50 protein-coding genes and 1 pseudogene are annotated in these 54,971 nt (G+C 72.7%); 14 read left to right on the forward strand and 37 right to left on the reverse strand.

Annotated elements, in window-relative coordinates:
- Positions 1–33: 33 nt before the first annotated feature.
- Together meaB and FXF52_RS24915 are read right to left on the reverse strand one after the other, a co-directional pair.
- On the reverse strand, positions 34–1,038 hold the full coding sequence (meaB, locus tag FXF52_RS24910) for a methylmalonyl Co-A mutase-associated GTPase MeaB (protein ID WP_148800672.1): 1,005 nt from the start codon (positions 1,036–1,038) through the stop codon (positions 34–36).
- Positions 1,039–1,093: 55 nt separating this feature from the next.
- On the reverse strand, positions 1,094–2,293 hold the full coding sequence (locus FXF52_RS24915) for an acetyl-CoA C-acetyltransferase (protein ID WP_148800674.1): 1,200 nt from the start codon (positions 2,291–2,293) through the stop codon (positions 1,094–1,096).
- A gap of 62 nt (positions 2,294–2,355) precedes the next feature.
- Between FXF52_RS24915 and mce the strand changes: the two genes are divergently transcribed.
- The 5 genes from mce (at position 2,356) to FXF52_RS24940 (ending at position 10,332) form a co-directional block, all read left to right on the forward strand.
- The gene (gene mce / locus FXF52_RS24920) at positions 2,356–2,826 is read left to right on the forward strand and encodes a methylmalonyl-CoA epimerase (RefSeq protein WP_148800676.1); all 471 of its coding nucleotides are present in this window, start codon (positions 2,356–2,358) and stop codon (positions 2,824–2,826) included.
- Between the two features lie 282 nt (positions 2,827–3,108).
- Entirely contained in the window at positions 3,109–4,464 is a 1,356-nt protein-coding gene (ccrA, locus tag FXF52_RS24925) for a crotonyl-CoA carboxylase/reductase (RefSeq protein WP_148800678.1), read from the forward strand.
- Between the two features lie 274 nt (positions 4,465–4,738).
- Positions 4,739–5,992 (forward strand): DivIVA domain-containing protein, encoded by a 1,254-nt coding sequence (locus FXF52_RS24930; RefSeq protein ID WP_148800680.1) that lies wholly within the window; start codon positions 4,739–4,741, stop codon positions 5,990–5,992.
- A 168-nt stretch (positions 5,993–6,160) separates the two neighbouring features.
- A complete protein-coding gene (locus tag FXF52_RS24935) occupies positions 6,161–8,440 on the forward strand; it encodes a hypothetical protein (RefSeq protein ID WP_148800682.1) in 2,280 nt (759 codons plus the stop codon).
- 683 nt (positions 8,441–9,123) lie between these two features.
- Entirely contained in the window at positions 9,124–10,332 is a 1,209-nt protein-coding gene (locus tag FXF52_RS24940; protein ID WP_255472316.1) for an AI-2E family transporter, read from the forward strand.
- A gap of 9 nt (positions 10,333–10,341) precedes the next feature.
- On the opposite strand, the gene FXF52_RS24945 is transcribed toward FXF52_RS24940, so the two are convergent.
- The 7 genes from FXF52_RS24945 to FXF52_RS24975 form a co-directional block, all read right to left on the reverse strand.
- Positions 10,342–11,151, reverse strand: coding sequence for an alpha/beta hydrolase (locus FXF52_RS24945; protein WP_148800684.1), 810 nt, complete (start codon positions 11,149–11,151; stop codon positions 10,342–10,344).
- A gap of 66 nt (positions 11,152–11,217) precedes the next feature.
- Positions 11,218–11,550 carry a hypothetical protein gene (locus FXF52_RS24950; protein WP_148800685.1) on the reverse strand — a complete coding sequence of 111 codons (333 nt, stop codon included), beginning with the start codon at positions 11,548–11,550 and terminating at the stop codon, positions 11,218–11,220.
- A gap of 60 nt (positions 11,551–11,610) precedes the next feature.
- Positions 11,611–12,693 carry a hypothetical protein gene (locus FXF52_RS24955; RefSeq protein ID WP_148800687.1) on the reverse strand — a complete coding sequence of 361 codons (1,083 nt, stop codon included), beginning with the start codon at positions 12,691–12,693 and terminating at the stop codon, positions 11,611–11,613.
- Positions 12,690–13,184 carry a SigE family RNA polymerase sigma factor gene (locus FXF52_RS24960; RefSeq protein WP_148800689.1) on the reverse strand — a complete coding sequence of 165 codons (495 nt, stop codon included), beginning with the start codon at positions 13,182–13,184 and terminating at the stop codon, positions 12,690–12,692. Before FXF52_RS24960 ends, FXF52_RS24955 begins: the two co-directional genes overlap by 4 nt.
- Before the next feature lie 41 nt (positions 13,185–13,225).
- Positions 13,226–15,016 (reverse strand): 3-hydroxyacyl-CoA dehydrogenase family protein, encoded by a 1,791-nt coding sequence (locus tag FXF52_RS24965; RefSeq protein ID WP_148800692.1) that lies wholly within the window; start codon positions 15,014–15,016, stop codon positions 13,226–13,228.
- A gap of 225 nt (positions 15,017–15,241) precedes the next feature.
- On the reverse strand, positions 15,242–16,306 hold the full coding sequence (locus FXF52_RS24970; RefSeq protein WP_148800694.1) for an alpha/beta fold hydrolase: 1,065 nt from the start codon (positions 16,304–16,306) through the stop codon (positions 15,242–15,244).
- Positions 16,307–16,394: 88 nt separating this feature from the next.
- Positions 16,395–16,922, reverse strand: a complete 528-nt coding sequence (locus tag FXF52_RS24975; RefSeq protein ID WP_255472317.1) for an FHA domain-containing protein — start codon at positions 16,920–16,922, stop codon at positions 16,395–16,397.
- Positions 16,923–17,089: 167 nt separating this feature from the next.
- On the opposite strand from FXF52_RS24975, the gene FXF52_RS24980 reads away from it, so the two are divergent.
- Positions 17,090–18,592, forward strand: a complete 1,503-nt coding sequence (locus FXF52_RS24980) for an aldehyde dehydrogenase family protein (protein WP_148800696.1) — start codon at positions 17,090–17,092, stop codon at positions 18,590–18,592.
- A 31-nt stretch (positions 18,593–18,623) separates the two neighbouring features.
- Here FXF52_RS24980 and nucS read toward each other — a convergent pair whose 3' ends face one another.
- The gene (gene nucS / locus FXF52_RS24985) at positions 18,624–19,283 is read right to left on the reverse strand and encodes an endonuclease NucS (RefSeq protein ID WP_073836014.1); all 660 of its coding nucleotides are present in this window, start codon (positions 19,281–19,283) and stop codon (positions 18,624–18,626) included.
- Between the two features lie 71 nt (positions 19,284–19,354).
- Between nucS and FXF52_RS24990 the strand changes: the two genes are divergently transcribed.
- Positions 19,355–19,972: a DUF4126 domain-containing protein gene (locus tag FXF52_RS24990; protein ID WP_148800698.1), complete on the forward strand. Its 618-nt coding sequence runs from the start codon at positions 19,355–19,357 to the stop codon at positions 19,970–19,972.
- Between the two features lie 69 nt (positions 19,973–20,041).
- On the opposite strand, the gene FXF52_RS24995 is transcribed toward FXF52_RS24990, so the two are convergent.
- A complete protein-coding gene (locus tag FXF52_RS24995) occupies positions 20,042–22,048 on the reverse strand; it encodes a protein meaA (protein ID WP_148800701.1) in 2,007 nt (668 codons plus the stop codon).
- Positions 22,049–22,200: 152 nt separating this feature from the next.
- Here FXF52_RS24995 and FXF52_RS25000 point away from each other — a divergent pair, with 152 nt between their 5' ends.
- Both FXF52_RS25000 and FXF52_RS25005 read left to right on the forward strand, forming a co-directional pair.
- The gene (locus tag FXF52_RS25000) at positions 22,201–23,046 is read left to right on the forward strand and encodes an ABC transporter ATP-binding protein (RefSeq protein ID WP_148800703.1); all 846 of its coding nucleotides are present in this window, start codon (positions 22,201–22,203) and stop codon (positions 23,044–23,046) included.
- Entirely contained in the window at positions 23,046–23,894 is an 849-nt protein-coding gene (locus tag FXF52_RS25005; RefSeq protein WP_148800705.1) for an ABC transporter permease, read from the forward strand. Before FXF52_RS25000 ends, FXF52_RS25005 begins: the two co-directional genes overlap by 1 nt.
- Before the next feature lie 92 nt (positions 23,895–23,986).
- Here the strand turns inward: FXF52_RS25005 and FXF52_RS25010 are convergent, their stop codons facing one another.
- Positions 23,987–24,835: a 3-hydroxyacyl-CoA dehydrogenase family protein gene (locus FXF52_RS25010; protein WP_148800707.1), complete on the reverse strand. Its 849-nt coding sequence runs from the start codon at positions 24,833–24,835 to the stop codon at positions 23,987–23,989.
- Positions 24,836–24,929: 94 nt separating this feature from the next.
- Positions 24,930–26,369, reverse strand: a complete 1,440-nt coding sequence (murA, locus tag FXF52_RS25015; protein ID WP_148800709.1) for a UDP-N-acetylglucosamine 1-carboxyvinyltransferase — start codon at positions 26,367–26,369, stop codon at positions 24,930–24,932.
- On the opposite strand from murA, the gene FXF52_RS25020 reads away from it, so the two are divergent.
- The gene (locus FXF52_RS25020; protein WP_148800711.1) at positions 26,368–26,940 is read left to right on the forward strand and encodes a cob(I)yrinic acid a,c-diamide adenosyltransferase; all 573 of its coding nucleotides are present in this window, start codon (positions 26,368–26,370) and stop codon (positions 26,938–26,940) included. The genes murA and FXF52_RS25020 overlap by 2 nt on opposite strands.
- A complete protein-coding gene (locus tag FXF52_RS25025; protein WP_148800712.1) occupies positions 26,937–27,335 on the forward strand; it encodes a VOC family protein in 399 nt (132 codons plus the stop codon). The genes FXF52_RS25020 and FXF52_RS25025 overlap by 4 nt, the downstream gene beginning before the upstream one ends.
- 22 nt (positions 27,336–27,357) lie before the next feature.
- Here FXF52_RS25025 and FXF52_RS42525 read toward each other — a convergent pair whose 3' ends face one another.
- From FXF52_RS42525 to FXF52_RS25040, 3 genes are all read right to left on the reverse strand, one after another.
- Positions 27,358–28,083, reverse strand: coding sequence for a DedA family protein (locus FXF52_RS42525; protein ID WP_222870654.1), 726 nt, complete (start codon positions 28,081–28,083; stop codon positions 27,358–27,360).
- 81 nt (positions 28,084–28,164) lie between these two features.
- The gene (locus tag FXF52_RS25035) at positions 28,165–28,863 is read right to left on the reverse strand and encodes a response regulator transcription factor (protein WP_148800714.1); all 699 of its coding nucleotides are present in this window, start codon (positions 28,861–28,863) and stop codon (positions 28,165–28,167) included.
- Positions 28,860–30,065: a sensor histidine kinase gene (locus tag FXF52_RS25040; protein WP_148800716.1), complete on the reverse strand. Its 1,206-nt coding sequence runs from the start codon at positions 30,063–30,065 to the stop codon at positions 28,860–28,862. The genes FXF52_RS25035 and FXF52_RS25040 overlap by 4 nt, the downstream gene beginning before the upstream one ends.
- Positions 30,066–30,196: 131 nt before the next feature.
- Between FXF52_RS25040 and FXF52_RS25045 the strand changes: the two genes are divergently transcribed.
- Complete coding sequence (locus FXF52_RS25045) at positions 30,197–30,853, forward strand: class I SAM-dependent methyltransferase (protein ID WP_255472318.1); 657 nt, start codon at positions 30,197–30,199, stop codon at positions 30,851–30,853.
- A gap of 143 nt (positions 30,854–30,996) precedes the next feature.
- Here the strand turns inward: FXF52_RS25045 and FXF52_RS25050 are convergent, their stop codons facing one another.
- The 17 genes from FXF52_RS25050 to prmC all read right to left on the reverse strand — a co-directional run bounded on the left by FXF52_RS25050 (position 30,997) and on the right by prmC (position 46,561).
- Positions 30,997–31,452 (reverse strand): DUF2550 domain-containing protein, encoded by a 456-nt coding sequence (locus FXF52_RS25050; protein ID WP_148800718.1) that lies wholly within the window; start codon positions 31,450–31,452, stop codon positions 30,997–30,999.
- A gap of 12 nt (positions 31,453–31,464) precedes the next feature.
- Positions 31,465–31,743, reverse strand: a complete 279-nt coding sequence (locus FXF52_RS25055; RefSeq protein ID WP_148800720.1) for a F0F1 ATP synthase subunit epsilon — start codon at positions 31,741–31,743, stop codon at positions 31,465–31,467.
- A gap of 136 nt (positions 31,744–31,879) precedes the next feature.
- The gene (locus FXF52_RS25060) at positions 31,880–33,016 is read right to left on the reverse strand and encodes an LCP family protein (protein WP_148800755.1); all 1,137 of its coding nucleotides are present in this window, start codon (positions 33,014–33,016) and stop codon (positions 31,880–31,882) included.
- Between the two features lie 224 nt (positions 33,017–33,240).
- Positions 33,241–34,677, reverse strand: a complete 1,437-nt coding sequence (atpD, locus tag FXF52_RS25065; protein ID WP_148800722.1) for a F0F1 ATP synthase subunit beta — start codon at positions 34,675–34,677, stop codon at positions 33,241–33,243.
- On the reverse strand, positions 34,677–35,606 hold the full coding sequence (locus FXF52_RS25070) for a F0F1 ATP synthase subunit gamma (RefSeq protein WP_148800724.1): 930 nt from the start codon (positions 35,604–35,606) through the stop codon (positions 34,677–34,679). Before FXF52_RS25070 ends, atpD begins: the two co-directional genes overlap by 1 nt.
- Before the next feature lie 2 nt (positions 35,607–35,608).
- A complete protein-coding gene (atpA, locus tag FXF52_RS25075) occupies positions 35,609–37,261 on the reverse strand; it encodes a F0F1 ATP synthase subunit alpha (protein ID WP_148800726.1) in 1,653 nt (550 codons plus the stop codon).
- 86 nt (positions 37,262–37,347) lie between these two features.
- Positions 37,348–38,169: a F0F1 ATP synthase subunit delta gene (locus FXF52_RS25080; protein ID WP_148800728.1), complete on the reverse strand. Its 822-nt coding sequence runs from the start codon at positions 38,167–38,169 to the stop codon at positions 37,348–37,350.
- Positions 38,169–38,699 carry a F0F1 ATP synthase subunit B gene (locus FXF52_RS25085; RefSeq protein WP_148800730.1) on the reverse strand — a complete coding sequence of 177 codons (531 nt, stop codon included), beginning with the start codon at positions 38,697–38,699 and terminating at the stop codon, positions 38,169–38,171. Before FXF52_RS25085 ends, FXF52_RS25080 begins: the two co-directional genes overlap by 1 nt.
- Before the next feature lie 26 nt (positions 38,700–38,725).
- Positions 38,726–38,953 (reverse strand): ATP synthase F0 subunit C, encoded by a 228-nt coding sequence (locus tag FXF52_RS25090; RefSeq protein ID WP_091197508.1) that lies wholly within the window; start codon positions 38,951–38,953, stop codon positions 38,726–38,728.
- Between the two features lie 67 nt (positions 38,954–39,020).
- Positions 39,021–39,818: a F0F1 ATP synthase subunit A gene (atpB, locus tag FXF52_RS25095; protein ID WP_148800732.1), complete on the reverse strand. Its 798-nt coding sequence runs from the start codon at positions 39,816–39,818 to the stop codon at positions 39,021–39,023.
- Between the two features lie 11 nt (positions 39,819–39,829).
- Positions 39,830–40,066, reverse strand: a complete 237-nt coding sequence (locus FXF52_RS25100) for an AtpZ/AtpI family protein (RefSeq protein ID WP_148800734.1) — start codon at positions 40,064–40,066, stop codon at positions 39,830–39,832.
- A 193-nt stretch (positions 40,067–40,259) separates the two neighbouring features.
- Positions 40,260–40,691, reverse strand: a complete 432-nt coding sequence (locus tag FXF52_RS25105) for a hypothetical protein (protein ID WP_148800736.1) — start codon at positions 40,689–40,691, stop codon at positions 40,260–40,262.
- The gene (gene glyA, locus FXF52_RS25110; RefSeq protein ID WP_222870655.1) at positions 40,684–42,015 is read right to left on the reverse strand and encodes a serine hydroxymethyltransferase; all 1,332 of its coding nucleotides are present in this window, start codon (positions 42,013–42,015) and stop codon (positions 40,684–40,686) included. Before glyA ends, FXF52_RS25105 begins: the two co-directional genes overlap by 8 nt.
- Positions 42,016–42,094: 79 nt before the next feature.
- Positions 42,095–44,209: a transglycosylase domain-containing protein gene (locus FXF52_RS25115; protein ID WP_148800738.1), complete on the reverse strand. Its 2,115-nt coding sequence runs from the start codon at positions 44,207–44,209 to the stop codon at positions 42,095–42,097.
- A 148-nt stretch (positions 44,210–44,357) separates the two neighbouring features.
- Positions 44,358–44,969, reverse strand: coding sequence for a phosphotyrosine protein phosphatase (locus FXF52_RS25120; protein ID WP_148800740.1), 612 nt, complete (start codon positions 44,967–44,969; stop codon positions 44,358–44,360).
- Entirely contained in the window at positions 44,970–45,614 is a 645-nt protein-coding gene (locus FXF52_RS25125; RefSeq protein WP_148800759.1) for an L-threonylcarbamoyladenylate synthase, read from the reverse strand.
- Entirely contained in the window at positions 45,614–46,561 is a 948-nt protein-coding gene (gene prmC / locus FXF52_RS25130; protein ID WP_148800742.1) for a peptide chain release factor N(5)-glutamine methyltransferase, read from the reverse strand. The genes FXF52_RS25125 and prmC overlap by 1 nt, the downstream gene beginning before the upstream one ends.
- 73 nt (positions 46,562–46,634) lie before the next feature.
- Between prmC and FXF52_RS25135 the strand changes: the two genes are divergently transcribed.
- Positions 46,635–48,188: a diguanylate cyclase gene (locus FXF52_RS25135; protein ID WP_148800744.1), complete on the forward strand. Its 1,554-nt coding sequence runs from the start codon at positions 46,635–46,637 to the stop codon at positions 48,186–48,188.
- A gap of 21 nt (positions 48,189–48,209) precedes the next feature.
- Here the strand turns inward: FXF52_RS25135 and prfA are convergent, their stop codons facing one another.
- Positions 48,210–49,298, reverse strand: a complete 1,089-nt coding sequence (gene prfA, locus FXF52_RS25140) for a peptide chain release factor 1 (RefSeq protein WP_148800745.1) — start codon at positions 49,296–49,298, stop codon at positions 48,210–48,212.
- A gap of 110 nt (positions 49,299–49,408) precedes the next feature.
- On the reverse strand, positions 49,409–49,633 hold the full coding sequence (gene rpmE / locus FXF52_RS25145) for a 50S ribosomal protein L31 (protein WP_073834647.1): 225 nt from the start codon (positions 49,631–49,633) through the stop codon (positions 49,409–49,411).
- Between the two features lie 251 nt (positions 49,634–49,884).
- Between rpmE and FXF52_RS25150 the strand changes: the two genes are divergently transcribed.
- The gene (locus FXF52_RS25150; RefSeq protein WP_148800747.1) at positions 49,885–50,781 is read left to right on the forward strand and encodes an AAA family ATPase; all 897 of its coding nucleotides are present in this window, start codon (positions 49,885–49,887) and stop codon (positions 50,779–50,781) included.
- A gap of 103 nt (positions 50,782–50,884) precedes the next feature.
- On the opposite strand, the gene FXF52_RS25155 is transcribed toward FXF52_RS25150, so the two are convergent.
- Both FXF52_RS25155 and FXF52_RS25160 read right to left on the reverse strand, forming a co-directional pair.
- Entirely contained in the window at positions 50,885–54,340 is a 3,456-nt protein-coding gene (locus FXF52_RS25155) for a phosphodiester glycosidase family protein (protein ID WP_148800749.1), read from the reverse strand.
- Positions 54,341–54,496: 156 nt separating this feature from the next.
- A pseudogene (locus FXF52_RS25160) lies at positions 54,497–54,971 on the reverse strand (transcription termination factor Rho); the annotation flags it as partial.

Below are 54,971 nucleotides of genomic sequence, written 5' to 3' on the forward strand. Positions count from 1 at the left end.
GTACTAGTTCGGGGCCGGTCCGCAGTGGACCCGTCAGGCCCCGAGTTGGGCCAGCAGTTCGGCGGCGGCCGCGTACGGGTCGATCGCACCCTCGGCCACCTTGGCGGCGAGGGTCGGCAACTGCGTACCGTCGCGCAGCGAGCCGATCCGGTCCCGGAGGGTGCCGAGCGCGATCGCCTCGACCTCGGCGGCGGCCCGCGCCTCCCGGCGGCGGCGCAGCTCGCCGTGCCGCTCCAGCCAGTCGCGGTGCTTGTCGATCGCGGCGGCGATGTCGTCGATGCCCTCGCCCCGCGCGGCGATCGCCCGGACCACCTGCGGCCGCCACTCCCCCGGCCCGCGCTCGCCCAGCGCGATCATGCCCTGGATGTCGCGGACGGTGGCGTCGGCGCCGTCCCGGTCGGCCTTGTTGACCACGAAGACGTCGGCGATCTCCAGGATGCCGGCCTTGACCGCCTGGATGGCGTCGCCCATGCCCGGGGCGAGCAGCACCAGGGTGGTGTCGGCCAGCGAGGCCACCTCGACCTCGGCCTGCCCGACGCCCACCGTCTCCACCAGCACCACGTCGCAGCCGGCGCCCTCCAGCACCCGAACCGCCTGTGGCGTGGCCGCGGAGAGCCCGCCGAGGTGCCCGCGGCTGGACATCGAGCGGATGTAGACGCCGGGGTCGGTGGCGTGGTCCTGCATCCGGACCCGGTCGCCGAGGATCGCCCCGCCGGTGAACGGGCTGGACGGGTCGATGGCCAGCACCCCGACCCGGTGGCCGTGCGCCCGCAGCGCCCGGACCAGTTCGTTGGTGGTGGTCGACTTGCCCACCCCCGGCGACCCGGTCAGCCCGACCACCTGGGCATGCCCGGCGTACGGCGCGAGGGCCGCCGCGACCTGCGGCAGCACCTCGTCGCCGGACTCCACCAGGGTGATCAGCCGGGCCACCGCGCGGGGGTCACCCGCGCGGGCCCGCTCCACCAGCATCGGTACGTCCCGGCTGCGGCGCACCGATCCGGCGGCCGCAACCGGGGCGTTCTCGACGGCGTCGCTCACTGTGCTGCCTCTGTTCGCGACTGCGGGGCTCGCAAGATCAGCTCGCTCCTCGCGCTCACTGCTCGGTCTCGGCGCTGGCCGGCACGTGGATGATCAGCGCGTCGCCCTGGCCGCCACCGCCGCAGAGCGCGGCCGCGCCGGTGCCGCCGCCCCGACGCTTGAGCTCCAGCGCCAGGGTGAGCACCAGCCGGGCGCCGGACATGCCGATCGGGTGGCCGAGCGCGATGGCGCCGCCGTTGACGTTGACCTTCTCCGGGCTGACGCCCAGGTCCCGGGTGGACTGGATGCCGACCGCGGCGAACGCCTCGTTGATCTCGATGAGGTCGAGGTCGGCGACGGTCAGGCCAGCCTTCTTCAGGGCGTGGTTGATGGCGTTGGACGGCTGCGAGTGCAGGGAGTTGTCCGGGCCGGCCACGTTGCCGTGCGCCCCGATCTCGGCCAGCCAGGTCAGCCCCAACTCCTTGGCCTTGGCCTTGCTCATGACCACCACCGCGGCCGCGCCGTCGGAGATCGGCGAGGAACTGCCGGCGGTGATGGTGCCGTCCTTGGTGAACGCCGGGCGCAGCTTGGCCAGCGTCTCGACCGTGGTGTCCGGGCGGATGCCCTCGTCCTCGCTGATCACCAGCGGGTCGCCCTTGCGCTGCGGGATGATCACCGGGGTGATCTCGTCGGCGAGGTGGCCGTTCTTCTGGGCGGCCGCGGCACGCTGGTGGCTGGCCGCCGCGAAGGCGTCCTGCTCCTCGCGGGTGATGCCGTGCTTCACCCCGTGCCGCTCGGTCGACTCACCCATCGCGCAGCAGTCCCACGCGTCGGTGAGCCCGTCGAGGGCCATGTGGTCCTTGATCGTGACGTCGCCGTACTTGTAGCCGCTGCGCTGGCCGAGCAGCAGGTGCGGGGCGTTGGTCATCGACTCCATGCCGCCGGCCACCACGATGTCGAACTCGCCGGCCCGGATGAGCTGGTCGGCCAGGGCGATGGCGTCCAGGCCGGAGAGGCAGACCTTGTTGATGGTCAGCGCCGGGGTGGACATCGGGATGCCGGCCTCGACGGCCGCCTGGCGGGCGGGGATCTGGCCCGCGCCGGCCTGGAGCACCTGGCCCATGATCACGTACTGCACCTGGTCGGGGGTCACGCCGGCGCGCTCCAGGGCCGCCTTGATCGCGATGCCGCCGAGCCGGGTCGCCGGGAGATCCTTGAGGTTGCCCAGCAGGCGCCCCATCGGGGTCCGCGCGCCGCTGACGATCACCGAAGCCATGCCTGCCTCCGAGGGGGGTGCCGACCTGTACGCCTTAACGATTGTTCGGTCAGACTAGCGCCATGGCTGAGAACTCCCCCGTCGAGCCCGCTGCCGACTATGTCACAGACATCGGCCTGCGCCGCATCGACCACGTCGGGATCGCCGTGGCCGACCTCGACGCCGCGATCGACTTCTACCAGCGCACCTTCGGGATGCGCTGCGTGCACACCGAGACCAACGCCGAGCAGGGCGTACGCGAGGCGATGCTGGCCGTCGGGCCGACCACCGAGGGCGGCTGCCTGCAGCTGCTCGCCCCGCTGTCGCCGGAGTCGACGATCGCGAAGTTCCTGGACCGCAACGGGCCCGGCGTGCAGCAGGTCGCTTACACGGTGACGGACATCGACGCGGCCTGCGCGGCGCTGCGCGAGCGGGGCGTACGGCTGCTCTACGAGACCCCGCAGCGGGGCACCGCCGACTCCCGGATCAACTTCGTGCACCCGAAGGACGCCGGCGGCGTGCTGGTCGAGCTGGTCGAGCCGGCCGCCCACTGAGCCGAAAAGGAAGGGGCCCTGGCCAGCAGAGGGCCCTTCCTTTCGCCGGGACCGAGCGCGGCGATGCGCGGTTCAGCGCTCCCGCGGACACCTCCACGCACCGGTGGATGCAGTTTTTCACAGGGGACTTCCGACCCTAGCTACCGTTCAGTAACGTCCGGCCCCACAAGAGTGCGACCGGTGCCGGATGTGTCGATTGCCGACATGGCGGACCCGTCGCACCGGCGCCGACGATGGCAGCACCCCTGCCCCGGTGTGGGTGCGGACGAACGGGAGGTCACCATGCAGGACATCCTCGATGCGATCATGGCGGCGGAGGGCTCCGCGCAGCCGGAGCGGGAACTCGCCGGCCTCGCCGGCCTGCCGGTACCGGAGAGCTACCGGGGCGTGGTCGTCCGCGCCGAGGACACCCGGATGTTCGACGGCATGGCCACCCGGGACAAGGACCCGCGCAAGGCGCTGCACCTGCAGGAGGTGCCCACCCCCGAGCTCGGCCCGGGCGAGGCGCTGGTCGCGGTGATGGCCAGCGCGATCAACTACAACACGGTCTGGACCAGCATCTTCGAGCCGTTGCCCACGTTCAAGTTCCTCCAGCGCTACGGCCGGGTCTCCGACCTGGCCAGCCGGCACGACCTGCCGTACCACGTGGTGGGGTCGGACGCGGCCGGCGTGGTGCTGCGGACCGGGCCCGGGGTGACCCGGTGGAAGGCCGGCGACGAGGTGGTCGCGCACTGCCTCTCGGTGGAGCTGGAGGACGCGGCCGGCCACGACGACACCATGCTCGACCCGCAGCAGCGGATCTGGGGCTTCGAGACCAACTTCGGCGGCCTGGCCGAGCTCGCCGTGGTCAAGGCCAACCAGCTCATGCCGAAGCCGCGCCACCTGAGCTGGGAGGAGGCGGCCAGTCCCGGCCTGGTCAACTCCACCGCGTACCGGCAGCTCGTCTCCCACCACGGCGCGAACATGAAGCAGGGCGACGTGGTGCTGATCTGGGGCGCCTCCGGCGGCCTGGGCAGCTACGCCACCCAGATGGCCCTGGGCGGCGGCGCGATCCCGGTCTGCGTGGTCTCCTCCCCGGAGAAGGCCGAGCTGTGCCGGCGGATGGGCGCCGAACTGGTCATCGACCGGGCCGCCGAGGGTTTCCGGTTCTGGAAGGACGAGGACACCCAGGACCCGGACGAGTGGCGGCGCTTCGGCGAGCGGATCCGCGAGCTGACCGGCGGCGAGGATCCGGACATCGTCTTCGAGCACCCCGGCCGGGAGACCTTCGGCGCCAGCGTCTACGTCGCCAAGCGCGGCGGCACCATCGTCACCTGCGCCTCCACCAGCGGCTACCAGCACCAGTACGACAACCGATACCTCTGGATGCACCTCAAACGGATCGTCGGCAGCCACTTCGCCAACTACCACGAGGCGTGGCAGGCCAACCGCCTCGTGGCCCTCGGGAAGGTCCACCCGACCGTGTCGCGGACCTACCCGCTGGAGCAGACCGGCCAGGCCGCGTACGAGGTGCACCGCAACGCGCACCAGGGCAAGGTGGGGGTGCGCTGCCTCGCCCCGACGGACGGCCTCGGCGTCCGGGACACCGAGCTGCGGGCCCGGCACGAAACCGCGATCAACCGGTTCCGCGGGCACTGACCGGTCCGGGTGGTCGCGGCACCGGCCGGGCAGTGGAGGCATTGCGCTTTCCATTGTGCGGAAGGCGATTCAGGGACCCCTCGACAAAGGGCCGCGGGGCACCGACCGGCGGCCCTTTCGGCGCGCGACTCGCGTCCCGTCGGGCACGCCCGGAGCTGCCAAGATCGCTGTTCGGTCCGGCCCGGCCCGCCCACGAAGTTGACCATGTAAACAGGACACGAAAGCTTCCGACCGCTCTTGCGAAGCACCCTGGGGCGTCTGCCAGTATGTCCCAATGCCCCAGCAGCAGTCCTCCCCTCTTGCGTTCTTCGATAACGCGAACACGCAGCCAGATTTCACCGTTGGCCTGCGCGGATACAACACCAACCAGGTCGACGACTTCATCGGCCGGTTGAGTGCCGCGCTGAGCCAGTCCGAGCAGGCCCGGGCCGAGGCCGAGCAGCGGATGAACGACGCCCAGCGCCGGCTCCGCCAGGCCGAGCAGCGCCAGAGCGCGCTGGAGCAGAAGCTCGCCGACACCAGCAAGCAGCTCGAGGAGAACAGCCGGCCGACCCTCTCCGGCCTGGGCACCCGCGTCGAGCAGATCCTCCGGCTGGCCGAGGAGCAGGCCAACGACCACCGCAACGAGGCCAAGCGCGAGTCGGAGGGCATCCTCTCCGCGGCCCGCCTCGAGGCGCGGGAGATCACCGACAAGGCGCGCGCCGAAGCGGCCGCCATGAAGGCCACCGCCGAGCGCGAGGCCGGTAGCGTCCGCACCGCCGCCGAGCGGGAGGCCGCCGAGGTCCGCGTGCAGGCTCGCCGCGAGGCGGACACTCTGCGCGCCGACGCCGAGCGGGAGACCAAGCAGCTGCGTACGGTCACCGCCCACGAGGTGGCCGAGCTGAAGTCCACCGTCGAGCGTGAGGTCGCCACCCTGCGGGCCACCGCCGAGCGGGAGATCACCCAGCAGCGGGCCAAGGCCGCCCGGGAGGCCGAGGAGAAGCGCGCCGAGGCGACCAAGCTGCTCACCGACGCGCGGGACAAGCGCGACAAGGACCTGCAGGCCCTGGAGCTCCAGCTCGCCGAGCGGCGCGAGAAGGCCGAGCGCGAGGAGTCCGAGCGGCACGCCGCCCAGGTTGCGCAGACCCAGAAGCTGGTCAGCGAGGCCGAGCAGCGGGCCCGGGCCGCCCAGGAGCGGGCCAAGGAGATCGAGCAGCGGGCCGAGGCCCGCCGGGTCGAGTCCGAGCGCACCGCCAACGAGACGGTGGACAAGGCCAAGGCGCTGGCCGACAAGACGCTGAACGAGGCGAAGGCCGAGGCGCAGCGTCTGCTCAGCGAGGCCCGCACCGAGGCGGAGCTGACCACCCAGGCGGCCCGCCGCGAGGTCGAGGACCTCACCCGGCAGAAGGACGCGGTCACCTCGCAGCTCGGGCAGATGCTCTCCGGCCTCGCCGGCATCGTGCCGGGCGTGCCGGGCGGCGGCGCCAAGCCGGAGGCGGCCAAGGCCGGTGGCGCCGAGGACAAGGTGAGCGCCGAGTCGGCCAGCTGAGACACCACCCGCGACGGGGCATGAACCACGGCGCGGGGTGACACCGGGTAACCGGTGCCACCCCGCGCCGTCACGCTTTCCAGCCCGTTTCGACCCGTCAGTGAAGTAGGTCCCAACCGGGGCGTCCGTATCGCCCCAGCAGAACCGGATGCGTGTGAGGATGGGAGCATGTCGCACGGCGAGGAACTGTTTGCTCTCGGCGGGGACGTGGCCACGGAGCCCAGCTTCGAGTCCGCGCTGCGGGGGTACGACAAACGACAGGTCGACCGGTACGTCGCTCGTGCGGAGCACGAGATCGCGGCGCTGACGGCCGAGCGGGAGCAGGCGTACACCCAGATCCACAAGTTGGCCGGCCAGGTCGAGGTGCTGCAACGCGATCTCGCCCAGGTACGCAAGCAGGTGGGCGTGGTGGACCGGGCCTCGTTCCGGCACCTCGGTCCCCGGGTCGAGCAGATCCTCCTGATGGCCGAGGAGCAGGCGGACGAGATCCTCGCCGCCGCCAACGAGGAGATCGAGGCCCGTCGCGCCGCCGCCGAGCACATCATCGAGGAGGCCCGGGAGCAGTCCGCCCAGGCCCTCAAGGACTTCGAGATCGCCCTCGCCGCCCGGCGGGCCGAGGAGGAGCGACTCACCGCCGCCCGCAAGGCCGAGGCGGAGGCCACCCTCAAGGCGGCCAAGGAGGAGTCCACCAAGCTCCGCAAGGACGCCCACGAGGAGACCACCAGGCTCCGCAAGGACGCCCACGAAGAGACCACCAAGCTCCGTAAGGACGCCAACGACGAGGCGACCCGGCTGCGCCGGACGGCCCAGGAGGCGCTGACCAAGGCCCAGCAGGAGGCGACCCAGCTCCGGGACACCGCCAAGGAGATCCACACCCGCGCCCAGCAGGAGGCCGCCCGGCTGCGCGAGGCGGCCAAGGAGGCGCTGGCCAAGGCGCAGCAGGAGGCGACTCAGCTCCGCGAGGCGGCCAAGGAGGTGCACGCCAAGGCGCAGCAGGAGGCCAAGCGCCTCACCGAGTCCGCGGCCGAGGCCGGCCGGGCCACCCACGCCAAGGCGCTCGCCGAGGCCAAGAAGATCGTCGACGACGCGGAGGAGGCGGCGAAGGCCACCCGGAGCCGAGCCCGCACCGAGGCCGACCGGTTCAGCACCGAGGCCGCCGAGGCGGGCAAGCGCAAGCGCGCCGAGATCGAGGCGTACGTCCAGCGGATGCGCACCGAGACCGAGGCGTACGTCCAGGAGGCCCGGGCCCAGACACAGCAGGAGCTGGGCGCCTGGCGGGCCGGGGTGGAGCAGGAGGTCAACGCCCGGCGGGAGGCGGCCGACAAGCAGTTCGCCCAGCGCCGCGCGGCCGCCGAGCAGGAGTACGCCAAGCGCCGCGACGAGCTCGACCGGCAGCACAAGAAGCGGCAGGACGAGTTGGAGAAGGCGTACGCCGCCCGGCGCGAGGAGATCGAGCAGGGCGCCGCCCGGATCCGGAAGGCGGCCGAGCAGGACGCCCTCACCATGCGCCGGCGCGCCGAGGAGGAGGGCGCCGAGCTGCTGCGCCGGGCCGAGGTCGACGCCGCCGACAAGCGCCGCAAGGCCGACGAGCACGTCGCCGCCTCGCGCCGCCAGTTCGAGGAGTACGCGGCCACCACCCAGCAGCACCTCGCCACCACGCAGCAGCACCTCGCCGCCACCCAGCAGGAGGTGGCCGCCGGCCGCCAGCAGCTCGCCCAGGTGATGCTGGAGATCGCCCACGCCCAGCAGGAGCTGGCCGACCTGCGGACGGAGACCTGGAAGTCCCGACAGGAGTCCGACGACCTCCAGCGCAAGCTCGCCGAGGTCCGGCTGTCGGCGACCAGGGCCGGCCTCGCCACCACCCCCGTCGACCCGGACGAGCTGAGCGCGGCCGCCAGCGGCGATTCCTCCGGGCCGGCCGCGACCGGCCCCGCCGCCCCGACGGCCGGCAAGGAGACCGGCCCGGTGACCGCCGGCAAGGCGAGCACGTCGGTGGCCTCCGGGAAGGACAGCGCGCCGGCGGCCGGCAAGGACACGACCCCGGTGACCGCCGGGAAAGACACCGCTCCGGTGACTGCCGGCAAGGAGACCGGCCCGGTGACCGCCGGCAAGGACACCACCCCGGTGACCGCGAAGGGCACCACGACCGTCTCCCCCGAGGGCGGCGAGCCTGCGCCGGCGGCGGCCGGGGAGCCGGCGGCCACCGAGCCGGCGGCGGACGGCAGCGCGGCCCGCCCGGTCGCCGAACCGGTGACCACCGTGGACGGCGGCGCCGCCACCGCCGGCGTGGACGGCGAGCCGACCGTCGCCGCCGTGCCCGGCGAGGGCGGCCGTGGCGCCACTCCCACGAAGATCACCAGCACCGGCGAGAACGGCAAGCGTCCGACCAAGCCCACCACCGACGAGCGGAGCGCCAAGCCGAGCGCGGTCAAGGTCGAGACCGACTGACCCAGGCGAGGAGTCCCGCCCGATATCCGACCTCGGCCGGCATCGCCGCGCCCCGCCGCCGTCCACCGCGCCCCCGCTGCCGTCCGGCGGCCGGGCCGGGTGCCCGCCGGACGCTACGAACCTGATGACGTAAATGACTCAGCCGGGGCGGCCCGCCGGCCTTTGGGGTCCGAGGATCACGGTGATCACGGTGGTCTGGAAGGCGAAGTTCGCGTGGCGCCTTCCCCACCCAGCGGTGAATCGTTTGTGTCATCAACTCTGTAGGCGGAGCGGGGTACCCCTCGGTGACGGCGGCCTGGCCCGCCAGATCAGCGGCCTCGCCGTCGGCGGGAGCCCCTAGCCGACGGCCTGACCGGCCAGATCAATGAGCTCGCCGTCCGCGGAACCCCGGCAGACGCCCTGGCCCGCCAGATCAGCGACCTCGCCGCCGGCGGAAACCATCGGCCCCGCCCTGGCCCGCCAGATCAGCGAGCTCGCCGAAGGCCAGGGGCTCCGGCCGGGCCGGTGAAGCGGGAGGTGGCCGGCACGGGCCGCGGAAGGGCTGGCCGAGGACAGCCAGGCCCGCTAACCTCCCGAGCAGCGGGCTGCCGCGTGGACCCGACGGCCGGCCGGCCGATCCGGGCACCCGGGCCGGTCCGGCGAGCTGGACTCCGGTACGCCGGAGCGGGATCGGGGGAGGTCAGGTGACGCAGGACGGGCGGCCGGGCGACGCCGGACCGGAGGACGACGATCCGCTGGGCGCGCTCCGCCCCGAGGAAGGCGCGGCCGACGAGTCCGGGCGGCCCACCGCCGGCGAGCCGACCGAGCCCGACGAGACGACCGAACCGACCGAGTTCGAGCCGAGCGGCCGGTTCGGCGTGCCGGGCAAGCCGCTGCGCCGCAGCGCCTTCCTGGTCGGCTTCACCGGGGCGCTCGGCGTGCTGCTGGCGTACGCGGTCTTCCTGGGCATCCGCAACGCCGCCGGCATCCTGGTGCTGGTGGTCATCGCGCTCTTCCTCGCCGTGGGTCTGCACCCGGCGGTGGTCCGGTTGCGCCGCTGGGGCCTGCCGCACGGGCTGGCCGTGGCGGTGGTGACGCTCACCGTGCTGCTGCTGATCATCGGTGGGCTGCTGGCGCTGGTGCCGCCGGTGGTGACCCAGTCCGGGCAGTTCATCACGCACCTGCCCGGCTACGTGGAGCAACTGCGCCGCAACCCCACCGTCAACGACCTCATCGAGCAGTACGACGTGATGGAACGGGTCCGCGCGGCGGCGAACGCGGAGACCATCGGCCGGGCGTTGGGCGGCGTGCTGGGCGGCGCTCAGCTGATCTTCGGCACCATCCTCCGGGCGCTGACCGTGCTGGTGCTGACCATCTACTTCCTGGCGTACTTCGACCGGCTGCGTGACCTCGGGTACGCGCTGGTGCCCCGCACCCGGCGGGAACGGGTCCGGCTGATCGGCGACGAGATCCTCACCCGGGTCGGCGCGTACATGGTGGGCGCGCTCGCCATCGCGGTGCTGGCCGGGGCGAGCACCTTCGTCTTCGCGCTGGCGGTCGGGCTGCCGTACCCGTTCGCGCTGGCCGTGGTGGTCGCGGTGACCGACCTGATCCCGCAGATCGGGGCGACCCTGGGCGCGGTGGTGGTGTCCCTGGTGGGGTTCGCCACCGACCTGCCGGTGGGCGTCGCCTGCCTGGTCTTCTTCCTGGTCTACCAGCAGGTGGAGAACTACCTGATCTACCCGAAGATCATGCGCCGGGCGGTCTCGGTCAACGAGGTGGCGGCGCTGCTCGGCGCGTTGCTGGGGGTGTCGCTGCTGGGGGTGGTCGGCGCGCTGATCGCCATCCCGGTGGTGGCCGCCCTCCAGCTCATCCTCCGCGAGGTGGTCCTCCCCCGGCAGGACTCCCGCTGACCGGCGGCGTCAGCCCGCCTGGCGCTGCTGCGGCCCGGGGACCGGGGTGTCGGCGAAGGCGGCCACGGTCCGGTCGGCGTACGCGCTGACGTCACCGGTCTCCATCGGGCCGTCCCAGGTGGTCGGCAGGGGCACCGGCACGGCCGGGTTGACCCGCCGGACGATCTCGTCGAGCACGGTCTCCGCGTCGCCCACCCACAGGTGCTTGGCGCCGGGCACCCCGACCACCTCGGCCTGCGGCACGGCCGCGAATCGCTGCCGCGCCTCGTCCGGGCGCAGGTAGTCGTCGAACTCGGGCACCAGAGCGGTGAGCGGCTTGCCCGCCTCGGCCCAGACGGCGAGGTCCGCCGGCTCGGAGAAACGCAGCGGCGGGGAGAGCAGGATCGCCCCGGCGATCGCCGGGTCGCAGCCGTACTTGAGCGCCAGGTCGGTGCCGAACGACCAGCCGACCAGCCAGATGTTCGGCAGTTCGTGGAACTCGGCGTACTCGATGGCGGCGGCGACGTCGAAGCGCTCGCCGACGGCGGCGTCGAATGATCCCTCGCTGGTGCCCCGGACGCTGCTGGTGCCCCGGGTGTTGAACCGGAGCACGGCCAGGTCGGCCAGCGCGGGCAGCCGCCAGGCCGCCTTGCGGAACACGTGGCTGTCCATCATCCCGCCGTGGGTGGGCAGCGGGTGCAGGCAGACCAGTGTGCCGGCGGGCTCCCGGTCCAGCGGCCGGGCCAGCTCACCGACCAGCGTCAGCCCGTCGGCGGTGTGGAGCTCGATGTCCTCCCGGTGGCCGGGGAGGATCGACGACGCACGGATCGGGGTGCTCACCGTCCCAGTCTCGCGCGCCGTCCGCCCCGTCGCCCGCCGGGGCGGAAACAGGGTGACCCAGATCGCTCAGCCGTACCGGGGGGCGCCGCGACCGCGCTGGAGGTTCGGGCCACGCCGGTCCCGGGCCCGCCAGCAGCCGCTGTGCCAGTGCCGCCGGTCGGTGAGGTCGCCCCGGTCGTCGGCCGGCCAGGCCACCACGTGCGCCACCCCCGGGCGGATCTCCTGGTCACAGCCGGGACAGCGGTACGTCTTGACGGACGCCCCGCCACTGATCCCGCGTACCTGCCAGTCGCCGTCGCGCCACTGCTGGACGGTGGGCACGCCCTGGCGGGCCCGCTCGGAGTCCAGCCGGGTGGTGTCGTCCCGGCGGGGGCGGTTGCGACGGGGGCTCACGGTCACCAAGCGTACGGCTCGCCGGCCGGGCCGCCCCGCGACGGGCGGCCCGGCCGGCGCCGCCGGTCACTTCCAGGTTTCCGGGTCGGTCAGGTCCTTCGCCACCTGCGCCCCGCCCAGCACGCTCTTCGCGTCGGCCTCAGTGAAGTCCAACTGGCTCCTGTGCGTGTGGTCGTCCGGAAACGGCCAGCCGAACTCGGCGCTCAGGTGTGCTCTCGGAATGCCGAGCAGTTCGAGCTTCTTGCCGTCTGGATAGAGGTAGGCGGGACGGCCACCGACAGTGCGATTGCTCTCCGCACGGTCGGTCGCGATCTGCGCCCCGTACTGCAATCGCACCCACATGTTCGCCGACGGCTCTCGGTACAGGACGAGCTCGACGTGGAGACCCCCGGGGAAGGCGGTGGCGTCGACGGAGCAGGTGGCCACCTTCGCACCCTCCGGCAGCACGCTCAGCCGCAGCGGGGCGTCGCACCGGCGTGCCTCACCCCAGCGGAGGGCGTCCACGGCCTTGGCCAGCATGCCCCGATCGGTGCTGCCGAGCATGCTCGCCCGGGCGTACAGCCCGGGGACGGGCTGCCAGGCCTTGACGAGACCGCCGGCACCGTTGCGGAACTGCCGGACGACGCCGTCGAAGGTCACCGGGACCACGCCCTGCTCGACGGGGAGGCCATCGAGCAGAAGCTCGTGGACCACCCGAGCGGAGCGGCTCACCTCAACCAGGACCGGCGGTCCACCCCCGACCCTCAACCGGACCGACTCGACCTGGTTCGAGCCGCTAACGGCCCAGCTCAGGTAGCGGGCCCGGCTGGTGTCCACGCCCAGGTGGAGCACCTGTGTGTCGGTGCCGACCAGGTCGGGGCGCTGGGTGGCCCCGGGCACACCGTCGGCGCGGGGCGGCACCGGCGGGGCGACGGTCGGCGTGGCCGCCGTCCACGGCAGCCGGCCCGAGAGCCCACCGAGGTCCGTGCCGGTCACGCCGACGAAGCCGAGCACGCCGACCAGGGCCAGCGCAGTGCCCGTCACGACCCGGTGGCGCAGCCGCCGGCGGCGTCCCCGGGCCCGGGACCGGCTCAGCAGCCGGCCAGTGTCTATCTCCCCCTCGGCCCGCTCTCGCAGCACCGAGGCGATCCGCTCGTCGAGGTCGGTCACGGCCGGCTCCCGTTCGTCGTCGGGACGCCGCAGCGCTCCCGCAGGTGGGCGAGCGCCCGCATCGCGTGGGTGCGGACGGTGACCGGCGAGCAGTCGAGGATCTGGGCGATCGTCGCGTCGTCCAGATCCTCGTAGTAGCGCAGCACCAGCACGGCACGCTGGCGGTCGGGCAGCGCCCGGATGAGCCGCCACATCTCGTCCCGGTCGGCCGCCTCGCCGCCGAGGTCGCCCCGGTGGGCCTGCTCGGCGAAGCTGTCCACGGCCAGCTCCCGGCTGGACCGCCGGCGCCACCAGGAGGCGTTGGCGTTCACCATCATTCGGCGCACGTACACGTCGGGCCGGTCGGCCCGGGCGATCTTCCGCCAGTGCACGTACGCCCGGGCCAGGACGTCCTGGGTCAGGTCCTCGGCGCGGTGCTCGTCCCCGGTCAGCAGCCGGGCCAGGCGTAACAGGGCCGGGCCGCGGCTGCCGACGTACTCCTCGAAGGTCACACCCTCAAGACGCCGTCACCGGCGCCCGGTGTTGACCCGGATCAGCGGTGGGTGTGGTCGCGGAACCCGCGGCCGCTCTTGCGGCCCAGGTAGCCGGCGGTGACCAGGTGCTCCAGCAGCGGCGCGGGGGCGAAGCCCGGCTCGCGCAGCTCCAGGTAGAGCTCTCGCTGGATGGCCAGCGCGACGTCCAGACCGACCACGTCGAGCAGCTCGAACGGGCCCATCGGGTAGCCGCAGCCGAGCTTCATGGCGTGGTCGATGTCGTCGGCGGTCGAGTAGCTGGCCTCCAGCATCTTCACCGCGTCGTTCAGGTACGGGAAGAGCAGCGCGTTGACGATGAAGCCGGACCGGTCGCCGCAGACCACGCCGGTCTTGCCCAGCGCCGCGCAGACCGCGCGAGCGGTGGCGGTGGTCTCCGCCGAGGTGCGGATGGTCTGCACGATCTCCACCAGCGGCATGATCGGCGCCGGGTTGAAGAAGTGCAGGCCGATCACGTCGGCCGGACGCTGGGTCGCCATCGCCACGTCGATCACCGGCAGCGACGAGGTGGTGGTGGCGAGCACCACGCCCGGCTTGCAGATCTCGTCGAGGCTGGCGAAGAGGGCCTTCTTGACGCTCAGCTCCTCGACCACCGCCTCGACCACCAGGTCGACGTCGGCGAGATGGTCCAGCGTGGCCGACCAGGTGACCCGGCCGAGTGCGGCGTCCCGGTCGGCCTCGCTGAGCTTGCCCCGGACCACGCCCTTGTTGAGCGAGGTCTTGACCGCCTCGCAGACCTTCGCCGACTTCTCCGCGCCCCGGGTAACCGAGATGACCTCGTACCCGGCCTTGGCGAAGACCTCGATGATGCCGGTGGCCATGGTCCCCGAGCCGACCACGCCGACCTTGGCGATCGCCCGCGCGCCGTCGGCCAGCGCCGCCTCCGTCGTCACCGGCGTGTGCTCGTCCGGTACGACCTTCGGCGAGCCCGGCCGCTCGTAGGTGTAGAAGCCGCGACCGGACTTCCGCCCGAGCAGCCCGGCGGTGACCATCTGCTTGATCAGCGGCACCGGCGCGTGCCGGCGGTCCCGGCCACCGCGCCGGTACATGGTGTCCAGGATCTCGTACGCGGTGTCCAGGCCGATCAGGTCCATCAGCGCCAGCGGGCCCATCGGCAGGCCGCAGCCGAGCTTCATCGCGGCGTCGATGTCCTCGCGGCTCGCGTACCGCGCCTCGAACAGGCTCACGGCGTGGTTCAGGTAGCCGAAGAGCAGCGCGTTGGCGATGAAGCCGGCCCGGTCGTTGATGGTCACGTCGACCTTGCCGAGGCGCGTGCAGAGCGCCTCCACGTCGGCCACCACGTCGGCGGAGGTGACCACGGTGCGGACCACCTCGACCAGCTTCATGATCGGCGCCGGGTTGAAGAAGTGGATGCCGATGACCTGGTTGGGCCGGGTGGTGGCGACGGAGATCTCGGTGACGCTCAGCGAGGAGGTGTTGGTGGCCAGGATGGCCTCGGGCTTGCAGACCCGGTCCAGCTCGGCGAAGATCCGCTGCTTCAGGTCCAGGTGCTCGGGCACCGCCTCGATCACCAGGTCCACCGAGTGCAGCGCACCCAGCCCGACCTGGAAGTCGACCCGGCTCAGCAGGGCGTCCCGGTCGGCCTCGGCGAGCTTGCCCTTGGCCACGGCGCGGTCGGTCGACCCGGTGAGGGTGGCCCGGCCACGCTCCAGGGCGGCCGCCGAGATCTCCACGGCCACCACGTCGATGCCGTTGCGGGCGAACACCTCGACGATGCCGGCACCCATGGTGCCCAGACCCACCACACCCACCCTGGTGAACTCGCGCGCCACGACCGGCCTCCCCTGGTTGACTCCGCCGTTGCCGACATGAACGGCCGCTAAGGTTATGCGCCGGAGTCTGCCACGTGACTCTACGTTGTCGAGACGCCGTGGGGTATTTCACGACGTCCGTCACTCTCCGCCCCGGGCGCGGCCGGCCCGGGCGGTGCGTCGTCACCGCAGGCCGGGCACCGTCGTCCGCCGGCGCCGGGTCAGGCCTCCGCCAGCGTTGCCGGGTCAGGCCTGCGCGGGCACCCCGACCAGCGCCAGCAGCTCCGCGACGAACTCGGCCGGCCGTTCCAGGTGCGGGCTGTGGCCGCAGCCGGGCAGCACCACCTCCCGGTACGTGCCGCCGGCCGCCGCGTACCGGTCCAGCACCGCCCGGGTCTGGCCCACCATGGGCTGCGGCGGGCAGTCCGCCGCTCCCGGCCAGCCCGGCACGGCGCCGAGTGACCCCAGGTACGCCAGGTCGAACAGCGAGGTGTCGGAGACGATCACGTCGGCCTCGCCGCGTACCCAGGTCACCGGCGGCTTGGCCGGGACGGTGACCAGCTCGTCGGCGACCCGGAACCAGGCGGGCGCCAGCGCGTTCAGCACCCCGCGTTTCCCCGCGGCCGTGCCCGGCCAGTGCGCGGAGGCGAGCGCCGTGCCCGGGTAGTTGTCGTCCCCGGTGGCGGTGGTGAGCATGCTCTCCAGCAGCAGTTCCTCGTCCTCGCCCAGCGACGCCGGGTCGGCCACGTACGCCGCCCGCAGCACGTTGCGCGGGCTGGTCGGGCCGTCCTCGCCCCGGTCCTGCGCGGCGAGGCGGGCGACGAAGTCCGGGTTGGCGGTGCCGGCGCCGGTGCCGGCGAAGTCCGGCGTGGTGGGGGTGCCGTCGAGGTCCCGGGTCCCGCCGAACCCGTAGGGCGACACCGGCGCCTCCAGCAACAGCCCGGCCACGCGGTCGGGATGGTCGACCAGCAGCCGCATCGCCACCCCGCCGCCGAGCGAGTGCCCGACCACCACGGGCCGCGCGCCCGAGGCGAACAGCCCGGGGGCGTCGAGCAGGGCGGCCACGTCGTCGGCGAAGTCACCGAGGCCCCGGGTCGCGTCGACCGGGGCGATGTCGGTCTCGCCGTACCCGCGCAGGTCCGGGGCGACCACGCGGAGCGTCTCCGGCAGCCGCCGCAGCAGCGGCTCCCAGAACGCCGACGACGAGACGTTGCCGTGCACCAGCAACACCGGTACGCCGTCCGGCGGACCGGCCACCCGTACCGACTGGGTGATGCCGTTGGCCTGGATCGTGTGCCGCGTGCTCCGCATCCGCGCATGCTGGCACACCGCGCCGGCCCGGTCCATGTGCCCGGACCCCACCCCGGACCGCCTATGGGTGTGGAGGGACCCGGTGGGATCAGGAGTGCGCGTCGACCGGGAGCGACAGGATCTCGCGCGACTCCACCGGCGTCCGGGCGGACGGGACGGGCAGCGGCAGGGTCGGCCGGTGGCCCGGGCTCGGGAGGCCGAAGCTCATCCCGACGGGGTCGGTCCGGGCCACCCCCGGGTCGAAGTAGCGCAGGTCGGTGCGGCCGAGCCGGATCACGTCACCGTCGGTGAGCGGCACGCTGCCGCTGATCCGCTGGTCGTTGAGCCAGGTGCCGTTGGTCGAGCCGAGGTCGGTCAGCCAGGCCCCCTCGGGGGTCAACTGCACCGTGGCGTGCCGCCGGCTCAGATGCGCGTCGGCGAGCACGATGTGGGCGCTCGGCGCCCGGCCGATGACCTGCGGGTCCCGGCCGACGCGGAAGCTCAGCCCGCGCAGCGCCCCACCCGACACCGTCAACAGCGGCATCAACTCCGGATGCTCCTCCATCGGCAGTCGCCCCTCCACCCCACCGTCGCCTGCGGCGTCAGCCTGCCAGCTCACCGTAATGGCTGTCACCACCGCGCGGTCACCCCCGCGACCCCGGCCGGTCAACTTCTGTTCGCCGTTTCGGGTTCATTCACCGGTCATGTCCGTCGATTCCGTCGGTCCGTCGGCGCCCCGGTCAGGGCAGGTTACGCGGGACGCCGGACCTACCAGTGAGTAACGTTCGGGTCTAGACTTCGGCCATGACGGCTGTGCATGTCCCGGGGACCCCGATCATCGAGGACGGTCACCTGGTGTCCACCAGCCCGGCGACCGGCGCCGAAGCCGGACGGGTCCCGGTGGCGACCGTAGCGGACGTACGGGACGCGGTCGAACGGGGGCGCGCCGCGGGCCAGTGGTGGGCCGGGCTCGGCTTCACCGGCCGCCGGGAGTGGCTGCTGCGCTGGCGCGGTGTCATCGCCCGGCGCATCGAGGAGCTGGCCGAACTGGTGCACGCGGAGGGCGGCAAGCCGATCGGCGACGCCGTCGTCGAGATCCTCACCGCGCTGGAGCACATCGACTGGGCCGCCCGCAATGCCCGCCGGGTGCTCGGGCCGCGCCGGGTGCGCACCCGACTGATCCTCGCCGAGTTCACCGGGCACCTCGAATACCAGCCGTACGGGGTGGTCGGGGTGATCGGCCCCTGGAACTACCCCGTCTTCACCCCGATCGGCTCCGCCGCGTACGCCCTCGCGGCCGGCAACGCCGTGGTGTTCAAGCCGAGCGAGTACACCCCGGCCGTCGGGCAGTGGCTGGTGGACCGCTTCGCCGAGGTGGTGCCGGAGCAGCCCGTCCTCACCGCCGTGCACGGCCTCGGCGACGTGGGCGCGGCGCTGTGCCGGTCCGGCGTGGGCAAGCTGGCCTTCACCGGCTCCACCGGCACCGCGAAGAAGGTGATGGCCGCCTGCGCCGAGACCCTCACCCCGGTGCTGCTGGAGGCGGGCGGCAAGGACGCCATGATCGTGGACGCCGACGCCGACCTGGACGCCGCCGCCGAGGCGTGCGTCTGGGGCGCCCTGACCAACGCCGGGCAGACCTGCATCGGCATCGAACGGGTCTACGCGGTCGAGCCGGTCTTCGACGCCTTCCTCGACAAGGTGGTGGCGAAGGCCGGTCGACTCACCGTCGGCCCGGAGGGTGCCGACATCGGACCGATCACCATGCCGGCCCAGCTCGACGTCATCCGCCGGCACATCGACGACGCGGTCGCCCGTGGCGGCCGGGCGGTGCTCGGCGGCCCCGAGGCAGTGCAGCCGCCGTACGTGCACCCGACCGTGCTGGTGGACGTCCCGGAAGACTCGGCCGCCGTCCGCGAGGAGACCTTCGGCCCGACCCTGACGGTCAACCGGGTCCGCGACGTCGACGAGGCCGTCGAGCGGGCCAACGCCCTGTCGTACGGTCTCGGGGGTTCGGTCTTCGGCCGGAAGCGGGCGGTGGCGGTCGCGCGGCGGCTGCGTTCCGGGATGGCCGCGATCAACTCGACGCTCACCTTCGCCGGCATGTCCACCCTGCCGTTCGGCGGGGTCGGCGACTCCGGCTTCGGCCGGATCCACGGCGCGGACGGGCTGCGCGAGTTCGGCCGGGCCAAGGCGATCACCCGGCGCCGCGGGCCCTCGCTGCTGCCGTCGATGACCTTCGAGCGCACCCCGGCCGACGTCGCCCGCCTGGTCAAGGCCGCCAAGCTGATGTACGGCCGGGGCCGCTGACGGCGTCGGTCTCCCCCCGGCCGCGCCGTGCTCAGAACAGGGTCAGCTCGTCGCGCTCGATGCCGCGCAGCTTGTCGTAGTCGACCACCACGCAGCGGATCCCGCGGTCGGTGGCGAGCACCCGGGCCTGCGGCTTGATCTCCTGCGCGGCGAAGACGCCGGTGACCGGGGCGAGCAGCGGATCGCGGTTCATCAGTTCGAGGTAGCGGGTGAGCTGCTCCACCCCGTCGATCTCGCCGCGCCGCTTCACCTCGACCGCGACCGCGCCCTGGTTCGCGTCCCGGCAGAGCAGGTCGACGGGACCAATCGCGGTCATGTACTCCCGCCGGACCAGAGTGAAGCCCTCGCCGAGGGTCTCCGGGTTGGCGGCGAGCAGCTCCTGCAGGTGCGCCTCGACGCCGTCCTTGCGCAGGCCCGGGTCGACGCCCAGCTCGTACGAGGTGTCCTGGAAGATCTCCTCCAGGGTGATGCGCAGCTCCTCGCCCGCCTTGTTGACCACCCGCCAGACGCCGGGCGCCTCCTCCAACCGGCACGGCGGGCTCATCCAGTTCAACGGCTTGTACGCCCGGTCGTCCGCGTGGATCGACACCGAGCCGTCCGCCTTCACCATGAGCAGCCGGGTGGCCGGCGGCAGGTGCGCCGAGAGCCGTCCGACGTAGTCCACCGAGCACTTCGCAATCACCAACCGCACCCGACGAGGGTAGCCGAGCACCCGGCGCTGGCCGGCGAGCGCCACTGGCGTACCGGTGCGATATTGAGATCGTGCTCGAAGTCCTCACCGGTTCCGGCCTCGCCGCCTCGGCCGGCCTGAACGCCTACATCCCGCTGCTCCTCATGGGTCTGCTGGCGCGCTACACCGACCTGGTCGACCTGCCCAGCGGGTGGCAGTGGCTGGGCAACGGCTGGGTCATCCTGATCCTCGCCGTGCTGCTCACCATCGAGGTGGTCGCCGACAAGGTGCCGGTGGTCGACCACGTCAACGACGTGGTGCAGACCGTGGTCCGGCCCACCGCCGGCGGCCTGGCCTTCGGCGCCGGCTCCAGCTCGCAGACCGTCACGGTCAGCGACCCGGACACCTTCTTCTCCTCGCACCAGTGGGTGCCGGTCGTGGTCGGCGTCCTCATCGCGCTCGGCGTGCACCTGCTCAAGTCGGCGGTCCGCCCGGTCATCAACGCGACCACCGCGGGCTTCGGCGCCCCGGTCGCCAGCACCGCCGAGGACGCCACGAGCGCGGTCATGTCGGTGGTGGCCCTCCTGCTGCCGGTGCTGGTGCTGGCGTTCCTGCTCGGGTTCGTCCTGTTCCTCGGCTGGTTCCTGCGGCGGCGCAAGGACCGGCGGCGGGAACGTGCGGCAGCTCGCGCGGCTGGGTTCCGGGTCTGATCCTGCTGGTCGCGGTTCTGGGTTGGGTCCGGGTCGTGGGCTGCTCTCGGTGGGCTTGGGGCCCTGCTTTCAGCGCAGGCCGTTGGCCTCGCGGATCACGGTGACCAGTTCGTCGATGATGCCGGTCAACGCGAAGTCCTTCGGCGTGAAGACGCGGGCCGCACCGGCCGCCCGCAGCGCCTCCGCGTCGCGGGTGGGGATGATGCCGCCGACCACCACCGGCAGATCGGCCCGCCCGGCGGCGCGCAGCCCGTCCAGCACCGCCGGCACGGCGGCGAGGTGCGAGCCGGAGAGCACCGACAGCCCGACCAGGTCCACGTCCTCCTCGACCGCCGCGGCGACGATCTGTCCGGCGGTCAGCCGGATGCCCTGGTAGACCACCTCGAAGCCGGCGTCGCGGGCGCGTACCGCGATCTGCTCGGCGCCGTTGGAGTGCCCGTCCAGGCCGGGCTTGCCGACCAGCAGCCGCAGCCGGCTGCTGCCCAGCTCGCGCGCGGTCGCGGCGACCCGCTCGCGGACCCCCGCCAGCCCCGCGTCCCCGCCCGCCCCGGCGGCGCCGGAGAGGCCGGTCGGGGCCCGGTACTCGCCGAAGACCTGGCGCAGCGCGCCGGCCCACTCGCCGGTGGTCACCCCGGCCCGCACGCACTCCAGCGTCGCCGGCATCAGGTTCGCCGTGGTCGCGGCGTCCGCGCGCAGCCGGGCCAGTGCCGCGTCCGCCGCCGCCGCGTCCCGGCCGGCTCGCCACTCGCGTACGGCGGTCACGGCGGCCGCCTCGACGGCGGGATCGACCTGCTCGATCGCCTCGGCACCGGCCGCGGTCAGCGGCGACGGCTCGGTCTCGGTGAACCGGTTGACGCCGACCACCACGTCGGTGCCGGCCTCCATCCGCCGGCGGCGGTCGGCGAGCGAGGCCACCAGGGCGCTCTTCAGGTAGCCGGTCTCCACGGCGGCCACCACGCCGCCCAGCTCCAGCACCTTCGCCAGCTCGACCCGGGCACCGGCGACGATGTCGTCGACCAGCGCGGTCATCACCTGCGAGCCGGCGAAGAGGTCGGGATATTCCAGCAGGTCCGACTCGTACGCCAGCACCTGCTGCATCCGCAGCGACCACTGCTGGTCCCACGGGCGGGGCAGGCCGAGCGCCTCGTTCCAGGCGGGGAGCTGCACCGCGCGGGCCCGGGCGTCCCGGGAGAGGGTGACGCCGAGCATCTCCAGCACGATGCGCTGCACGTTGTTCTCCGGCTGGGCCTCGGTGAGGCCGAGCGAGTTGACCTGGACCCCGTACCGGAAGCGACGCTGCTTCTCCTCCGCCACGCCGTACCGGTCGCGGGTGATCTCGTCCCAGAGCGCGCCGAACGCGCGCATCTTGGCGATCTCCTCGACGAACCGCACCCCGGCGTTGACGAAGAAGGAGATCCGCTGCACCACGTCGCCCATCCGTTCGGCGGGCACCTGGCCGGAGTCGCGCACCGCGTCGAGCACGGCGACCGCCGTGGCCAGGGCGAAGCCGACCTCCTGCACCGGCGTCGCGCCGGCCTCCTGCAGGTGGTACGAGCAGATGTTGACCGGGTTCCACTTCGGCATCTCGCGCAGCGTGTACGCGATGACGTCGGCGGTCAGCCGCAGCGACGCCGCCGGCGGGAAGATGTACGTCCCCCGGGACAGGTACTCCTTGATGATGTCGTTCTGCGTGGTGCCGGCGCACCGGGCCAGCTCCGCGCCCTGCTCGGCGGCGACCGCGGCGTAGAGGCCGAGCAGCCACATGGCCGGCGCGTTGATGGTCATCGAGGTGTTCAGCTCGGCGAGCGGGAGACCGTCGAAGAGGGCCCGCATGTCGCCGAGGTGCGCCACGGGCACGCCCACCCGGCCCACCTCGCCGGCGGCCAGCTCGTGGTCCGGGTCGTACCCGGTCTGGGTGGGCAGGTCGAAGGCGACGGAGAGACCGGTCTGCCCCTTCGCCAGGTTGCGGCGGAAGAGCGCGTTGGTGGCCGCGGCGGAGGAGTGCCCGGCGTAGGTGCGCATCACCCAGGGCCGGTCGCGCTCCGGCAGCCGCCCCGAGGGAGCCTTCTCGTCCATGGCCGGAGTCTAAGTTACCGTTCAGTAAAACGGGTTGTGGAAAACCACACAGGTCCATGGAGCGGACCACCGGGCACGAGCGGCGCGACATGGTCGAGACCACCACACCCCCGCGCCGCCAGCCGGCACGCCGGAGTCGCACACTGGACGTCATGGATGACGAGCTCGCGATCTCCGTACGGGGGCTGCGCAAGGCGTACGGCGACAACCTCGCGGTGGCGGGCGTGGACCTGGACGTCCACCGGGGCGAGGTGTTCGCCCTGCTCGGCCCGAACGGCGCCGGCAAGACCACTACCGTGGAGATCCTGGAGGGCTACCGGCAGCGCGACGCCGGCGAGGTACGGGTGCTCGGCGCCGACCCGGCCCACCCGGACCCGGGCTGGCGCTCGCGGGTCGGCATCGTGCTCCAGGGCACCGGCGAGTTCGACGAGCTGACCGTCGCCGAAGTGGTGCGGCACTTCTCCGGCTTCTACCCGGGTGCGGATGACCCGGACAAGGTCATCGAGCGGGTCGGGCTGGGCGCCAAGGCCAGGGCCCGTACGCACACCCTCTCCGGTGGGCAGAAGCGCCGGCTGGACGTGGCGCTGGGCATCATCGGTCGCCCCGAACTGCTCTTCCTGGACGAGCCCACCACCGGCTTCGACCCCGAGGCCCGACGCGAGTTCTGGGAGCTGATCCGGGACCTCGCCGCCGCCGGCACCACCATCCTGCTGACCACGCACTACCTGGACGAGGCCGAGGCCCTGGCGGACCGGGTCGGCGTGATCGCCGCCGGCCGGGTGGTCGAGGTGGCCCCGCCGAACCGGCTCGGCAACCGGCAAGAGGCCCTGGCGACGGTCTCCTGGCGTACCCCGGAGGGAACGCCGGAGAGCGCGGCGACCGCGACGCCGACGGCGCTGGTCGCGGAGCTGGCCGCGCGCTTCGGCGGCGAGGTCCCCGGGCTCACGGTGACCCGGCCGACCCTGGAAGACGTCTACCTGCGGATGATCGGACACTGATGACGACCACCACGAAGCCGGCCGCCCCGGTCGCCACCACCGCCGGAGGGCGTCGCCTCGGCGCCGGCGCCTTGGCGCTGCGGCAGGGCCGGCTGGAGATCACCCAGTTCCTGCGCAGCCGGGAGTCCGTCGTCTTCACCATGCTCTTCCCGGTGGTGATGATTGCGATCTTCGCGTCGATCTTCACCTGGGAGATCACGCCCGGGGTGCGGTTCACCCAGTACTTCGTCACCGGCATGATCGCGACCGGGCTGATGACGGTGAGCTTCCAGAACCTCGGCATCTGGATTCCGATCGAGCGGGACCGGGGGGTGCTCAAGCGCTACCGGGGCACTCCGATGCCCAAATGGGTGTGGTTCGCCGGCAAGGTGATCATGGTGGTGGCGATCGGCGTCGCCGAGACCGCGCTGCTGCTCGCCGTCTCCGCCGTCTTCTTCGATCTGAACCTGCCCAGCACGGCGGGCAGGTGGCTCACCTTCGCCTGGGTCGCCGCGCTCGGCGTCACCGCCTGCACCCTGTGCGGCATCGCCATCTCCTCGCTGGCGCGCACCGCCCGCAGCGGCTCGGCGGTGGTCACCCCGGTGGCGCTGATCCTGCAGTTCATCTCCGGCGTGTTCTTCGTCTTCACCGGCCTGCCGGGCTGGATGCAGCAGGTTGCGGCGCTCTTCCCGCTCAAGTGGATGTGCCAGGGGCTGCGCGCCGTCTTCCTGCCGGACAGCTTCGGCGCCCAGGAGCCGGCCGGCTCGTTCGAGCTGGGCCGGGTCGCCCTGGTGCTGGCGCTGTGGTGCGTGATCGGCCTGGTCCTCTGCCTGACCACCTTCCGCTGGACCACCAAGCGCGACGGCTGAGCCGGAGGAAGGGTCCTGCTGGGCGCCGCGCTCACCCCGCCCCGGACGGCGTGACGCCCCCGGCCGCCGCGCGGTCGGGGGCGTCAGCAACCTCAGTACGCGTAGAAGCCCTGGCCGGTCTTGCGGCCCAGGTCGCCGGCGGTCGCCATGCGCTGGAGCAGCTCCGGCGGGAAGAACTTCTCGTCCGCGGTGTCGGTGTAGATGTTCTTGCTGGCGTTGAGCAGCACGTCCACCCCGGTCAGGTCGACCGTGGCCAGCGGGCCCATGGCGTGGCCGAAGCCCAGCTTGCAGGCGGTGTCCAGGTCCTCGGCCGAGATCACGCCGGACTCGACCAGCTTGACCGCCTCCATGGCGAGCGCACAGATCAGCCGGGTGGTGACGAAGCCGGCGATGTCCCGGTTGACCACCACCACCGTCTTGCCCACCCCCTCGGCAAACGCCTTCGCGGTCGCCAGGGTCTCGTCGCTGGTCTTGTAGCCGCGGACCAGCTCGCAGAGCTTCATCATCGGCACCGGCGAGAAGAAGTGGGTGCCCACGACCGACTCGGGACGCTCGGTGGCCGTGGCGATCTGGGTGACCGGGATGGCCGAGGTGTTGGTGGCCAGCACGGCGTCCGCCTTGCAGATCTTGTCCAGCGCGCGGAACACCTCGTGCTTGATCTCGATCTTCTCGAAGACCGCCTCGACCACGATGTCCGCGTCGGCTGCCGCCTCCAGGTCGGTGGTCGGGGTGATCCGGGCCAGGGTGGCCTCGACCTCGGACGCCTCGATCTTCCCCTTCTCGGCGAACTTCTCCAGCGACTTCCGGATGCCGTCGACGCCCCGCTTGGTGGCCGCGTCGTCCAGGTCCCGCAGCGTCACCTGCCAGCCCGCCTGCGCCGCGACCTGGGCGATGCCCGAGCCCATCAGCCCGGCACCGACGACCGCGAGTCGACCCGCCATCTGCTTCTCCCTCGCCTGATTGAGTGTCTGCCAGCACCCTAGTCGGCGAGCCTGAACGAGTGCTAAGGGCTGTCTCGGCCGAGCGAGAGCCCCCTCAGATGGCGAGATCCGGCTCCTCGGGCGCGGTGCCGCGTTCCACCTCCACGCCGAGCGCCCGCAGGTCGGCGACGAAGTCGGGGTAGCCGCGGTCGACGTGGTGCACGTGGGAGACCTCGGTGACGCCGTCGGCGCAGAGCCCGGCGATGATCAGGCCGGCGCCGGCCCGGATGTCCGTGGCGCGGACCGGGGCGCCGGAGAGCCGCTCCCGACCGCAGACGAGGGCGTGGTGGCCGTCCGTCTTGATGTCCGCGCCGAGCCGCATCATCTCGTTGGCGAACATGAACCGGCCGTCGAAGATGTTCTCGGTGATCAGGGACGCCCCGTCGCTCACCGCGGCCAGCCCGATCGCCATGGGCAGCAGGTCGGTGGCGAACCCCGGGTACGGCAGGGTCACCACGTCGACGGCCGCGGGGCGGTCGTCGACGCGTACCCGGAAGGCGTCGGCCCGGGTCTCCACCAGGCCGCCGGCCGAGACCAGCTTGTCCAGCGCGACCTCCAGGAACGCCGGGTCGACGCCGGTCACGGTGACGTCCCCGCGGGTCATCGCGGCGGCGAACGCCCAGGTGCCGGCGACGATCCGGTCGCCCACGGTGGCGTGCCGCACCGGGCGCAGCTCGGGCACCCCGACGATGCGCAGGGTCGAGCTGCCGGCCCCCTCGATCCGGGCGCCCATGTGGTTCAGCATGGTGCAGATGTCGACGATCTCCGGCTCCCGGGCGGCGTTGTCGATCGTCGTGGTGCCCTCGGCCAGCACCGCCGCCATCACCAGGTTCTCCGTGGCGCCGACACTCGGGAAGTCCAGCACGATGTCCGCGCCGTGCAGACCGTCCGGGGCTTCGGCGATGACGAAGCCGTGCTCGCCGGAGATTTCGGCGCCCATCCGGGTCAGGCCGGAGATGTGCATGTCCAGGCCGCGCGACCCGATGGCGTCGCCACCGGGGTGGGCCACCCGCACGTACCCCCGGCGGGCCAGCAGCGGGCCGAGCACGCAGATCGACGCGCGCAGCCGGCGGACCAGGTCGTAGTCGGCCTCCGCGCCGGGCTGCTCCGGTACGTCGATGACGACCGACCGGGAGCGCTCCACCCCGCCCCGGGCCACCATCGGGTCGACCGGGTCGTCGGCGGCGAACCGGACGCCGCAGCCCAGCCGGCGCAGCACCTCGCCCATGATGGCGATGTCGGTGATCCGGGGGACGTTCGTGATCACGCTGCGTCCCGGGGCGAGCAGCGCGGCCGCCATCAGCTTCAGCGCTGAATTCTTCGCCCCGACCACGTGCACCGTGCCGGCCAGCCGGGCCTCACCGAGCACCCGGATGACGTCGACGTCGTTGACCGCCGGATCACCCGCGTCGCCCGGACCGACCCCGGCCGGCCAACCGGTCTGGGCCGGCCGGGCCGGGATGGTCAGGTCCGGAATCCGTAGGCTGTGCGTCATGGCCGTCCACCTCACGCGCATCTACACCAAGGCCGGCGACGCCGGCATGACCAGGCTGAGCAACAACGAGCAGGTGCCGAAGACCGATCCGCGGATCGCCGCGTACGCGGACGTGGACGAGTGCAACGCCGCGATCGGCGTCGCGCTCGCCCTCGGGCAGCTCGATGACGAGCTGCGGGCGGTCCTCGGGTCGATCCAGAACGACATGTTCGACGTCGGGGCGGACCTGTCGATCCCGGTGGAGCCGGATCCGGCGTACCCGCCGCTACGGGTCACGGAGGAGTACGTCAAGCGCCTCGAGGGCTGGTGCGACGAGTACAACGGGCGCCTGAGCAAGCTCGACTCCTTCATCCTCCCCGGTGGCACCGCTGGTGCGGCGCTGCTGCACGTGGCACGGACGATCGCTCGGCGCGCCGAGCGGGCGGCGTGGGCCCTGATCGCGCACGATCCGGAGCGGACCAGCACCCTCCCGGCAAAGTATCTCAACCGGCTCTCCGATCTGCTCTTTATCTTGGCAAGAACGGCAAATCCGGACGGCGATGTGCTATGGGTGCCGGGCGGTAAGCGCTGACCGCCGGGGCCCTGCACCACGTGGAGGTCTGGATACCCGACCTCGCCGCCGCCAGACACAGTTGGGGCTGGCTCCTCGGCGAGTTGGGCTGGACGCCGTACCAGGACTGGCCGGCCGGCCGGTCTTGGCGGCTCGGCCCCACCTACCTGGTGGTCGAGGAGTCCCCCGCTCTCTCCGGCCGGGTGCACGACCGGCTCGCGCCGGGCCTCAACCACCTGGCCTTCCACGCCGGCCCGCCGGCCGCGGTGGACCGGCTGGTCGCGGCCGCCCCCGGCCACGGGTGGGAACTGCTCTTCCCGGACCGCCACCCGCACGCCGGCGGCCCCGGGACATACGCCGCATACCTCGCGGACGGGCAGGGCTACGAGGTGGAACTGGTCGCCGCACTCGACTGAGCGGTCACCCCAGCCCGACGTTTCAGCACACGGCACCCCGGCGGGCCGGGGCGTGCTGGCCGGCGCCGGGCCGGCGGGACCCACCCCGCCGGCCACTCGACCGGCCGCGCACCCGGGCCGGTCCCGGACAGGCCCGCGCGGCCGGGCGGCGCGCCCGCCGTACCCGGAACCGGTGGCCGCCGACGGCGGCGGTGACCGCCGCGACGACCAGCACCCCCGCGGCGGCCGGAAGCGCCGTCCGCGCCGCACCGATGGCCCAGCCGAGCAGCACCGTCCCCGGCACCCAGACCGCCACCGCCAGCCCGTCGAAGAGCACGAACCGGCGGTACGGCAGCCCGGCCGCCCCGGCCACCCGGGGCACCAACGTGCGGACGAACGCGGTCCACCGGCCCAGCAGCACCGCCGGCCCACCGCGCGCCGCGACCAGCGTCTCGGCACGCTGCCAGCGGTGCTCCCCCACCCGGCGGCCCAGCCGGCCACGCCGGAGCCGGGGCCCGAGCAGCCGCCCCTCCAGGTAGCCGAGCTGGTCCCCGGCGAACGCGGCGAGCGTGGTGACGGCGAGCGCGAGGCCCAGGTCGAGCCGGCCGTCCCGGGCCAGCAGGCCGACCGTCAGCATGGTGGTGGCGGCCGGCAGCACCACGCCGACCAGCAGGCCCACCTCGGCGACGAGCACCGCCGCGGCGGCCAGCAGGACGTAACCCGGCGGCAGGTGGTCGAACCGGTCCAGCAGGGAATCCAGGAAGGTCACGTCACCCAGCCTGCCGCGCCGGGGCGACGCCGCCCTCCTCCCGCCGGCCCGCCCGGGTCCTCCAGGTGGCCGCCGACCCCCTTAGGGTTCCCCCGCACCCGGCACGGGGTTGAAGTCGTCGTCGACCAGGCCGAGCCGGTGCGCCAGCACCGCCGCCTGCACCCGATTGCGCAGCTCCAGCTTCTCCATGGCCGCCGACACGTGCGTCTTCACGGTGGTCACCCCGAGGTGCAGCCGCACGCCGATCTCCGCGTTCGACAGCCCGGCGCCGACCAGCGCCAGCACCTCCCGCTCCCGGGTGCTGAGCAGCCGCAGGTCCGCCGCGCGCGCGTCCGGGTGCGGCCGCTGCTCCCGGTCGTGGGCGGCGAGCGCCCGGCGCAGTACGCGGGCCAGCACCGGCGGCGCCAGCAGGGTCTCCCCCCGCGCCGCCCGGCTCACCGAGTCGATCAGCTCCTCCGGGGCCCCGTCCTTTACCAGGTAGCCGATCGCGCCCGCGCCGAGCGCGCCGTACACGTTGACGTCGTCGGCGAAGGTGGTCAGCACCAGCACCCGGGCGGCCGGCTGCCGGTCCAGGATCCGCCGGGTCGCCTCGATGCCGTCCATCCGGGGCATCCGCAGATCCATGAGGATCACATCCGGCCGCAGCCGCTCGGCGAGGCGCACCGCGTCGTGGCCGTTCCCCGCCTCGCCCACCACCTCGAAACCACCGGCCGTCCGCAGCAGCAGACCCACCCCGGCCCGGACCAGCGTCTGGTCATCGACCACGAGCACCCTGATCATCTGTTCTCCCTGACCGGCAGCCGTGCCTGCACCCGCCAGCCGCCGCCCTCCGTGCCCGTCGCGGTGAGCGTGCCACCGAGCAGGCCCACCCGCTCCCGCATCCCGCTCAGCCCGTAGCCGGACGCGGGCAGCGCGGGACGCCCCGGCCGGCCACGCTCCGGCTCGGCGAGCTGCTGCCGGACCGGCCCGCTGTCCAGCACCTCCAGCAGCAGCGCGCCGTCGACCCCCTGGACGTCCACCGAGGCGATCGCCCCGGGTCCGGCGTGCTTGAGGGTGTTGGTCAGCGCCTCCTGCACCACCCGCGCGGCCGTCGTACCCACCACCAGCGGCACCCAGGCCAGCGCGGGCGACACGCTCACCTGGACCGCCACACCCGCCTCGCGGACCCGTCGGGCGGCGTCCCGGATCACCTGCTCCGGCTCCACCTGCGGGTCGGTCGGCTCGACCGCCTCCGGGTCCCGGAGCACCTCCAGCAACTCCCGCAGTTCGTCCAGCACCTGCCCGGCCGTGTCCCGCAGCTCGCCGAGGGCGGACACCGCCTCGTCGGTGCGGCCGGTGTGCTGCACGGCGTACCGGGCCGCGCCGGCGCGCAGGGCGATCGCCGCGATGTGGTGGGCCACGATGTCGTGCAGGTCCCGGGCGACACCCGCCCGCTCGGCGAGGCGGGCCGCCCGGGTCTCCGCCGCGCGGCGCTCCTCCACCTCCCGGGCGCGCTCCTCGGCCGCCGCCGCGGCCTGCCGCACCCCGCGCAGATACCGGCCGAACGCCACCGGCGCGGCGACCACCCCGGCCAGCAGGACCAGACGGATCACCCCGGTGCCGCCGGAGAGGACGCCCGCGTCGCGCTGCAGGGCGTCGCCCAGCGTCGCCCCGAGGTAGAGGGCATACCCCGCCACCGTCGCCGACCGGCCGCACCGGTATGCGACGTAGCCCAGCGCGACCGCCCCGGCTAGCTGCGGGATGCCGCCACCGGCCAGCGTCACCGCGCCGCCGACGACCATCAGCGCCGACTCCGCGAGCAGCACCGGCCAGGGCCACCGCCGTACGGCCACCAGGGCCAGCCCGGCGAGGACCGCGAAGACCTCCGCCCACTCCTCGCGGGCCACCCCCGGCCGGGCCATCCGGGTGGTCGCCAGGCCCAGTCCGGCCGTGGCCAGCCCGAGCAGCACCTCCCGCCACCAGCCGCGCCACCCATCCGTCACCTGGCCAACCATACGGACGACCGGCGCCGCCGACGGCCCTCCCATCGGCCGCCGTGCCTCCTCCAGGTGGCCGGTACGCCGACCGCCGGCACGAGGCCCGCCCGGCCGTCCCGCGCCTAGCGTCGACCAGCGTGATCAGCGACGCGCCGACCTTCCTCACCCAGTTCATGCGGCACCCGCTCGCCACCGGCGCGGTGCTGCCCAGCGGGCCCACCCTGGCCCGGGACATCACGGCGGCGGTGCCGCGGGCGGGGCACCCGCTGGTGGTCGAGCTCGGCCCCGGGACCGGAGCGTTCACCGGGGCAATCCAGCAGCGGCTGGCCGGCCGCGGCCACCACCTGGCGGTCGAACTCAACCCGGCGTTCGCCACCGGCCTGGCCCGCCGGCACCCCGCCGTCGAGGTGGTACGCGCCGACGCCGCCGCGCTCGGGGAACTGCTGGCGGAACGCCGGCTCGCGGCGGCCGACGTGGTGGTCAGCGGGCTGCCCTGGGCCGCCTTTCCCGCCCGACGGCAGCGGGCGATCCTCGCCGCGGTGGTCGGTGCGCTCAACGCCGGCGGGGTCTTCACCACCTTCGCGTACCGGCACGCCCTGCCGACCCGCCCGGCCCGGCGCTTCCACCGGCTGCTGACCGGCGTCTTCGACGAGGTGACCGTGGGCCGGACCGTCTGGGCCAACCTGCCACCCGCCCTCGTGTACCACTGCCGCCGCCCACTCGCGCCACTCGCCGCAGGCTCCCGCCTGGACAGAGGGGGCCAGACCCCCGAAGATCCACACCAGGTCGCGTAAACGGCGGTATCCGACAGCCGCCGACACCCCCACATCGCGTATATGGAGTCGATCAAGCCCCGGCCAGCGCGCCAACGGCGACACACTCCACGAGGAGGCGGCGAGCCCCGGACCGCGACCAAAGACGGACCAGGGGCGAGGGATCAGGCGGCGGGCCAGTCCTGGGAGGCCATACGCGGCGAGACCGCCCCGGGCGGGGCGGCCTCGAGCCAGGAGAGGAAGCCGGTGACCGTGGACCGCGCCATGGCGATCTCCACCGGTGCGTGATTGCTGGTACAGCGCAGGATCACCCAGTCGGCCGGCATGGAGAGCCGTTCCTGCCCCTCGGGGAGCCGGCGGCGCTCCACCGCGAGCCGCTTACGGGAGAGTACCCGCTTGGGCCGCAGGGCGAAGCTGAACATGCGGTACCAGCGAAGTTCGTCGCCGACGAAACGGCCGAAGCCGGGTGACCAGCCTCGGCCGTCGAGGATCGTGGAGACCCGGACACTGAGCCGGATGATGCCTCCGCTGCGGGTGAACAGTGCCCGCCGGACGAAGAGGATCAGAAGCGAGGCGAGCACGACCGCGACGCCGATTCCGATCCCTTCCACGATCTCCATCGGCGGGTCGGCTCAGCGCGCCGGGGTGGCGGGGGTGGCGCTCTCGGCGAGGACCGTGACGCCCTCACCGGTAACCGACACGAAGCCGCCAGCCACGTCGTACGCGAGCTGCTGGCCGCCGGCCTGCTTGATGCGTACCTGGCTGGGCTCGGCGAGCTGGCCGAGCAGGGGCGCGTGCCCCGCCAGCACACCCAGCTCACCCTCGGTCGTCCGGGCGACGACCATCTCGGCCTCGCCGGACCAGACCTTCTCCTCGACGGCTACGAGCTCGACGTGAAGCTGCTGTGCCACGCTGTCTCCTTGCTGCGGCGGCGGATTGCCGAAAGTCTAGTCGCGGCCTCGAGCCCCACCCAACGCGGGTGGCGAGAGCTGCGCCACGGTCACGTCAACGAGCCCCGGCACCCGCCGGGGTCCGTTGGCGCTCAGGTTAACTGGTCTTCTGCTTGAAGTCGGGGTGCTCCAGCATGAACGCGTCGATCTGTTCGTTGCGGAGGGCCGCGAAGAAGTCGTCGGCCGGCGGCAGCAGCCGCTCCCCCTTGTACGCCGAGCCGGTGCCGATGCCCTCGCCGGGCAGCTTGATCGTCTGGATCGAGTCGGCTCGGATGCCCTTCAGCGCGAGCGCGAAGTCGACCACGCTGTTGCCGCGGCCGTTGAAGATGAGCGACTCGCCGGCGGCGCGGAGCACCCGGTCCAGCTTCACCGGGTTGGTCACCACGTCGGCGCTGAACGCCTGGCTCACCATCGCCTTGACGAACTGCTGCTGGTGCCGCTGCCGGCCGTAGTCGGCGTCCGGCACGCCGTTGCGCGGGTAGCGCTGCCGCACGTAGTCCAGCGCCTGCCAGCCCTTGAGGTGCGCGTTGCCCTTCTTGTACTCGGCCTGCGGGCCGAGGTAGCCCCCACCGCCGGGCTTGAGCTGGCGCATGGTGCCGTCGGGCTGGCGGTGCTCCGACTTCACGTCCCGCTCGATGTACATGTCGACGCCGCCCATGGCGTCGACGATCTTCCGGAAGCCGGTGAAGTTGATGATCGCGCCGGCATCGAAGCGCTCGATCCCGGTGACCTGCTGGACGGTCTTCGCGAGCAGTTCGAAGCCCTGCGCAGCGTCGGGGTTCTGCCCGGACACCCTGCTGCCGTACGACATGGCGTCATTCAGCTTGCCGGTGCCGCCCGAGTAGTGCGCCTTGGGGAAGGCCGGGATGTCGACCCGCAGGTCGCGGGGAAGTGAGAAGAGGTAGCCCCGGTCCAGGCCGGCCGGCACGTGCATGATCATGACCGAGTCGGACAGTGGCGGGGTCTTCGGATCGCGGGGGTCGATGCCGACCAGCAGGATGTTCAGCGGGCCCTTGATGTCGCTCTTCTTCTCGGTGGCGCCGGCCGCCTCGTCACCGAAGAGGTCCCCCTTGCCGACCGCGCCCTCATAGCGGGCCACCAGCGCGTGATAGCCCACCAGCACGCTGCCACTCAGCACCATGAGGACCACGCCGAAGATGGTGCACATCCGGGCCCACCGCGGCACTCCCCGCCAGCTGGACCGCTTGCCGCCGCGCGTGCCGGCCTTGGCCACGAGCTTCTCCAATCGTCGCGCCCACGACTGGTAGACGGGCGGGCGGATCCGTTTCGTTGCGATAGCGAGCAACGTTGATGACGTGAAGTCGTGTCACGAACGGTACCGCGCGGTCCGGCGAACCGCCTTCCGGGCATCCGGACATCGGGTACGAGCTGGGCCCGAACAGGCGGAGGCCGCCCCGACGTCTGTCGGGGCGGCCTCCGTGGAGTGTGGCAAGGGTCTCAGCCCTCCATCAGCTCCTTGGCCTTGCGCTCCAGGTCCTCGAGACCGCCGCACATGAAGAAGGCCTGCTCGGGGAAGTGGTCGTACTCGCCCTCGCTGATCTTCTTGAACGCCTCGATGGTCTCCTTGATCGGGACCGTCGAGCCCGGTACGCCGGTGAACTGCTCGGCGGCGTAGGTGTTCTGCGACAGGAAGCGCTCGATCCGCCGGGCCCGCTGCACGGTGATCTTGTCTTCCTCGGAGAGCTCCTCGATACCGAGGATGGCGATGATGTCCTGCAGGTCCTTGTAGCGCTGCAGGATCCGCTTCACCTCGGTGGCCACCTGGAAGTGCTCCTGGCCGACGAACTCCGGGGCGAGGATCCGGGACGAGGACGCCAGCGGGTCCACGGCCGGGTAGATGCCCTTGTCGGAGATCGACCGCTCCAGGTTGGTGGTCGCGTCCAGGTGGGCGAACGTGGTGGCCGGCGCCGGGTCGGTGTAGTCGTCGGCGGGCACGTAGATCGCCTGCATCGAGGTGATGGCCTGGCCCCGGACGGAGGTGATCCGCTCCTGGAGCTCGCCCATCTCGTCGGCCAGGGTCGGCTGGTAGCCCACGGCGCTCGGCATGCGGCCGAGCAGCGTGGAAACCTCGGAACCGGCCTGGGTGAAGCGGAAGATGTTGTCGATGAAGAGCAGCACCTCCTGCTTCTTCACGTCGCGGAAGTACTCCGCCATGGTGAGCGCGGAGAGGGCGACCCGGAGCCGGGTGCCCGGCGGCTCGTCCATCTGGCCGTAGACCAGCGCGGTCTTGTCGATGACGCCGGACTCGGTCATCTCGGCGATGAGGTCGTTGCCCTCACGGGTGCGCTCACCCACGCCGGCGAACACCGAGGTGCCACCGAAGTTCCGGGCGACGCGGGTGATCATCTCCTGGATGAGCACCGTCTTGCCCACGCCGGCGCCACCGAACAGGCCGATCTTACCGCCCTTGACGTACGGGGCGAGCAGGTCGATGACCTTGATGCCGGTCTCCAGCATCTCGGTCTTCGGCTCCAGGTCCGCGAAGGCCGGGGCCTTGCGGTGGATCTGCCAGTGGTCGTCCGGGTTGAGCGTCTCACCCTCGGTGAGGTTGAGGCACTCGCCGATCGCGTTGAACACGTGGCCCTTGACCGCGTCGCCCACCGGCACGCTGATCGGCGAGCCGGTGTCCCGCACCTCGGTGCCGCGGACCAGGCCGTCGGTCGGCTGCATCGAGATGGCGCGGACCAGGTTGTCACCCAGGTGCTGGGCGACCTCCAGGGTCAGCGTCTTCTCGCCGCCGGACAGGGTCACGTCGACGTGCAGGGCGTTGAACAGGTCCGGCATGGCGTCGCGCGGGAACTCGGCGTCGACGACCGGGCCGATGACCCGGACCACGCGACCCGTGGCCGTCTTGGTCTCTACTGGGGCAGTCATCACACTTCACTTCCCGACGCGGCGAGCGCGTTCGCGCCGCCGACGATCTCACTGATCTCCTGGGTGATCCCGGCCTGGCGGGCCGTGTTCATCTCCCGCGTGTACTTCTCGATCATCTCTTCGGCGTTGTCGGTGGCGCTCTTCATCGCCCGCCGACGGGCCGCCGACTCGCTGGCCGCCGACTCCAGCAACGCCGCGTAGATCCGCGTGTTGATGTACTTCGGCAGCAGCGCGTCGAGCAGCGCCTCCGCCTCCGGCTCGAACTCGTACGCCGGGAGCAGACCCTCGGACCGCGGCCGGTCCTCGACCTGCATCGGGCCGATGATCCGCGTGACCGGCGTCTGGGTCATCAGGGACTTGAACTCGGTGTAGACGATGTGCAGCTCGTCGATGCCGACAACCCCGTCCGGCCCGGCCCCGCCGTCCACGTCGTCCGCGCCGGCCGTGAACGCCTTGATCAGCGTCTCGCCCACCTCGCGAGCATCGGAGAAGGCCGGCTGCTCCGAGAAGCCGGTCCAGCTCGCCGCGATCTCCCGGTTGCGGAACCGGTAGAACGTGACGCCCTTGCGCCCGATGACGTAGAGCACCGGCTCCTTGCCGTCGGCCGCAAGCCGGGCGATCAGCGACTCGGCCGTCCTGATGGCGTTGGAGCTGTAACCACCGGCCAGACCCCGGTCGCTGGTGACCAGCAGGACGCCCGCCCGCCGCACCCGCTCGCGCGGGGTGAGCAGCGGGTGGTCGATCCGCGCGTTGGACGCCAGCGCCGTGAGCACGTCGGTGATCGCCTTGGCGTACGGCAGGGAGGCCTCCACCCGCGCCTGGGCCTTGGCGATGCGGCTCGTCGCCACGAGCTCCATCGCCTTGGTGATCTTCTTCATCGACTTCGCCGAGCGGATCCGTTGACGAAGAACGCGTACCTGGGCGGCCATCGTCAGCTCTCAGCCGGGCGGTCGGTCGAGCCCTCGCGGAAGCGGGTCACCGTCTCGCGGGTCTCCTCGCCCTCCAGCGGCTTGGCCGGGGCCTCGTTGATCCGCACCTCATCCTCCTTGCCGAGGAAGAGCTGCTTGAACTCGGTGATGGCCGAGTCGAGCGAGCCGATGATGTCGTCGTCCCACTTGTTGTCCGCGATCGCGGCCAGGACGCCCTCGTGCTTGTGCCGGAGGTACTGCAGGAACTCCGACTCGAAGCGCTTGATCTCGCCGACCGGGATGTCGTCCAGCTTGCCCTCGGTGCCGGCCCAGACCGAGACGACCTGCTCCTGCACCGGGTACGGCGAGTAGTTCGGCTGCTTGAGCAGCTCGACCAGGCGGGAGCCGCGCTCGAGCTGGGCACGGGAGGCCTTGTCCAGGTCGGAGGCGAAGGCGGCGAACGCCTCCAGCTCGCGGAACTGGGCCAGGTTGAGCCGGAGCGAACCGGCGACCTTCCGCATCGGCTTCACCTGGGCGGCGCCACCGACCCGGGAGACCGAGGTGCCGACGTTGATGGCCGGCCGGACGCCCTGGTTGAACAGGTCGGTCTCGAGGAAGATCTGACCGTCGGTGATCGAGATCACGTTGGTCGGGATGAACGCGGAGATGTCGTTCGCCTTGGTCTCGATGATCGGCAGACCGGTCATCGAGCCGCCGCCCAGCTCGTCGGAGAGCTTGGCGCAGCGCTCCAGCAGCCGGGAGTGCAGGTAGAAGACGTCACCCGGGTACGCCTCGCGGCCCGGCGGGCGGCGCAGCAGCAGCGACACGGCCCGGTACGCCTCGGCCTGCTTGCTCAGGTCGTCGAAGACGATCAGGACGTGCTTGCCGCCGTACATCCAGTGCTGCCCGATGGACGAGCCGGTGTACGGGGCGAGGTACTTGAAGCCAGCCGGGTCCGAGGCCGGGGAGGCGACGATGGTGGTGTACTCCATCGCGCCCGCCTCCTCCAGCGTCCCCTTGATCGAGGCGATGGTGGAGGCCTTCTGGCCGACGGCGACGTAGATGCAGCGGACCTGCTTCTTCGGGTCGCCGGAACGCCAGTTGTCCCGCTGGTTGAGGATGGCGTCCAGGGCGACCGTGGTCTTGCCGGTCTTCCGGTCACCGATGATCAGCTGACGCTGGCCGCGGCCGATCGGGGTCATCGCGTCGACGGCCTTGAGACCGGTCTGCAGCGGCTCGAAGACCGACTGGCGGGACATCACGTTCGGGGCCTGGAGCTCCAGCTCGCGGTAGCCCTCGTCCGGGATGTCGCCGAGGCCGTCGATCGGCTGGCCGAGCGCGTTGACCACGCGGCCGAGGAAGGCGTCGCCGACCGGGACGGAGAGCACCCGGCCGGTGCGCTTGACGCGCTGCCCCTCCTCGATACCGCCGAAGTCACCGAGGACGACGACACCGATCTCCCGGACGTCGAGGTTCAGCGCCACGCCGAGCGTGCCGTCCTCGAACTCCAGGAGCTCGTTGGTCATGGTCGAGGGCAGACCCTCGACGTGGGCGATGCCGTCGCCGGCGTCGGCGACGGTGCCGACCTCCTCACGGGAGACGTCGGCCGTGTAGGAGGAGACATAGCGCTCCAGGGCGCCGCGGATCTCCTCCGTCGAGATGGTCAGCTCGGCCATCCTCTGCTTCCTTCAAGTATCAGGGGCCCGGGATACCTAGTACCGACCGGTCCGATGGCGTCGAATCAGGGCTGCGGAGGCGCTGGTCAGCGCTTCGCGAGCGCGTTGCGGGTCTCGTTGAGGCGGCGCAGGACGGTGCCGTCGTACAGGTCGGAGCCGACCCGCACGCTCACCCCACCGAGCACCTCGGGGTTCACCGTCTGCTTGACGGAAACCTCTCGACCGTACATCGCGGAGAGGCGGGCACCGAGGCGTCGCTCCTCCTCGTCACTCAGCGGGGCCGCCACGGTCACGTACGCGACCTGACGGTCCCGCCGGTCGGCGGCCAGCTCGACCAGCCGGGTGAGCGCCCCGATGAACGAGCGCCCCCCGAAGCCGGCCAGCGCGGCCTCGACGAGACGGACGGTGACCGGCCGGGCCTTGCCGGCGAGCAGCTCGCGGGCCAGGGTGGCCCGCCGCTCGGCCGGGGCCATCGGATCGGAGAGCGCGTTGGACAGCTCGGCGGAAGCGGAGACGACCTGGCCGAAACGGAACAGCTCGTCCTCGACCTCGCCCAGCTCGCCGGCCTTCTCGGCGCCCGCCAGGAGCGCCTCGACACCCAGCCGCTCGGTGCCGTCGAGCAACTCCGACGGCGCCGACCAGCGGCCGCCGACCAGCGCGGTGAGCAGGTCGAGCGCGTCCGCGCCGACCTTCCCGCTCAGGATGCCCGTGAGCAGGCCGGTGCGGTCCTCACCCGGACGCGCCGGGTCCGACAGCGCCCGGCGCAGCCGCGGCTCGCGCCGCAGCAGTGCGGCCACGGAGAGGATGTCGTCGGCGGTGGAGGCCACCGCCGACGGCTCCGCGCCACGGGCGTACGCGTCGAGGCGCTCGGCCCCGACCTTGTACGACTCCCGGCTGGCGGCCTGCATCAGTGGGCCCCCGCGCTCTCGAGACCGCTCAGGAACCGGTCGACGGTGCCCTTGCGACGTGCCTCGTCGGCGAGCGACTCACCGACGATCTTGCTGGCCAGGTCCACCGCGAGGGTGCCGACCTCGGCGCGGAGCTCACGCACGATGGTGGCCCGCTCGGCGGAGAGCTGCTCCTTGCCGGCCGCGATGATCCGGTCGGACTCCTCCCGCGCCTTGGCGAGGATGTCCTGGCGGATCCCCTCGGCGTCGGCCCGGGCGTCGTCGCGGATCTTGGCGGCGTCGGTCCGGGCCTCGGCCAGCTGCGCGCGGTACTGCTCGAGCAGCTTGTTGGCCTCGGCCTGGGCGGCCTCGGCACGCTTGATGCCACCCTCGATCGCGTCGACCCGGGCCTGGAACGTCTGCTCCATGCGGGGGAAGACGAACTTCATCAGCACGAAGCAGAGCACGATGAAGGCGATGCCACCGACCACAATCTCCTGCCAGATCGGCAGGATGGGGTTGTGTTCAGCACCCTCGGCGAGGAAGTACATGGAAGACCTCCCGATCAGAGGGGGGATTACTTAGCCCAGACGAAGCCGAACGCGACGCCGAGCAGGGCCAGCGCCTCGATGACAGCGAAGCCGATCCAGACGTACGGCAGGGTCATCCGGGACGACTCCGGCTGGCGGGCGGTCGACTGGATGTAGGCCGAGAAGACCAGGCCCACGCCGATGCCCGGGCCGATGGCGGCCAGGCCGTAGCCGATGGCGGCGGTGCTGCCCGATACCGCGGCGAGAACGTCCATTGGTGTGTTCCTCCTGGTTATCACGCGTGACTGTCACGCGGGACGACAACGGTTGGTGCGAAGTGGATCAGTGCTCTTCGGCGAGCGCGCCCTGCACGTAGCTGGCGGTCAGCACCGTGAAGACGTAGGCCTGCAGACAGATCACCAGGAACTCGAGGAAGGTCAGCGCGACGGTCATCAGCCAGGAGAGCACCGAGACCGGCGCCAGCAGCCCGGTGGCGTTGAGCATCGCGAAGCCGCCCAGCGTGAAGACCAGCAGGAGCATGTGCCCGGCGAACATGTTGGCGAACAGACGGACGGCCAGCGAGAACGGCCGGACCAGGAAGGTCGAGAACGCCTCGATCGGGATCAGCAGCGGCAGGATGTACCAGGGCGCCGGCGGGATGAGCGAGTTCTTGAAGTACTTCACGAAGCCGTGGTGCCGGATGCCCACGTAGTTGAAGAGCACGTAGCTGATCAACGCGAGGAACGCCGGGAAGGCGATGTGCGAGTTCGGCGAGATCTGGAAGAACGGGACGATCGCGAAGAAATTCGTCAGCAGGACGAAACAGAAGAGCGTGGTGAAGTAAGGCGCGAACCGAACTCCCTGGTGCCCGATCATGTCGACCGCGATGTTGTTCCGGACGAAGCCGTAGATCGACTCGGCGAACCACTGCTTCTTGGTCGGCACCAGCTGCGGGTTGCGGTAGCTGAGCAGGAAGAACAGGATCAGGATCCCGACCGCCAGCCAGACCATGAACGTGATCTTGGTGAACCAGTAGGAGTTGTGCGCACCCCAGGGCAGGATGCTGGGCAGGTAGAAGTCCTCCACGCTGGGAGGAAAGTTTGCCGCGCCCTGTGCAAGGACGTTCGCCTGTCCGAACACCGCGTCCCTTCCTATTGAGGCGTGCCGAGCTTGCGCACGACCAGGATGATCCCCCCGGCCATGCCGAGCACGATCCCGATCCCGGTGGCGATGCCATCGGTCTCGAGCCAACGGTCGACCAGCCAGCCGATGAAGCCCCACACGAGCATGCCCGCGATCAGATAGCTGAGCGCGGTCCAACCCTGACCGGCACCGGGCGGAACGTCGCCCGGGCCGCCAGTGCTGGGGGGTTTCTGGTCACCGGCCATGTCGGGGCGAACGATATCAGTCGAGGAGACGAGGCTGTGCCTCACCCCCCGCACAACCTGGTTGTGTGGGACACGGGTGGGCGAAGTCGTCTGGAGGCACGCTACTCCCCTTCCGCCACTGAGAGAATGACCGATCGCGGACACACCGGCGCGCCGTCCGAAGCGTGGGACGGCGCGCCGGTGTGTCCGCAGGTCAGCCGCGCGACCGCCGGGCGTGCACAGTGGTCAGCCACCAGATGTGCACGCCGGTCCAGACCAGCACGCCGGCGGCGATGCCCAGGCAGAACGGGATCAGTCCCGGCCAACCGGTGGCGGCCACCCCGATCATCACCGCCCCGAGCACGCTCATCTTGGCCACGTACGCGCCGAGGCCGAAGGGCAGCACGAGCTGGGGGTCGCGGGCGTCGGCCCAGGCCAGCAGCACCGTGGTGAACGTGTAGCTGAGCGCGGTGACGGCCACCCCGGCCGCCGCGCCGAGCGCGCCGTCCGCGCCCCGGGTCACCCCGCCGACCACCCCGGCGACCGCCGCCAGCACCGCCGTCGAGATCAGCAGCACCGGCAGGTGGCGCAGCCGCCAGCCGCGGTCCTCCAGCGCCTCCGCGGCGCGCGTCCCCGGCTCAGCCACGGGGGTACGCCGGGAACGTGGTGACCAGCTCGGTCACGTCGGCGGCGATCCGGGCCAGCTCGTCGGTTCCCCCCGGCGCCGCCGGATCGGTGCGGACCGCCCGCGCGATCAGCGTGGCGATCCGTCGCATCTCGCCCTCCCGCATGCCCTGGGTGGTGACGCTCGGCGTACCCACCCGGATGCCGGAGGCGACCATCGGCTTCTGCGGGTCGTACGGGACGGCGTTCTTGTTCAGCGTGATCTTCGCCGCGTCGCAGCGCGCCTCGGCGTCCGCCCCGGTCACCCCGACCTCGCGCAGGTCGATCAGCGCCAGGTGGGTGTCGGTGCCGCCGGAGACCGGCCGCATCCCCTCGGCGGCCAGCCCGTCGGCGAGCGCCTGGGCGTTGCTCACCACCTGCGACGCGTACGCCCGGAACTCGGGCTGGGCGGCCTCGCGCAGCGCGACCGCCTTGGCGGCGACGGCGTGCATCAGCGGGCCGCCCTGGGTGAACGGGAAGACCGCCTTGTCGATCCGGGCGGCCAGCGACTCCCGGCAGAGGATCATGCCGCCGCGCGGGCCGCGCAGCGTCTTGTGGGTGGTGGCGCAGACGACGTCGGCGTACGGCACCGGGGAGGGGACGGCCCGGCCGGCGACCAGCCCGATGAAGTGTGCCGCGTCCACCATGAGGTAGGCGTCGACCTCGTCGGCGATCTCCCGGAACCGGGCGAAGTCGATCAGCCGCGGATACGCGGTCGCCCCGCAGATGATCATCTTGGGGCGGTGCGCCCGGGCCAGGTCGCGTACCTCGTCGTAGTCGATCAGCTCGGTGTCCCGCCGGACGGTGTAGCCGACGGTGTGGAACCACTTGCCGGAGAAGTTCACCCGGCTGCCGTGGGTGAGATGGCCGCCGTGCGGCAGGTCCATCGCCAGCACGGTGTCGCCCGGCTGCGCCAGCGCGGCGTACGCGGCCAGGTTGGCGCCGGCACCGGAGTGCGGCTGGAGGTTGGCGTGCTCGGCCCCGAACAGCTCCCTCGCCCGGGCAATGCCGATCTCCTCGGCCCGGTCCACCTCGGCGCAGCCGCCGTAGTAGCGCCGGCCCGGGTAGCCCTCGGCGTACTTGTTGGTCAGCGTGGAGCCGAGGGCCGCCAGCACGGCCGGGGAGGTGAGGTTCTCGCTGGCGATGAGCTGCAGGCCACCGCGCAGCCGCGCCAACTCCCCCAGCACCACCTCGGCGATCTCCGGGTCGACGGTGCTGAGCTGCTGGAAGTCCGGCCCCCAGAAGGTGTCTCTGGTGTTCTCCACAACGTAGGAGTCTACGGAGCCCCGCACCGGGGGCTGTGCCATGTCTCGGCACCGGAGCCACGAGTCACCTCGGCGGGCACCTCGCCCGGGCCGGCGCCGAGACCGCCGACGCTTGACCTGGTCAGTTCCCGGATCGCGGGCTGGTGCGCTCGAAGGCGATGGTCTGGCTGGGCGGGACGAAGTCGCGCACCGGCTGGTCGCGCAGCGCGTACGCCAGCAGCCGGCCCACGGCGGCGATCTGCCGGGTCTGCACGCCGCCGCCGACGGCGTCCCGGGGGTTGTCCGGGTTCGCCGCGATGGTGGCGACGGCGAGCTGCGGGGTGAAGGCGACCACCGTCTCGGTCTCGTTCCGCTCCGCGCTGCCGGTCTTGCCGGCCACCGGCCGGTCCAGCCCGGGCGCCAACTCCTCGGCGGTGCCGCCGTCACAGCGGCGGTACATCGACTGGTCGCCGACCGGGCAGCGGGCCGCGTCCGCCGCCGCCCGGGCCACCTCCGTGTCGAGCGCCTGCCGGCAGTCCGGGTTCCCCGCGGCCAGCTTCCGGCCGGAGCTGTCGGTGATCGAGGCGACCGGGGTGGGCCGGCACCAGACGCCCTCGGCCGCCACCGTGGCGTACGCGTTGGCCAGGTCGAGCGGGGTGGTGGCGACCACGCCCAGAGTGAACGGGCCCCAGCTCTTCGCCCCGTCGCGGGCCAGCCGGGCGTCGTCGGCCGCGCGCAGCACGATGCCGAGCCGCTCGGCCATCTCCACCACCCGGTCCGCGCCCACCCGCTCGGTCAGCCAGGCGAAGTACGTGTTCACCGACCGGCCGAACGCGCTCCACATGGTGCGCGGGCCGTCCATCCAGTCCGGGTTGGCGTTGGCCGGGCACCAGTGGCCGCCGCAGGCGGCCGGCCCGGGGCCGGTGGCGTAGTTGGTGACGTACACGGACGGGGCGTCGAACTCGGTGTCCAGCGGCAGCCCGGCCTCCAGCGCGGCGAGCATGGCGAACAGCTTGAACGTCGACCCGGCCTGGTAGCCGACGATGCCGCCGCCACCGGCGATGAGCTGGTTGACCGTGTTCGGATAGTTCTCCTGCCCCGCCGGGTTCTCGGCCACGCTGTAGTTCCGGTTCACCGCCATGGCCAGCACCCGACCGGTGCCCGGCTGGACCACGGCGGTCGGCGCGGCCCGCTTGTTGGTGACCGGATAGATCTCCAGCACCTGCTCGGTGGTCTTGCGCTGCACGTTCGGGTCGAGCGAGGAGACGATCGAAAAGCCGCCGCGGCGCAGGGTGCGCTGCCGCTCGTCCGGCGAGGCCCCGAAGGCCGACTGGCTGTTCCACCACTGGGTGAACCAGTCGCAGAAGAAGCCCCAGTCGTTGTGCTCCTTCGAGATCGCCGTGCAGTCGTTCGGGGTGGCGCTGGGCCTCAGGGCGAGCTGCTCGGCCTTCGCCCGGGCGGCGTCCTCGGCCGAGACCTGGCCGGTCTCCACCATCCGATCCAGCACGTACGCCCGGCGACCCAGTGCCGCGTCGGCGTTCCCGTTGATCGGGTCGTCGGTGTCGGGCGAGCGGACCAGTCCGGCGAGCAGTGCCGCCTGGGCCAGGGTCAGCTTCGCCGGGGTGGTGGAGAAGTAGCGCTTGCTGGCCGCGCCGATGCCGTACGCCCCGGCGCCGAAGTACGCGATGTTGAGGTAGCGGCCCAGGATCTCGTCCTTGTTCAGTTCCCGCTCCAGGGCCAGCGCGTACCGCATCTCGCGGATCTTGCGGCCGGCGCTGATCTCGGTGGCCCGGGCCCGCTCCGCCTCGGTCAGCCGCGGATCGCTGGCCAGCGCGTTGCGGACGTACTGCATGGTCAGCGTGGAGGCGCCCTGCCGGGTCCCGCCCTCGCGCTGGTTGACCGTGAAGGCCCGGATCACGCCGCGCACGTCCACGCCGTGGTGCTGGTAGAACCGGACGTCCTCGGCGGCCACGATGGCCTGCCGCATCACCGGCGCCACGTCGCCGACCGGCACGTCGATCCGGTCCTCGACGTAGAACGAGGTGATCAGGGTGCGGCCGTCGTTGGCGTAGAGGTTGGACCGTTGGGCCGGCTCCGGCGTCCGCAGCGACTGCGGCAGCTCGGCGAAGGGCACCAGCCCCTTGAAACCGAACCCGAAGACCAGCGCGGCCGGCAGCGCGGCCGCCGCCAGGGCCAACCCGGCGAGCACGCCGGCGAGCAGGATGGTGAACAACTTGTCGAGATGGGCCCGGTTCATCAGCTCTCCCCGCAGGAGCCGGCTGTACGAGACCCGTTCAGAATGACCGCAATCGGCCGTTTCGCCGCCACCTTCCCCAAAACACGCAGGAATTTCGCGAGGAAGGATGAAGGTGACAGAAACCCCTACGCCGAATACCGCGAAGGGGTCAGGGCAACAGCACGGCGGCCAGCGGGTGGACCGTCTCCTCGATCTCGTCGGCCACCCGGCTGAAGCACTGGTCGCCCCGGCCCCACGGGTCGTCGAGGTCGTCGCCGGGCAGCGGGGCGGCACCCTGCCGGGCCGCGTCCGCCGCCGCCACCAGGGCCACGCCGCGGGCGTACACCGCGTCCGGGGCGGCCTCGGCCGGGGGCAGGGCGGACGCGTCCACCCCGCCCAGCAGCCGGCCGAACTCCCCCAGCACGAAGGTGCGCGCGGCGGCGTCCGGGCGCAGCGCCACCACGTACTCCTGCTGGTCGGCGGTGGCGGTGAGGACCAGGTCGGCGGCGTCGATCAGGTCGGACCGGAGCTTGCGGGCGGCGAAGCCCGCCACGTCGCCGCCGCGGGAGGTCACCTGCCGGGCGGCCGGCGGATTCATCTCCTCGCCGGCGTGCCAGCCGCCGGTGCCGGCGCTGTGGCTGTGCAGCAGCTCGTCGGAGCGCTCCGGGTCGGCACCGAGCCGGCCCAGCCGTTCGCGCACCGCGAGCACCAGCAGCCGCTCGGCCATCGGCGACCGGCAGATGTTGCCCATGCAGACGTGCAGGACGGTGAACGGCGGCACTCAGAACCCCCGCTCGTCGAGGATGTCCGGCACCACGTCGCGCAGCTTCTCCAGCGACACCGCGCCCTGGCGCAGCACCCGGGGCACCTCGCCGGTGAGGTCGACGACGGTGCTCGGCACCGGGTCGAGGGGCGGGCCCGCCTCCAGGTAGGCCCGCACGCCGTAGCCGAGCTGGTCGCGGGCCTCCTCGGCGGTGAGCGCGGCCGGCTGGCCCACCTTGTTGGCCGAGGCCACCGCCATCGGGCCGGTCTCCCGCAGCACCTCCAGGGCCACCGGGTGCAGCGGCATGCGGACGGCCACGGTGCCGCTGTCGTCGCCCAGGTCCCAGGACAGGCTCGGCGAGTGCTCCACCACGATGGTCAGCGCACCCGGCCAGAACGCCTCGACCAGGTCGCGCGCCGCCCGCGGCAGCGAGAAGACCAGGCCGTCGAGGGTGTGCCGGGAACCGATCAGCACCGGCGGCGCCTGCCGAGTACCGCCCTTGGCGTCCGCGAGCGCCTTCACCGCATACGGGGTGAAGGCGTCGGCGCCGAGGCCGTAGACCGTGTCGGTCGGCAGGACGACGAGTTCCCCGTTCTTGACCGCCTCGATGGCAGCGGCGATGCCGCGGTCCCGGTCGGCGAGCGACCGACAGTCGTAGAGCATCACGAGGAGCCAGTCTGCCACGCCGCGTCGGGCTCGGCGTGCTGGCCGTCCGCGCGGCGGGACGCGGTGGCGAACCGGGGCCGCCCGACCAGGTCCCGGTGCTCCTCGACCCGCTCGTACCGGCCGTCGGCGGCCAGCAGCGCCGGGACCGCCGCCCCGTGGGTGTCGTCGTGCTCGACGCCGAGCACGCCACCGGGCCGGAGCAGCTCGGCGGCCCGGGCGACCACCGGCCGGATCACGTCCAGCCCGTCCGCGCCGCCGAAGACCGCCTCGTCCGGGTCGTACCCGGCCACCTCCGGGGACACGGCCACCGAGCGCGGCACGTACGGCGGGTTGCAGAGCAGCACGTCGACCCGGCCCACCAGGTCGGCGAGGAGCTGCGGGTCGGTGACGTCGGCCGCCACCACCTCGATCGGGGTGTCCCCGGCGGCGGCCCGGTCAGCGGCGTTGCGGCGCAGCCAGGCCAGCGCCGCCGGCGAACGCTCCACCGCCACCACCCGCGCTCGCGGCAGCTCCTGGGCCACCGCCAGGGCGATCGCGCCGGAGCCGCTGCACAGGTCCACCACCAGCGGCACGGTCTGGCCCCGGCCCTGGGCCACGCCCCAGCCGGCGAGCAGCTCCGTCTCCGGCCGGGGCACGAACACGCCGGGGCCGACCGCCACCTCCAGGTGCCGGAACCCGGCGGTGCCGGTGAGGTGCTGGAGAGGTTCGCGGGCCACCCGCCGGGCCACCAGCGCGTCGAACCGGTCGCGCTGGCCCGGGTCGAGGCCCTCGGTCAGGGCCAGCCGCCCACGCGGCACGTCCAGCACGTACGCGGCCAACAGCTCGGCCTCCGCCCGGGGCGCCTCGACGCCCGCCGCCGCGAGGGTCCGGGCCGCCCGGGCGACCGCCAGCAAGGGCCGCTCGCGTTCCGTCCCTTCGGACGGGTGTTGCGGGAGGTGGGTCACGACATAATCATGAAGCGTCGCGGGGTGACATCACGAGCGGGTGCGTTCGGGCGCACACCACAGGGAGGTTCGAGTGGGCTGGCTCGACCGGGTCGACGACCAGGTTGACGCCCTCCGGCGCGCCCGGGCGCTGCAGGAGGCGAGCCGCTCGGCGGAGGCGGTCACCCTGCTCGACCGGGTCATCCGCACCACCAACGATCCCTGCGCCCGCGCGGACGCGCTCGTCCAGCGCCTCTGCGCGGTGATCAATCTCGGTCGGACGGCCGAGTACACCCGGGCCATCGAGGAGGCCTCCGCCGCGGTCCGGGACCTGGCCGAGCCGTACCTACACGGGCACCTCAACGCCCTGGCGGCCCTCGCCGCGCACCACCAGGGGGCGCTTGACCGCTGCGTCACCCACCTGGTCAAGGCCTCCCGCTGGCTGACCGCCGACGACGACCCGGACCGGGACACCGCCTGGGGCTGGCACGACCTGGCGATGGCCTACTCGTACCTCAGCTTCCACGGGCACGCCCTGGGGGCGATCGAGCGCGCCCGCCAGGTGGGGCTCGGCGCCGGCATCCCCGAGGAGACCTTCGCCGCCCCGGGCATCCGGCTGCGCAACGCGGTGGCCCTGGACCACACCGGCGACAGCGACGGCTGCCTGCGGGTGTTGCGCGACGTGGCCGGGGACTTCCACCGCTTCCTGCGCAGCGGGCGGGCCGGCAACATCCGGCCGAGCAGCCTGGCGGCGTACGGGTACGCCGCCGCCCGCCAGGCCACCCTCGGCGACCAGGTGGAGTCCGACCCCGCCGCCGCTCCCGACCGGCTGCTCGGGCACGGCGGCGACAGCGCCCGCGCGCGGGACATGCAGCAGCTCGGCCAGGTCTGCCTCGCCATCGCCGACGGTCGGCCGATCGAGGCGGTGACCCGGCTGGACACCGCCCGGGTCTCCATCGAGACGCTGGGCGCAGCCGAGTCGCCCCGGCTGCGCAGCATCGCGCTGGCCCGGGCCGGCGACCACGCCGCCGCGCACCGGGCCGACCGGTACGCGTTCCGGCTGGCCGCGCAGCGCAACGACCGGCTGCGGGACGTCTACATCGAGGGCATCGCCGCCCGGATCGACCACGAGGAGGTGCGCCGCGAGGCCGCCCGGTACGAGGGCGAGGCGCTCACCGACCCGCTGACCGGGCTACCCAACCGGCGCCGGCTGGAGCGCTACATCGGCGCGGTGGTGTCCCGGGGCGAGCGGGTGGTGATCGGCGTCTGCGACCTGGACGGCTTCAAGGCGGTGAACACCCGGCACGGCCACCACTCCGGTGACCTGGTGCTGCAACGGATCGCCGGGGTGATCAACCGGGTGATGCGGCGCGGGGACTTCGTGGCCCGGTACGGCGGGGACGAGTTCGTCGTGGTGCTGCCCGGAGCCGGCATGACCGAGGCGGCCGAGGTGGCCCGCCGGATCCAGGCCGCCATCCGCACGGAGGACTGGGAGTCGTTGGTCCCCGGCACCCCGGTCGGGGTGAGCATCGGCTTCGCCGAGGTGTGCGGGGGTTCCGGGGCGAGCGTTCGGGAGGCGCTCGGCGCCGCGTTCGAGCTGGCCGACCGGGAGATGCTGCGCGCCAAGGACCGCCTCCGCGCCTCCTGACCCGCCCCGGGGCGGCGCGGGTCAGCGGCGGGTCAGTTCGGTTTCGCCGGCCAGGCGGGCGGCGCGGTCGGCCTCGGTGAGGGCGTCCAGGACGCCATCCAGCTCACCGGCCAGGGCCAGGTCCAGGTTGTACGCCGTGTAGCCGATCCGGTGGTCGGTGATCCGGTTCTGCGGGAAGTTGTAGGTGCGGATGCGCTCCGACCGGTCCACGGTGCGGACCTGCGCCTTGCGGGCGTCCGAGGCGGCCGCGTCGGCCTGCTCCTGGGCGGCCGCGAGCAGCCGGGCACGCAGGATCCGCATGGCCTGCTCCCGGTTCTGCAGCTGCGACTTCTCGTTCTGGCAGGAGACCACGATCCCGGTCGGCACGTGGGTGATCCGGACCGCCGAGTCGGTGGTGTTGACCGACTGGCCGCCGGGCCCGGACGAGCGGAACACGTCGATCCGCAGGTCGTTCGGGTCGATGGTGACGTCGACGTCCTCGGCCTCCGGCAGCACCAGCACGCCGGCCGCGCTGGTGTGGATCCGGCCCTGCGACTCGGTGACCGGGACGCGCTGCACCCGGTGCACGCCGCCCTCCCACTTGAGCCGGGACCAGACGCCGTTGCCGCCCTCGGGCACGCCCTTGGTCTTGATCGCCAGGGAGACGTCCTTCACGCCGCCGAGGTCGGACTCCTGGGAGTCGATCACCTCGGTGACCCAGCCGTGCCGCTCGGCGTACCGGGTGTACATCCGGAGCAGGTCGCCGGCGAAGAGCGCCGACTCCTCGCCCCCCTCCCCGGCCTTGATCTCGACGATGACGTCCTTGGCGTCGTGCGGGTCCCGGGGGATCAGCAGCTCCGCCAGCTTCTCCTCCAGCGCCGGCAGGGACGCGGCGATCGCCTCGGCCTCGGCGGCGAACGCCGGGTCCTCGGCGGCCAGTTCGCGGGCGGCGACCAGGTCGGCTCGGGCCTGCTCCAGCTCACCGGCGGCCTTGTGCAGCGGGACGAGCTCCGCGTAGCGCCGGCCGACCCGCCGGGCGGTGCCCTGGTCGGCGTGGATCGCGGGGTCGGCGAGCCGCTTCTCCAGCTCGGCGTACTCGTCGAGGAGGGCGGCCAGGCGCTCACTGCTCATGCTGCGGATGCTCCTTCGACGATGACCGGGTGGGGGGTGAGGATAAAAGGGTGGAAACGGACGAACGCCCGCGTCCGGCACGGAGCCGGACACGGGCGTCGTCGGAGCAGCTACTTGGCCTTCTTGGCCTGAACCTTGGCGTACTTCTGCTGGAACTTCGCGACCCGACCGGCGGTGTCGAGGACGCGCTGCTTACCGGTGTAGAACGGGTGGCAGGCGCTGCAGGTCTCGACGCTGATCTGACCGCCCTTGGCGGTGCTGCGGGTCGTGAACGTGTTGCCGCAGGAGCAGCGGACCTCGGTGGTCACGTACTCCGGGTGGATGTTGGGCTTCATCTCGCCTCGGTCCTTTCGTGGGTGGTCGCCGGGTCGCCGTCGTCGCCCCCCGTCATCCGCGAGGGGCTCGGGCGTGAACCGGAACCGGTGGCCGATTGACCAGTGTGCCACGGACGTCCGCCGACCCGGCGAGCGGGCCGCACCGGAGGTCCGGCAGGCGCAACGCCCACCACCCCGCACGCATTCCCGCCCCGCTCGCGGGCATTCGTCAACCGGTGCCGGGGTGGACCGGGACGAACCGGAGGTGCGGGATGTTCTGCCTGATCGCGACCCGTGGGCTGCCCGCCTCCGGCAAGACCACCTTCGCCCGCCGGCTGCAGCCCGGCGTGGTCCGGGTCAACCGGGACGACCTGCGCCGGATGATGCACGGCGAGCGGCTCTTCACCCAGTGGGCCGAGGGGCAGGTCACCCGGGCCCAGCGGGCACAGGTGGAGGCGCTGCTGGCGGCCCGGGTGAGTGTTTGCGTGGACGACACCAACCTGCGCTCGCGCACGTTGCGGGACTGGGCCGAGCTGGCCGAGCGGTACGGCGCCGCGTTCGAGGTGCACGACTTCACCGACGTGCCGCTGGAGGAGTGCCTGCGGCGGGACGCCGCGCGGCCGGAGGCCGACCGGGTCGGCGAGGCGGCGATCCGCCGCCTGCACGAGCGCTACCTGGCCAACCGGCCGTTACCGCTGCCGGTCCCGACCGCCCGCACCGGCACCCCGGCCCGGGTCCACCCGCCCCACCCCGAGCCGCCGGCGATCGTGCTGGTGGACATCGACGGCACGGTGGCGTTGAACGTCTCGCGCAGCCCGTACGACATGACCCGGGTCGGCGAGGACGCCCCGAACGAGGCGGTGATCGCGGCGGTCCGGGCGATGCACGCGGCCGGACACGGGGTGGTCTTCTGCTCGGGCCGGGACGCGACCGCGCGGCCGGCCACCGAGGCCTGGCTGGACCGGCACGTCAAGGTGCCCTACCTGGCGCTGCACCTGCGGGCGGTCGGTGATCAGCGCAAGGACGCCGTGGTCAAGCAGGAGATCTACGAGCGGGAGATCAGGGACCGGTACCGGGTGGTCGGCGTCTTCGAGGACCGGCAGCAGGTGGTCCGGATGTGGCGGGCGCTCGGCCTGACCGTCTTCCAGGTCGCCGAGGGCGACTTCTGACCGAGCACCCGCCGACGGGCTCCTCCCCCAGGTCACAGGGCCCGTCGGCGGGTGGCGGCCGGCCGCCGGGGACGCGGCTGCGTGGCCGCGCCCCCGGGGCGGGTCAGGCGGCGGGCGCCTCCGCCGCCGTCAGGGTGACCGTCGCCTGGGCGCGTACGCCGTTGACGGTCACCGCGAGCACCACCTGACCGCCGGGACGCAGCGCGGTGAGCTGCCCCGTCGCCGGGTCGAACCGGGCCACGTGCCAGGGCTTCACCCCGTCGGCGCCGCCCACGTACAGGTTCGGCGAGCCGGACCAGTCGGCGCTGACCGGCGCGGCGACCGGAACGGCACGGCCGCCGGGCTGGGTGAGCGTGGCCGTGACGATCGCCGGGGCGCCCACCGGGACGCTGGCCGGAGCGGCCAGGGCGAGCCGGTCGACGTGGGCGTGGAACTCCGCCTCGACCCAGCGCGGCCCCTCGGCCAGCGGGTCACGGCGGGCCCGCTCCGCCTCCTGCGGGGTCACCGGGTCGACGCCGAACTCGGTCCAGCCGGTGAAGCCGCCGAGCTGGGGCGGGGTGGAGGGGTTCTTGCCCGAGTTGCCGTTGATCACGTACGGGACGCCGTCCACCCGGTCCGCGTGGAAGGTGCCGACGTGCCCGTTGACCAGGAGCGCGCCCTTGCCGGTCCGGTGCTGGAAGTCGGCCAGCCACTGCTCCACCAGGGCGGCCTCCTTGCGGTCGCCGAGCTGGCTGGCCTTGGCCGGGCTGGGGTCGCGGGGCGGGTGGTGGAAGAACACCGCGACCGAGCCGACGGCCGGGTCGGCGGCGGCGGCGTCCAGCGTGTCCCGGAGCAGCTTCACCTGGTCGAAGCCGCCGCCCCGCAGCGAACCGCTCGACGTGTTCAGCGTGACGAACCGGGTGCCCTCGTGGTCGAAGACCCGCGAGGTGGCGCCGAAGACGTTCCGGAAGTTGTCGATCGGGGCGCCCATGATCTCGTGGTTGCCCGGGACGTAGTAGTAGGGCAGCTCGCCACCCAGCTCCTCGGCGAGGATCCGCTTGGCCAGCGCGAAGTCCGCCGGGTACGCGGTGTCCACGAAGTCGCCGTCGATGATCAGGAAGTCCGGCTTCGCCGCCTTGACCTCGCGGAGCGTACGGCGGGCCTGGGCGACCAGGTCGCTGTCCGGGTCGGCCGCGACGAACTGGGCGTCGGACAGCACCGCGAAGCGCCAGGGCGCGCCGTCCACCGTGCCGTCGCGCAGCACCACCCGATCGGTCCGGGCCGGCTCGGCCGGCGCGTCCAGCGTGGGCGGCACCTTGGCCACCAGGTCGTCGATGACCACCTCGCTCTTGTACTGCTTGGCCGGGTCGGTCTCGGCCACGTAGAACCGGCGCACCCGGACCGGGTACTGCACCCCGGGCGGGACGGCGAACTCGACGTACCGCCAGCCGGTCCAGGTGACGTACGGGCCGCGCAGCACGAACTGGGTGTCCTGGGCGTCGTGCAGGTGCAGGCTGGGCCACTCCCCGGCGCCGTTGCCCTTGATCCACATACCGAACGCCTGCGGCTGGCCGGGCACGGCGATCCAGGCCGGCGGGTCGGCGTACGCGGCGCGGGTGCCGGTGGACTGGCTGAAGTCGTACGACATCTTCAGCCCGGTGCCGGTGTGGCCCGGCGCCGGCGCGACCGATCCGCTGGCCCGGGCCTGGCTGAACTTCCAGGCGGCGGCGTCGTCGAAGCCGGCCACCGGCACGTCGGCCAGCCCGACGGTCACCGGCAGCACGGTGGTCTCCGCTCCGACGTGGACTGTGACCAGGGCCGAGCCGCTGTCGCCGAGCGCCTTCACGGAGAGGTTGCCGTCATCGGTCGGGGTGATCGCGAGGACGTCGTGGTCGTACTCCAGGCGCAGGTCCGCCGGCTCGATGGGCGCGGTGTTGCCCTCGGCGTCGTAGCCCACCACGCCGAACAGGCCGGTGTCGCCCTGCCGGTTGAGGCCGAGCCGGTCCACGGTGGAGTCGATCCGCTCCAGCGGACCGAGCACGGTCAGGTCCAGGGTGCCGCGGGCCTCCTCCCGCCACGCGGTGACGGTGCTGCGGCCGGGCCGGTCGGCCCGGAACACGCCCTCGTCGTCCACCGTGCCCTGGGCGGCCGGGTTGGCCCGCCACTGCGGCGCGCCGGCCGCCGGCCCGTAGGTCTCGTCGTAGCCGGCGGCGGTGAGCCGGCGGGTGAGCCCGGGGAAGACCCGGTCCGGCCGCCCGCCGCGGACCGGGGCGACCCCCGGAGCGGCGGTCGGGTCACTCGCCGTCTCGAGCCAGAATCCGGTGAGCCGGCCGCTGCCCTGCGGGGCGTAGATGGCCAGTCCGTTCGGCACCGGCCGCTCGCTGCCGTCCGAGGGGCTGTTCTCCACCTGCACGGTGGCCGCGCCGGGCTCGCGGGCCAGCAGGGTCGAGGAGCCGCCCCCGTCGAGGTTCAGCGCGGTCCACGCGCCGAGCTCGCGCATCATCCGGCCCATCTCGGTCTGGGTGACGCCCCGGCTGTCCACCTGCCGACCGTCCACGGTCAGCATGATCATTTTGCGCCCGTCGGCGGAGAAGCCGACCGAGGTACGCGGGGCGAGGCTCTGGTCGGCGATGTTCTGCACCACGCCGTCCCGGACCAGCACGCTGCCGCCGCCGACGGCCGCGCGCAGGCTGCTCCCGTCGGAGGCCTTCGGCCGCCAGCTCAGGTCGACCGGGTCGCCCGGCCGCAGTGCCGCGAGCGCGTCCGCGCCCGCCTCCCGGCCCAGCAGCACGGTGGTCCCGGCCGGGATCGCCCCGTCCCCCGGGGCGGTGGCCACGGTCGCGACCTTCCCGCCGGTCACCGTCACCTCGACCACCCGTGCGGCGCCCTCCACGGCCCGCTTGCGGGCGTACGTGCCCCACAGCGGGGTGAAGACGCCGACGCCGTCCCGCTGCACCATGTTGTTGAACTGGGTGAGCGGCACCGGCCCGGCAGGCAGTGCGGCGGTGCCCTCGAAGCCCACCTGGATCACCCGGCCCAGCCCCTCCGCGCTGATCGCCGCGGCGTTGGTGTGCCCGGCGATCGGCGACTGGATCAGCTCACCGGAGCGGATGCCGATGCCCTGCGCGGCGCCGGAGTTGTTGATGTCGAAGAAGTCGCCGTTGACGGCCGCCACCGCCCGGGTGCGGTCCGCCGCGGCGCGCAGCGGCTCGTCCCGGGTCACCGCGCCCGAGTTGACGTAGTCCACGGTGACGCCGCCGGACAGGTCGGCGGTGAGGGCGTCGGCGCGCAGCCAGCCGTCGGCGTCGTACCGGTCGAAGGAGGTCAGGTCGAGTCCGGGGGCGACCGGACGGGTGGTCTTCGCGGTCTCCAGGCCACCGGCCGGTTCCAGGCCGGCGGCGTCGCCGGCGAGGGCGACCGCGGAGTCAGGGCGCGAGGAGGCGGCGGGGGCGTCCTCGGCCGCGGTGCGTGGCTCGCCGGCGGGCGCCGCGACGCCCGGTGGGACGGGCCCGGCAAGGGCCAGCAGCGGCGTCAGCAGCAGGACGCCGGCAAGAGAGGCGGATCGACTGCGGGTACGCATGCCCGACAGTCAACCGGAGAGTGAACAGAAGTTTCAATACCCGCCGGCTTAACCGTAGAAAAACTTCAGAGCCGTGCTCGGCCATGCCGGGCCCGGAAGGCGGAAGAGGGGCACGACCCGAAGGCCGTACCCCTCTTCCGTCCGCTCCTGGCGGGATCACTCGCCCGGCGTGGACTTCGCGATCTGCATCAGGAACTCGATGTTCGTCCGGGACTGCTTGAGCCGGTCCAGCAGGAGGTCGAGCGCCGCCTGCGAGTCCAGCGAGTGCAGCACCTTCCGGAGCTTGTGGACGATCGCCAGCTCCTCCGGCGCGAGCAGGACCTCCTCCTTGCGGGTGCCGGAGGGGTTGATGTCGATCGCCGGGAAGACGCGCTTGTCGGCGATCTTCCGGTCCAGCTTGAGCTCGGCGTTGCCGGTGCCCTTGAACTCCTCGAAGATGACCGTGTCGGCCATGGAGCCGGTCTCCACCAGCGCCGTGGCGAGGATGGTCAGGGAGCCGCCGTTCTCGATGTTCCGCGCCGCGCCCAGGAAGCGCTTCGGCGGGTAGAGCGCGGTGGAGTCGATACCACCCGACATGATCCGGCCGCTGGCCGGCGCCGCCAGGTTGTACGACCGGCCGAGGCGGGTCACC

Source organism: Micromonospora sp. MP36, assembly GCF_008119785.1.
GTDB lineage: Bacteria > Actinomycetota > Actinomycetes > Mycobacteriales > Micromonosporaceae > Micromonospora.

What these genes read in the sequence shown, in the direction of transcription:
- FXF52_RS24980 (WP_148800696.1), top strand. Translation starts at nt 17,090, where the DNA reads ATGACGGCTGTGCATGTCCCGGGGACCCCGATCATCGAGGACGGTCAC.
- FXF52_RS25010 (WP_148800707.1), bottom strand. Translation starts at nt 24,835, where the DNA reads ATGGCGGGTCGACTCGCGGTCGTCGGTGCCGGGCTGATGGGCTCGGGC.
- glyA (WP_222870655.1), bottom strand. Translation starts at nt 42,015, where the DNA reads ATGGCACAGCCCCCGGTGCGGGGCTCCGTAGACTCCTACGTTGTGGAG.
- mce (WP_148800676.1), top strand. Translation starts at nt 2,356, where the DNA reads ATGGCTGAGAACTCCCCCGTCGAGCCCGCTGCCGACTATGTCACAGAC.
- FXF52_RS25090 (WP_091197508.1), bottom strand. Translation starts at nt 38,953, where the DNA reads ATGGACGTTCTCGCCGCGGTATCGGGCAGCACCGCCGCCATCGGCTAC.
- murA (WP_148800709.1), bottom strand. Translation starts at nt 26,369, where the DNA reads ATGACGCACAGCCTACGGATTCCGGACCTGACCATCCCGGCCCGGCCG.
- FXF52_RS24930 (WP_148800680.1), top strand. Translation starts at nt 4,739, where the DNA reads ATGCCCCAGCAGCAGTCCTCCCCTCTTGCGTTCTTCGATAACGCGAAC.
- FXF52_RS25035 (WP_148800714.1), bottom strand. Translation starts at nt 28,863, where the DNA reads ATGATCAGGGTGCTCGTGGTCGATGACCAGACGCTGGTCCGGGCCGGG.
- FXF52_RS25020 (WP_148800711.1), top strand. Translation starts at nt 26,368, where the DNA reads ATGGCCGTCCACCTCACGCGCATCTACACCAAGGCCGGCGACGCCGGC.
- FXF52_RS25150 (WP_148800747.1), top strand. Translation starts at nt 49,885, where the DNA reads ATGTTCTGCCTGATCGCGACCCGTGGGCTGCCCGCCTCCGGCAAGACC.
- FXF52_RS25005 (WP_148800705.1), top strand. Translation starts at nt 23,046, where the DNA reads ATGACGACCACCACGAAGCCGGCCGCCCCGGTCGCCACCACCGCCGGA.
- FXF52_RS24995 (WP_148800701.1), bottom strand. Translation starts at nt 22,048, where the DNA reads ATGGACGAGAAGGCTCCCTCGGGGCGGCTGCCGGAGCGCGACCGGCCC.
- FXF52_RS25115 (WP_148800738.1), bottom strand. Translation starts at nt 44,209, where the DNA reads ATGAACCGGGCCCATCTCGACAAGTTGTTCACCATCCTGCTCGCCGGC.
- rpmE (WP_073834647.1), bottom strand. Translation starts at nt 49,633, where the DNA reads ATGAAGCCCAACATCCACCCGGAGTACGTGACCACCGAGGTCCGCTGC.
- FXF52_RS25085 (WP_148800730.1), bottom strand. Translation starts at nt 38,699, where the DNA reads ATGTACTTCCTCGCCGAGGGTGCTGAACACAACCCCATCCTGCCGATC.
- FXF52_RS25155 (WP_148800749.1), bottom strand. Translation starts at nt 54,340, where the DNA reads ATGCGTACCCGCAGTCGATCCGCCTCTCTTGCCGGCGTCCTGCTGCTG.
- FXF52_RS24935 (WP_148800682.1), top strand. Translation starts at nt 6,161, where the DNA reads ATGTCGCACGGCGAGGAACTGTTTGCTCTCGGCGGGGACGTGGCCACG.
- FXF52_RS25050 (WP_148800718.1), bottom strand. Translation starts at nt 31,452, where the DNA reads ATGGAGATCGTGGAAGGGATCGGAATCGGCGTCGCGGTCGTGCTCGCC.
- FXF52_RS24970 (WP_148800694.1), bottom strand. Translation starts at nt 16,306, where the DNA reads ATGCGGAGCACGCGGCACACGATCCAGGCCAACGGCATCACCCAGTCG.
- atpD (WP_148800722.1), bottom strand. Translation starts at nt 34,677, where the DNA reads ATGACTGCCCCAGTAGAGACCAAGACGGCCACGGGTCGCGTGGTCCGG.
- FXF52_RS25125 (WP_148800759.1), bottom strand. Translation starts at nt 45,614, where the DNA reads ATGCTCTACGACTGTCGGTCGCTCGCCGACCGGGACCGCGGCATCGCC.
- prfA (WP_148800745.1), bottom strand. Translation starts at nt 49,298, where the DNA reads ATGAGCAGTGAGCGCCTGGCCGCCCTCCTCGACGAGTACGCCGAGCTG.
- FXF52_RS25000 (WP_148800703.1), top strand. Translation starts at nt 22,201, where the DNA reads ATGGATGACGAGCTCGCGATCTCCGTACGGGGGCTGCGCAAGGCGTAC.
- FXF52_RS25100 (WP_148800734.1), bottom strand. Translation starts at nt 40,066, where the DNA reads ATGGCCGGTGACCAGAAACCCCCCAGCACTGGCGGCCCGGGCGACGTT.
- atpA (WP_148800726.1), bottom strand. Translation starts at nt 37,261, where the DNA reads ATGGCCGAGCTGACCATCTCGACGGAGGAGATCCGCGGCGCCCTGGAG.
- FXF52_RS25070 (WP_148800724.1), bottom strand. Translation starts at nt 35,606, where the DNA reads ATGGCCGCCCAGGTACGCGTTCTTCGTCAACGGATCCGCTCGGCGAAG.
- FXF52_RS25080 (WP_148800728.1), bottom strand. Translation starts at nt 38,169, where the DNA reads ATGCAGGCCGCCAGCCGGGAGTCGTACAAGGTCGGGGCCGAGCGCCTC.
- FXF52_RS24915 (WP_148800674.1), bottom strand. Translation starts at nt 2,293, where the DNA reads ATGGCTTCGGTGATCGTCAGCGGCGCGCGGACCCCGATGGGGCGCCTG.
- ccrA (WP_148800678.1), top strand. Translation starts at nt 3,109, where the DNA reads ATGCAGGACATCCTCGATGCGATCATGGCGGCGGAGGGCTCCGCGCAG.